General features: G+C 55.0%; 57 protein-coding genes and 1 pseudogene (1 of these 58 cut by a window edge). 15 read left to right on the top strand and 43 right to left on the bottom strand.

The genetic code is table 11. The annotated features are described in order from the left end of the window. The 9 genes from EAH77_RS17475 to fkpA form a co-directional block, all read right to left on the bottom strand. A partial coding sequence (locus tag EAH77_RS17475) for a GTP-binding protein (RefSeq protein WP_241673484.1) occupies positions 1–313 on the bottom strand: 313 nt, incomplete at its 3' end. A gap of 72 nt (positions 314–385) precedes the next feature. After that, a complete protein-coding gene (gene fusA, locus EAH77_RS17480) occupies positions 386–2,500 on the bottom strand; it encodes an elongation factor G (RefSeq protein ID WP_140474098.1) in 2,115 nt (704 codons plus the stop codon). 96 nt (positions 2,501–2,596) lie between these two features. Then, the gene (rpsG, locus tag EAH77_RS17485; RefSeq protein ID WP_140474099.1) at positions 2,597–3,067 is read right to left on the bottom strand and encodes a 30S ribosomal protein S7; all 471 of its coding nucleotides are present in this window, start codon (positions 3,065–3,067) and stop codon (positions 2,597–2,599) included. A 96-nt stretch (positions 3,068–3,163) separates the two neighbouring features. Then, positions 3,164–3,538: a 30S ribosomal protein S12 gene (gene rpsL / locus EAH77_RS17490; protein WP_013573668.1), complete on the bottom strand. Its 375-nt coding sequence runs from the start codon at positions 3,536–3,538 to the stop codon at positions 3,164–3,166. A 140-nt stretch (positions 3,539–3,678) separates the two neighbouring features. Beyond that, positions 3,679–3,969 (bottom strand): sulfurtransferase complex subunit TusB, encoded by a 291-nt coding sequence (gene tusB / locus EAH77_RS17495; protein WP_140474100.1) that lies wholly within the window; start codon positions 3,967–3,969, stop codon positions 3,679–3,681. A gap of 13 nt (positions 3,970–3,982) precedes the next feature. After that, positions 3,983–4,342 (bottom strand): sulfurtransferase complex subunit TusC, encoded by a 360-nt coding sequence (gene tusC, locus EAH77_RS17500; RefSeq protein WP_140474101.1) that lies wholly within the window; start codon positions 4,340–4,342, stop codon positions 3,983–3,985. 20 nt (positions 4,343–4,362) lie between these two features. Next, a complete protein-coding gene (gene tusD, locus EAH77_RS17505; protein ID WP_140474102.1) occupies positions 4,363–4,755 on the bottom strand; it encodes a sulfurtransferase complex subunit TusD in 393 nt (130 codons plus the stop codon). Next, complete coding sequence (locus EAH77_RS17510; RefSeq protein WP_161985820.1) at positions 4,752–5,474, bottom strand: helix-turn-helix transcriptional regulator; 723 nt, start codon at positions 5,472–5,474, stop codon at positions 4,752–4,754. Before EAH77_RS17510 ends, tusD begins: the two co-directional genes overlap by 4 nt. A 258-nt stretch (positions 5,475–5,732) precedes the next feature. Next, entirely contained in the window at positions 5,733–6,593 is an 861-nt protein-coding gene (gene fkpA, locus EAH77_RS17515) for an FKBP-type peptidyl-prolyl cis-trans isomerase (RefSeq protein WP_140474104.1), read from the bottom strand. Between the two features lie 259 nt (positions 6,594–6,852). Between fkpA and EAH77_RS17520 the strand changes: the two genes are divergently transcribed. Beyond that, positions 6,853–7,071, top strand: a complete 219-nt coding sequence (locus tag EAH77_RS17520) for a protein SlyX (protein WP_140474105.1) — start codon at positions 6,853–6,855, stop codon at positions 7,069–7,071. A gap of 70 nt (positions 7,072–7,141) precedes the next feature. On the opposite strand, the gene slyD is transcribed toward EAH77_RS17520, so the two are convergent. From slyD to kefG, 4 genes are all read right to left on the bottom strand, one after another. Continuing rightward, on the bottom strand, positions 7,142–7,747 hold the full coding sequence (slyD, locus tag EAH77_RS17525) for a peptidylprolyl isomerase (RefSeq protein WP_140474106.1): 606 nt from the start codon (positions 7,745–7,747) through the stop codon (positions 7,142–7,144). 213 nt (positions 7,748–7,960) lie between these two features. Continuing rightward, positions 7,961–8,164 (bottom strand): YheV family putative zinc ribbon protein, encoded by a 204-nt coding sequence (locus tag EAH77_RS17530; RefSeq protein WP_140474107.1) that lies wholly within the window; start codon positions 8,162–8,164, stop codon positions 7,961–7,963. Between the two features lie 101 nt (positions 8,165–8,265). After that, positions 8,266–10,074 (bottom strand): glutathione-regulated potassium-efflux system protein KefB, encoded by a 1,809-nt coding sequence (gene kefB / locus EAH77_RS17535; RefSeq protein WP_140474108.1) that lies wholly within the window; start codon positions 10,072–10,074, stop codon positions 8,266–8,268. Then, positions 10,074–10,628, bottom strand: a complete 555-nt coding sequence (kefG, locus tag EAH77_RS17540; RefSeq protein ID WP_140474109.1) for a glutathione-regulated potassium-efflux system ancillary protein KefG — start codon at positions 10,626–10,628, stop codon at positions 10,074–10,076. The genes kefB and kefG overlap by 1 nt, the downstream gene beginning before the upstream one ends. 184 nt (positions 10,629–10,812) lie before the next feature. On the opposite strand from kefG, the gene EAH77_RS17545 reads away from it, so the two are divergent. Continuing rightward, a complete protein-coding gene (locus tag EAH77_RS17545) occupies positions 10,813–12,729 on the top strand; it encodes an ABC transporter ATP-binding protein (protein WP_140474110.1) in 1,917 nt (638 codons plus the stop codon). A 150-nt stretch (positions 12,730–12,879) separates the two neighbouring features. On the opposite strand, the gene tauD is transcribed toward EAH77_RS17545, so the two are convergent. The 5 genes and pseudogenes from tauD to EAH77_RS17570 all read right to left on the bottom strand — a co-directional run bounded on the left by tauD (position 12,880) and on the right by EAH77_RS17570 (position 17,104). Next, on the bottom strand, positions 12,880–13,725 hold the full coding sequence (gene tauD, locus EAH77_RS17550) for a taurine dioxygenase (protein WP_140474111.1): 846 nt from the start codon (positions 13,723–13,725) through the stop codon (positions 12,880–12,882). After that, positions 13,722–14,561 (bottom strand): taurine ABC transporter permease TauC, encoded by an 840-nt coding sequence (tauC, locus tag EAH77_RS17555; protein WP_140474112.1) that lies wholly within the window; start codon positions 14,559–14,561, stop codon positions 13,722–13,724. The genes tauD and tauC overlap by 4 nt, the downstream gene beginning before the upstream one ends. Then, the gene (gene tauB, locus EAH77_RS17560) at positions 14,558–15,325 is read right to left on the bottom strand and encodes a taurine ABC transporter ATP-binding subunit (RefSeq protein WP_140474113.1); all 768 of its coding nucleotides are present in this window, start codon (positions 15,323–15,325) and stop codon (positions 14,558–14,560) included. The genes tauC and tauB overlap by 4 nt, the downstream gene beginning before the upstream one ends. 10 nt (positions 15,326–15,335) lie before the next feature. Continuing rightward, positions 15,336–16,337: pseudogene (gene tauA / locus EAH77_RS17565) on the bottom strand (taurine ABC transporter substrate-binding protein). Between the two features lie 164 nt (positions 16,338–16,501). After that, positions 16,502–17,104, bottom strand: coding sequence for a LysE family translocator (locus tag EAH77_RS17570; RefSeq protein ID WP_140474114.1), 603 nt, complete (start codon positions 17,102–17,104; stop codon positions 16,502–16,504). A gap of 99 nt (positions 17,105–17,203) precedes the next feature. Between EAH77_RS17570 and EAH77_RS17575 the strand changes: the two genes are divergently transcribed. Then, positions 17,204–18,187, top strand: coding sequence for a hydrolase (locus tag EAH77_RS17575; RefSeq protein ID WP_140474115.1), 984 nt, complete (start codon positions 17,204–17,206; stop codon positions 18,185–18,187). Continuing rightward, a complete protein-coding gene (locus EAH77_RS17580; RefSeq protein WP_140474116.1) occupies positions 18,184–18,432 on the top strand; it encodes a YheU family protein in 249 nt (82 codons plus the stop codon). The genes EAH77_RS17575 and EAH77_RS17580 overlap by 4 nt, the downstream gene beginning before the upstream one ends. 11 nt (positions 18,433–18,443) lie before the next feature. Here the strand turns inward: EAH77_RS17580 and EAH77_RS17585 are convergent, their stop codons facing one another. The 7 genes from EAH77_RS17585 to EAH77_RS17615 are packed head-to-tail and all read right to left on the bottom strand — an operon-like array spanning position 18,444 to position 25,757. Then, entirely contained in the window at positions 18,444–19,835 is a 1,392-nt protein-coding gene (locus EAH77_RS17585) for an amidohydrolase family protein (protein ID WP_140474117.1), read from the bottom strand. A 17-nt stretch (positions 19,836–19,852) separates the two neighbouring features. Further along, positions 19,853–20,635, bottom strand: a complete 783-nt coding sequence (locus EAH77_RS17590) for a cysteine hydrolase family protein (protein WP_241673485.1) — start codon at positions 20,633–20,635, stop codon at positions 19,853–19,855. After that, entirely contained in the window at positions 20,632–21,075 is a 444-nt protein-coding gene (locus tag EAH77_RS17595; protein ID WP_140474118.1) for a cupin domain-containing protein, read from the bottom strand. The genes EAH77_RS17590 and EAH77_RS17595 overlap by 4 nt, the downstream gene beginning before the upstream one ends. Positions 21,076–21,081: 6 nt before the next feature. Next, entirely contained in the window at positions 21,082–22,020 is a 939-nt protein-coding gene (locus EAH77_RS17600; RefSeq protein WP_140474119.1) for an ABC transporter permease, read from the bottom strand. Beyond that, positions 22,017–23,138, bottom strand: coding sequence for an ABC transporter permease (locus EAH77_RS17605; protein ID WP_140474120.1), 1,122 nt, complete (start codon positions 23,136–23,138; stop codon positions 22,017–22,019). Before EAH77_RS17605 ends, EAH77_RS17600 begins: the two co-directional genes overlap by 4 nt. Further along, the gene (locus EAH77_RS17610) at positions 23,135–24,718 is read right to left on the bottom strand and encodes an ABC transporter ATP-binding protein (RefSeq protein ID WP_140474121.1); all 1,584 of its coding nucleotides are present in this window, start codon (positions 24,716–24,718) and stop codon (positions 23,135–23,137) included. The genes EAH77_RS17605 and EAH77_RS17610 overlap by 4 nt, the downstream gene beginning before the upstream one ends. Before the next feature lie 16 nt (positions 24,719–24,734). Then, positions 24,735–25,757 (bottom strand): BMP family protein, encoded by a 1,023-nt coding sequence (locus tag EAH77_RS17615; protein WP_140474122.1) that lies wholly within the window; start codon positions 25,755–25,757, stop codon positions 24,735–24,737. 119 nt (positions 25,758–25,876) lie between these two features. On the opposite strand from EAH77_RS17615, the gene EAH77_RS17620 reads away from it, so the two are divergent. Then, positions 25,877–26,776, top strand: coding sequence for a LysR family transcriptional regulator (locus EAH77_RS17620; RefSeq protein ID WP_140474123.1), 900 nt, complete (start codon positions 25,877–25,879; stop codon positions 26,774–26,776). Positions 26,777–26,817: 41 nt separating this feature from the next. Here EAH77_RS17620 and EAH77_RS17625 read toward each other — a convergent pair whose 3' ends face one another. Further along, complete coding sequence (locus EAH77_RS17625) at positions 26,818–27,636, bottom strand: creatininase family protein (RefSeq protein ID WP_140474124.1); 819 nt, start codon at positions 27,634–27,636, stop codon at positions 26,818–26,820. Between the two features lie 271 nt (positions 27,637–27,907). On the opposite strand from EAH77_RS17625, the gene EAH77_RS17630 reads away from it, so the two are divergent. Next, positions 27,908–28,777 (top strand): phosphoribulokinase, encoded by an 870-nt coding sequence (locus tag EAH77_RS17630; RefSeq protein WP_140474125.1) that lies wholly within the window; start codon positions 27,908–27,910, stop codon positions 28,775–28,777. A gap of 5 nt (positions 28,778–28,782) precedes the next feature. Here EAH77_RS17630 and EAH77_RS17635 read toward each other — a convergent pair whose 3' ends face one another. Together EAH77_RS17635 and EAH77_RS17640 are read right to left on the bottom strand one after the other, a co-directional pair. Then, positions 28,783–29,967, bottom strand: coding sequence for an amidohydrolase (locus EAH77_RS17635; protein WP_140474126.1), 1,185 nt, complete (start codon positions 29,965–29,967; stop codon positions 28,783–28,785). Between the two features lie 24 nt (positions 29,968–29,991). Further along, positions 29,992–31,188 (bottom strand): MFS transporter, encoded by a 1,197-nt coding sequence (locus EAH77_RS17640; RefSeq protein WP_140474127.1) that lies wholly within the window; start codon positions 31,186–31,188, stop codon positions 29,992–29,994. 191 nt (positions 31,189–31,379) lie between these two features. Here EAH77_RS17640 and EAH77_RS17645 point away from each other — a divergent pair, with 191 nt between their 5' ends. Further along, entirely contained in the window at positions 31,380–32,288 is a 909-nt protein-coding gene (locus EAH77_RS17645) for a LysR substrate-binding domain-containing protein (RefSeq protein WP_140474128.1), read from the top strand. Between the two features lie 4 nt (positions 32,289–32,292). On the opposite strand, the gene EAH77_RS17650 is transcribed toward EAH77_RS17645, so the two are convergent. Beyond that, on the bottom strand, positions 32,293–32,700 hold the full coding sequence (locus tag EAH77_RS17650; protein WP_140474129.1) for an OsmC family protein: 408 nt from the start codon (positions 32,698–32,700) through the stop codon (positions 32,293–32,295). Positions 32,701–33,071: 371 nt separating this feature from the next. On the opposite strand from EAH77_RS17650, the gene crp reads away from it, so the two are divergent. Further along, positions 33,072–33,704 (top strand): cAMP-activated global transcriptional regulator CRP, encoded by a 633-nt coding sequence (gene crp, locus EAH77_RS17655; RefSeq protein WP_140474130.1) that lies wholly within the window; start codon positions 33,072–33,074, stop codon positions 33,702–33,704. A 93-nt stretch (positions 33,705–33,797) separates the two neighbouring features. After that, positions 33,798–35,876 (top strand): YccS/YhfK family putative transporter, encoded by a 2,079-nt coding sequence (locus EAH77_RS17660; RefSeq protein WP_170215681.1) that lies wholly within the window; start codon positions 33,798–33,800, stop codon positions 35,874–35,876. A 639-nt stretch (positions 35,877–36,515) separates the two neighbouring features. Here EAH77_RS17660 and argD read toward each other — a convergent pair. From argD to ppiA, 7 genes are all read right to left on the bottom strand, one after another. Further along, a complete protein-coding gene (gene argD / locus EAH77_RS17665) occupies positions 36,516–37,733 on the bottom strand; it encodes a bifunctional acetylornithine/succinyldiaminopimelate transaminase (protein ID WP_140474131.1) in 1,218 nt (405 codons plus the stop codon). A gap of 179 nt (positions 37,734–37,912) precedes the next feature. After that, entirely contained in the window at positions 37,913–38,488 is a 576-nt protein-coding gene (locus EAH77_RS17670) for an aminodeoxychorismate synthase component II (protein ID WP_140474132.1), read from the bottom strand. Positions 38,489–38,545: 57 nt separating this feature from the next. Next, positions 38,546–39,148 (bottom strand): putative adenosine monophosphate-protein transferase Fic, encoded by a 603-nt coding sequence (locus tag EAH77_RS17675; protein WP_140474133.1) that lies wholly within the window; start codon positions 39,146–39,148, stop codon positions 38,546–38,548. Beyond that, positions 39,138–39,308: a YhfG family protein gene (locus tag EAH77_RS17680; protein WP_140474134.1), complete on the bottom strand. Its 171-nt coding sequence runs from the start codon at positions 39,306–39,308 to the stop codon at positions 39,138–39,140. Before EAH77_RS17680 ends, EAH77_RS17675 begins: the two co-directional genes overlap by 11 nt. 129 nt (positions 39,309–39,437) lie before the next feature. After that, positions 39,438–40,643, bottom strand: coding sequence for an aldose 1-epimerase family protein (locus EAH77_RS17685; protein ID WP_140474135.1), 1,206 nt, complete (start codon positions 40,641–40,643; stop codon positions 39,438–39,440). Between the two features lie 286 nt (positions 40,644–40,929). Further along, entirely contained in the window at positions 40,930–42,453 is a 1,524-nt protein-coding gene (locus tag EAH77_RS17690; protein WP_140474136.1) for a helicase HerA-like domain-containing protein, read from the bottom strand. Between the two features lie 152 nt (positions 42,454–42,605). Next, positions 42,606–43,175 carry a peptidylprolyl isomerase A gene (ppiA, locus tag EAH77_RS17695; protein ID WP_140474137.1) on the bottom strand — a complete coding sequence of 190 codons (570 nt, stop codon included), beginning with the start codon at positions 43,173–43,175 and terminating at the stop codon, positions 42,606–42,608. Between the two features lie 263 nt (positions 43,176–43,438). Here ppiA and EAH77_RS17700 point away from each other — a divergent pair, with 263 nt between their 5' ends. From EAH77_RS17700 to EAH77_RS17710, 3 genes are read left to right on the top strand one after another with little or no spacing between them, the layout of a single operon-like run. Further along, positions 43,439–43,762, top strand: coding sequence for a PTS sugar transporter subunit IIB (locus EAH77_RS17700; protein WP_140474138.1), 324 nt, complete (start codon positions 43,439–43,441; stop codon positions 43,760–43,762). Beyond that, positions 43,749–45,056 (top strand): 6-phospho-beta-glucosidase, encoded by a 1,308-nt coding sequence (locus EAH77_RS17705; RefSeq protein WP_140474139.1) that lies wholly within the window; start codon positions 43,749–43,751, stop codon positions 45,054–45,056. Before EAH77_RS17700 ends, EAH77_RS17705 begins: the two co-directional genes overlap by 14 nt. Positions 45,057–45,096: 40 nt before the next feature. Next, on the top strand, positions 45,097–46,092 hold the full coding sequence (locus EAH77_RS17710; protein ID WP_140474140.1) for a LacI family DNA-binding transcriptional regulator: 996 nt from the start codon (positions 45,097–45,099) through the stop codon (positions 46,090–46,092). 186 nt (positions 46,093–46,278) lie between these two features. Here EAH77_RS17710 and EAH77_RS17715 read toward each other — a convergent pair whose 3' ends face one another. Next, positions 46,279–47,562, bottom strand: a complete 1,284-nt coding sequence (locus EAH77_RS17715) for a cytosine deaminase (RefSeq protein ID WP_140474141.1) — start codon at positions 47,560–47,562, stop codon at positions 46,279–46,281. 212 nt (positions 47,563–47,774) lie between these two features. On the opposite strand from EAH77_RS17715, the gene nirB reads away from it, so the two are divergent. Genes nirB through cysG form a run of 3 tightly spaced genes read left to right on the top strand, consistent with a single transcriptional unit; the run spans position 47,775 to position 52,040 of the window. After that, positions 47,775–50,330 (top strand): nitrite reductase large subunit NirB, encoded by a 2,556-nt coding sequence (gene nirB, locus EAH77_RS17720; protein ID WP_140474142.1) that lies wholly within the window; start codon positions 47,775–47,777, stop codon positions 50,328–50,330. Continuing rightward, on the top strand, positions 50,327–50,653 hold the full coding sequence (nirD, locus tag EAH77_RS17725) for a nitrite reductase small subunit NirD (protein ID WP_140474143.1): 327 nt from the start codon (positions 50,327–50,329) through the stop codon (positions 50,651–50,653). Before nirB ends, nirD begins: the two co-directional genes overlap by 4 nt. Before the next feature lie 13 nt (positions 50,654–50,666). Beyond that, positions 50,667–52,040 (top strand): siroheme synthase CysG, encoded by a 1,374-nt coding sequence (cysG, locus tag EAH77_RS17730; RefSeq protein ID WP_140474144.1) that lies wholly within the window; start codon positions 50,667–50,669, stop codon positions 52,038–52,040. 64 nt (positions 52,041–52,104) lie between these two features. Here the strand turns inward: cysG and trpS are convergent, their stop codons facing one another. From trpS to aroB, 6 genes are all read right to left on the bottom strand, one after another. Further along, complete coding sequence (gene trpS / locus EAH77_RS17735) at positions 52,105–53,127, bottom strand: tryptophan--tRNA ligase (RefSeq protein WP_140474145.1); 1,023 nt, start codon at positions 53,125–53,127, stop codon at positions 52,105–52,107. Positions 53,128–53,153: 26 nt separating this feature from the next. Further along, positions 53,154–53,828 (bottom strand): phosphoglycolate phosphatase, encoded by a 675-nt coding sequence (locus EAH77_RS17740; protein WP_140474146.1) that lies wholly within the window; start codon positions 53,826–53,828, stop codon positions 53,154–53,156. Further along, positions 53,821–54,510 (bottom strand): ribulose-phosphate 3-epimerase, encoded by a 690-nt coding sequence (gene rpe / locus EAH77_RS17745; protein WP_140474147.1) that lies wholly within the window; start codon positions 54,508–54,510, stop codon positions 53,821–53,823. The genes EAH77_RS17740 and rpe overlap by 8 nt, the downstream gene beginning before the upstream one ends. Before the next feature lie 52 nt (positions 54,511–54,562). Next, entirely contained in the window at positions 54,563–55,375 is an 813-nt protein-coding gene (gene dam, locus EAH77_RS17750; protein ID WP_140474148.1) for an adenine-specific DNA-methyltransferase, read from the bottom strand. Positions 55,376–55,455: 80 nt separating this feature from the next. Further along, positions 55,456–56,508, bottom strand: a complete 1,053-nt coding sequence (locus tag EAH77_RS17755) for an SPOR domain-containing protein (RefSeq protein ID WP_140474149.1) — start codon at positions 56,506–56,508, stop codon at positions 55,456–55,458. A gap of 138 nt (positions 56,509–56,646) precedes the next feature. After that, positions 56,647–57,073, bottom strand: the 3' portion of a protein-coding gene (gene aroB / locus EAH77_RS17760) for a 3-dehydroquinate synthase (RefSeq protein ID WP_140474150.1). 656 nt of this gene lie beyond the right edge of the window; only the last 427 of its 1,083 coding nucleotides appear in the window; its start codon lies beyond the right edge, outside the window; it ends in the stop codon at positions 56,647–56,649.

The raw sequence follows: 57,073 nt of genomic DNA on the forward strand, positions 1-57,073 counted from the left end.
CCAGAATAGCGCCGTCCATCTGAGCAGCACCGGTGATCATGTTTTTCACATAGTCGGCGTGTCCTGGGCAGTCTACGTGCGCGTAGTGGCGAGCTGGGGTGTCATATTCAACGTGAGAAGTGTTGATGGTGATACCACGAGCTTTTTCTTCTGGTGCGTTATCGATCTGATCGAATGCACGAGCAGAACCACCGTAGGTTTTAGCCAGAACGGTAGTGATTGCAGCAGTCAGGGTAGTTTTACCGTGGTCAACGTGGCCGATAGTACCAACGTTAACGTGCGGTTTTGTACGTTCAAATTTTTCTTTAGACACGGCTATATTCCTTACTCGTGTGCTCTCCCTTCATAGAGAGAGCACGGGATCAATTGTGTTTAAACCAGTGGCTTATTTGCCACGAGCTTCAATAACGGCCAGGGCCACGTTATTCGGCGCATCATCGTACTTCAGGAATTCCATGGTGTAAGATGCACGGCCTTTGGTCAGAGAACGCAGCTGAGTTGCGTATCCGAACATTTCAGACAGCGGAACTTCAGCGTGAATTTGAACGCCAGTAGCGTTAGATTCCTGGCCTTTCAGCTGGCCACGGCGACGGCTAAGGTCACCGATTACGTCACCAGTATTCTCTTCCGGTGTTTCTACTTCAACCTTCATGATCGGCTCAAGCAGAACAGGTTTCGCTTTCTTAAAACCATCTTTAAAGGCAATAGAAGCAGCCAGTTTAAACGCCAACTCGGAGGAGTCAACGTCGTGGTAAGAACCGAAGTGCAGACGCACACCGAGATCTACTACTGGGTAACCCGCCAATGGACCAGACTTCAGCTGCTCCTGGATGCCTTTATCAATCGCAGAGATGAATTCACCAGGAATCACACCACCTTTGATTTCGTTGACAAACTCGTAGCCTTTCGGGTTGGTGCCTGGCTCCAGCGGGTACATGTCGATAACAACATGACCATACTGACCACGACCACCAGACTGCTTAGCGTGTTTACCTTCGATGTCGGTAACTTTAGCGCGAATCGCTTCACGGTAAGCAACCTGCGGCTTACCTACGTTCGCTTCAACGTTAAACTCACGACGCATACGGTCAACCAGGATGTCCAGGTGAAGCTCACCCATACCTGCGATGATAGTCTGACCAGATTCTTCATCAGTCCATACACGGAATGATGGATCTTCTTTTGCCAGACGGCCCAGAGCCAGACCCATTTTTTCCTGGTCAGCTTTGGTTTTTGGTTCTACCGCTACAGAGATAACCGGCTCAGGGAACTCCATACGCTCCAGGATGATCACATTATCTGGATCACACAGAGTGTCACCGGTAGTCACGTCTTTCAAGCCGATCGCTGCAGCGATATCGCCTGCACGAACTTCTTTGATCTCTTCACGCTTGTTAGCGTGCATCTGAACGATACGACCCAGACGTTCACGCTGCGATTTCACTGGGTTAAATACAGTGTCACCTGAGTTGACGAGGCCGGAATAAACACGGAAGAACGTCAAGTTACCCACGAATGGGTCAGTAGCGATTTTGAACGCCAGAGCAGAGAACGGCTCAGAATCGTCAGAATGGCGAACTGCCGGAGTGTCTTTACCGTCATCCAACAAACCGTTGATAGCTTCAACGTCAGTTGGTGCTGGCAGATACTCAACAACCGCATCCAGCATTGCCTGTACGCCTTTGTTTTTAAACGCAGAACCACAGGTAACCAGGATAATTTCGTTACGCAATACGCGCGCACGAAGTGAGGTTTTGATCTCTTCTTCAGTCAGCTCTTCGCCACCAAAGAATTTCTCCATCAACTCATCAGAGCCTTCAGCAGCGGCCTCAATCAGTTTCTGACGCCATTCTTCAGCCAGCTCTTGCATATCAGCCGGGATCTCTTCGTATTCGAAGGTCACGCCCTGATCGGCTTCGCTCCAGTTGATCGCTTTCATCTTCACCAGGTCAACAACACCGGTGAATTTCTCTTCAGCACCGATAGCCAGCTGCAGAGGAACAGGATTTGCACCCAGACGTTTTTGAATCTGATCAACAACTTTCAGGAAGTTAGCACCCATACGGTCCATTTTATTAACGAACGCGATACGTGGAACTTTATATTTGTTTGCCTGACGCCATACGGTTTCAGACTGTGGCTGAACACCACCAACTGCACAGTAAACCATTACCGCGCCATCAAGAACACGCATGGAACGTTCAACTTCGATGGTGAAGTCAACGTGCCCTGGGGTGTCAATGATGTTGATGTGGTGTGGTTCGAACTGCTTAGCCATACCAGACCAGAAACAGGTGGTCGCAGCGGACGTGATGGTAATACCACGTTCCTGCTCCTGCTCCATCCAGTCCATGGTGGCTGCGCCGTCATGAACTTCACCGATTTTATGGTTTACACCGGTGTAGAACAGAACACGTTCGGTCGTCGTCGTTTTACCGGCGTCGATGTGCGCGCTGATACCGATGTTGCGATAGCGCTCAATGGGTGTTTTACGAGCCATTTGATTCCTCTATTACTAGGACGTTCAAGTTCAGTTAAGCCAAGCGGGTTAGCTTCTTGAAGCGCCCGCTTGGTTAGCATAACTACTGCGAGGTGATTACCAGCGGTAGTGGGCGAACGCCTTGTTGGCTTCAGCCATACGGTGAACGTCTTCACGTTTCTTAACAGCAGTACCTTTGTTCTCTGCTGCATCAGAAAGTTCGTTCGCCAGGCGAAGAGCCATGGATTTATCACCGCGTTTACGAGCAGCTTCAACGATCCAACGCATTGCCAAGGCATTACGACGAACCGGACGTACTTCTACTGGAACCTGATAAGTTGAACCACCTACGCGGCGGGACTTAACTTCGACAGTCGGACGAACGTTGTCCAGTGCGACTTCGAAAGCTTCCAGGTGGCCTTTACCGCTGCGTTGAGCCAGGGTCTCAAGAGCGCTATAGACGATTGTTTCTGCAGTAGATTTTTTACCATCTACCATCAGAATGTTTACGAATTTAGCCAGAAGTTCGGATCCGAACTTAGGATCTGGCAGAATTTTACGTTGACCAATGACGCGACGACGTGGCATGGAAATACTCCGTTGTTAATTCAGGATTGTCCAAAACTCTAAGAGTTTATTTTGACAGTAATGTGAAAATGTTTGGCCTTACTTAACGGAGAACCATTAAGACTTCGGCTTTTTAACGCCGTATTTAGAACGAGATTGCTTACGGTCTTTAACGCCTGAACAGTCCAATGCGCCGCGGACGGTGTGATAACGCACACCTGGCAAGTCTTTTACGCGACCGCCACGGATCAGGATCACGGAGTGTTCCTGAAGGTTATGACCTTCACCACCAATGTAGGAGGTAACTTCAAAACCGTTAGTCAAACGCACACGGCATACTTTACGCAGTGCGGAGTTTGGTTTTTTAGGAGTGGTAGTATATACACGAGTACATACGCCACGTTTCTGCGGGCAAGCTTCCAGCGCTGGAACGTTGCTTTTAGCAACCTTCGTAGAGCGTGGTTTGCGTACCAGCTGATTAATTGTTGCCATTAAAAAGCTCCTGGATTTTGTTTCATAAACTACTTTGTAAACGCATGATAAACCGCCCCACTAAAAGCATGAGCTAATACGGGGACGCAGAATTTTAGGGCTGACCTACGAGGGTGTCAAGAAATATACAGTATTAGCGGTCATCGCCATGCCATATGCTGGGAGTGCTTCTCGGTCAGCGCAACGAAACCAGTATAGTCGATTAAGGTCGCACTGTGTAAAATTTGACCAACCAACCCGCGAGCAGACAGATCCTCACTCAGTACATAAACCGGTAGACCCAGTGTCGCCAAACGTTCGCCAGCCTCGCCGTTTTTCACAGCCGCCAGTACACCATCCTGAACAAGCAAGAGTGCATCTTGTGGACCGATGAGACGAAGAAGTGCTGTTAAATCACAAGATTGCGGAGAGTTAGCCAAGGTAAAAAGCATGAGTTTTCCTGCATTAAAAAGTCATAACAACATCATATTCAGACAACTTTTCACGTAATTCATCTTCTGCCAGCGCCTCTGTATCCAGTACCCAGTTGCGCTCATCGGCCAACCCTCGCACTTTTAACGAGGCCGCACAGACAAAGCACTGGTCGATGTCATACAGAGATAAAACGCCGTAAGTCGCGATGTAATTACGTGCTAAAATTTTATCCGGTTGCTGATTGGCTAATAGCTGAAATACGCCATCGGCCACAAAGAAAACCCCGATATCCTCAGTTAATGCCGACGTCGCCAGCAAAGCATCCAGCCCTTCCCGTCCTGATGACGTCCCGTGTGGCCCATGCGTAAAAACAAAAGCGACTCTCTTCATAGTGGGTTCACACCTTGCATTTAAAACTGTACCAATCGGTCACAGGTCAGCGACGCTTCAGCCAGACTGCCCAAACCGGTGAGGGTAAATCCGGGCTGAAGGTTGGCAAACTCCATCCCCTGATTGCGCGCCTCTGCATCATCAATCACGCCACGCCGCAAAGCGGCAGCCACGCAGACATTCAGTGCAACCCGGTTATCGGCGGCTAAGCGCTGCCATGCTCGCACTAAATCAAACTCATCCGACGCAGGCGTAGAAAGTTGATTGCCATTCAACACGCCCTCACGGTAGAAAAAGATGCTTTCAAGCTGATGCCCACAAGCGAGCAGCGCCAGAGCAAATTGATAGGCCGCACTGGCCTGCTGCGTACCATACGCAGGGCCGGTGACCAGCAGACAATAACGTAGCTTCAACGCTCGTTCCCCACCAGATCACCGCTTTTGAACTGTCGGATATAGAGATAAACAGTGTGTTTGGAAATATTCAGCCGGTCAGCAACCTGATTAATGGCATCTTTAATATCAAAAATGCCTTTCTCATAAAGATTCAGCACAACCTGACGATTCTTCGCATTGTTAGACACATTTCGGTCGGCATTAACCTCTTCAATGGTGAACTCCAGCGTTTGGGCAACCAGATCATCAACCGATGAAGCAAAGTTCACAGAGGGAGCCACTTCCTGCGTTTCAGGCGGCATAAAAGTTTGAATAATTTGCGAGAAAGGCACATCAAGATTCATGTTGATACAAAGCAGCCCAATGACTCGCTGTTCACGATTGCGGATAGCAATAGTAAGAGATTTCATCAGGACGCCGCTTTTGGCGCGGGTAAAATAAGCTTTGGAGACATTACTGTCAGCGCCGGTCATATCGTGCAGCATACGCAGCGCCAGATCGGTTATCGGTGAGCCGATTTTCCGTCCGGTATGTTCACCATTAGCGATCCGAATCGCCGAGCATTTCAGATCTTCTAAAGAATGCAGAACAATTTCGCAATGTTCACCAATCAACATGGCCAGACCATCGACGACTGCCTCATAGGAGGTGAGTATTTCGTGGTCGGTCTGATTGAAAGGACGTTGGTCCAGCAAATCCAGTTCGCCGGTTTCGCCAGATATAAGCGAATTAGACATCGAAGCTACCACCCTCTACATCGCATTTGCCTGACAGCAGCAATACGTATCAATCAATATCCCAGGTCCGTTACTGTAACAATTGCACAGGCAGACACGCTGGGATCACGTGGAATAGTGACGTTATGCCCGACGGGCAAACGCGTCAAGTGATCATCATAGAGTAACCGCAGTAAAATGAGGGTCTGAATGCAATTAATCCATCAGACAAAAAAAACCGCCGCATTAAGCGACGGTTCTTCACTACACCGGGCAAATTTATTTTGCTTTAGGTGCTGCGGCTGCGGCTGCGTCATCAGCAGGTTGTTCAGCTGCTTTTGGATCTGCTTTTGGTGCCGCTTTAACGTCCAATAACTCTACGTCGAAGACCAGAGTAGAGTTAGCAGGGATCCCCGGAACGCCGGTTTTGCCGTAAGCCAGTTCTGGTGGAATGACCAGCTTGATTTTGCCGCCTTTCTTCACGTGTTTCAGGCCTTCGGTCCAGCCTGGGATAACACCGTCAAGACGGAAAGACAGAGGCTCGCCGCGGGTATAAGAGTTATCAAACTCAGTACCGTCGGTCAGGGTGCCCTTGTAGTTCACAACCACAGTGTCGCTGTCTTTTGGCACTTCACCGGTACCTGGTTTCTCAACCTGATACAGCAAACCTGATTCCGTTTTCTTCACGCCTTTGGTTTTAGCAAAATCAGCGCGGAATTTGTCACCTTTGTCGGAGTTAGCTTTAGCGTCTTGCTCCATTTTAGCCTGAGCGGAAGCTTTCACACGGCCTTCGAAGGTTTGCAGGGTTTTTTCGATTTCCTGATCGGACAGCTTGCTCTTATTCGCAAAAGCGTCCTGAACACCGGAGATCAACTGGTCTTTATCCAGTTTGATACCCAGTTTCTCTTGTTCTTTCAGAGAATTGTCCATGTAGCGTCCAAGTGAAGCACCCAGAGCGTAAGCAGCCTGCTCGTCATCACTTTTAAACTTTGCGGTATCAGTCGCGGCCGGAGCGGCGGCGGCTGGTGCAGCAGCTGGCGTCTCAGCGGCTTTCGCTGCGTCGGCTGCCATAACCTGCGTAGCATTCAGAGCCAGTGCCATCGTGGTCGCTAACAGTGTTACTTTAAACAGTGATTTCATCCATTTCTCCAAGACCTGAAGCGTATTACCTCAGGTAACAATTACGAAAATTCGTCGGTTACTATAACTGTCCCTGTTCAGACAAGACAATATCTATACTAACCAATAGCGTCTTATTCGGACCTTTTTTGATCCAATTAGTTTCGGCAAAGGCACATATTACGAAAAGTCCTACATCAGGAGGTCAGGCAATTCTCTTTCATTGCAGGTAGAATCGCGCTCCTGACTGTCCTGTCAGCCGCACTTAGAGGGGAATACTATGGACCAGAACACACTGGAACACCGACTGGAAATGCTGGAAAGTCGCCTGGCATTCCAGGAAGTGACAATTGATGAACTCAACACCATCGTCACGTCTCATCAGTTGGAGATGAGCCGACTGCATGACCACCTGCGTCTGCTGACTGACAAACTGCGTGCCTCGCAGCCATCGCAGATTGCTGACCAGTCCGAAGAAACCCCTCCGCCACACTATTAATTACGGGTCTTGCCGGGCAGCAGAAACAAAAAAGGCATCCCGCAGGATGCCTTTTCTTCATGGCTGGCGATTAATGACAACCGCAGCCGCCGTTGCCACCGCAACCGCCTTTTTTCACTTCGCCATGGTCGTGCTCGTGATCATGGCTGTGACCGTGGCCGCCGCAGCAACCGTCACCATGCTCGTGATCGTGACCATGGTCGTGACCGTGCTCACCGTGAACGTGACCATGAGCCAGTTCTTCTTCGGTTGCTTCACGGATAGCCACCACTTCTACGTGGAAGTTCAGATCCTGACCTGCCAGCATGTGGTTACCGTCAACCACAACGTGGTCACCGTCAACTTCAGTGATCTCAACAGGAACCGGCCCCTGGTCGGTGTCAGCCAGGAAACGCATACCCACTTCCAGCTCTTCAACACCCATGAACACGTCTTTAGGCACGCGCTGCACCAGGTTTTCGTCGTAGTCACCGTAAGCGTCATTTGCGCCAACATGCACGTCGAATACGTCACCAATGGCGTGATTTTCTAGCGCAGTTTCCAGGCCAGAGATCAGAGAACCATGGCCGTGCAGGTAATCCAACGGTGCGCTCACCGGAGATTCATCAACCAACACACCGTCTTCTGTACGTACCTGGTATGCCACGCTGACGACCAGATCTTTAGATACTTTCATGATAACTCCTACCGTTGGAAACTTAATTTATTGTCTGCGAACGCTTCGGGTAACGAACGCCACGTCGTTTCAGGCTAATTCAGTTACGGCGCGTTACCCGTATCTTGAGACAAACGAGCGGATACGAAAACGGTGCCGAATAAATTTGGCGAAGAGTGTAGCGGAAATCCGCGCCTCTGTACCGAACAGCATAAAAAAACGCGGCCAAGAACGCTACTTCGGATCAAAAATACCGATAACTTGTTCTTCCGGGCGCAACGTCTTACTGACCTGCTCATCCGTCTGGCGCTTGTGCAGCCCACACTTGATGCACTCGACCACTTCGACCTGATCTTCTGTCCATAAAGCCAGCGTATCCAGCGCCTTACACTGCGGGCAAACCGCCCCGGCAATGAAACGCTTACGGGTTGTAGCCATCACTTACTCTCCAGAAATGTTGCGTCTTGCGCCTGCTTTTAACGTGGGGGCAGCGGAAACGTTTTGCAAAAAAAATTTTAGCGGCCCGCAATAAAAGGCGGTTATTCGTCATCGTCCCAGCCATCAAGCTGGCGGCGTTCGTTATGCATTTCACTTTGGAAGATCTCTTCCAGTTCGCGGCGTGCCTCTTTGAGGCGGGAAATCTGCGCCACGTCGCCACGGTTTTGCGGTACAAGTTCACGCAGCATGCGCATATCCAGACGGCGAAAATGCTGTTGCGCACGATACGCACTGTGCGGATGCATTCCCAGCGTCACCAAAGCTTTCTTACCGAGTTCCAGTGCGCTGGAGAACGTCTCGCGGGAGAAATGCGTGACGCCCGCCTGCAACAGTTCATGCGCTTCAACACGCCCGCGGGCACGCGCCAGAATATTCAGATGCGGGAAATGCTGCTGGCAAAGATGCACAATTTCCATCGTATCTTCAGGTTCATTACAGGTAATGACGATGGATTTGGCCTTCTCCGCACCCGATGCCCTGAGCAACTCAAGCTCCGTCGCGTCACCGTAATAGACTTTGTAGCCGTAGGTGCGCATCAGGCCCACGGCGCTGATATCACGCTCCAGTACCGTAATACGCATTTTGTTGGCCATCAGCAAGCGACCAATCACCTGGCCAAATCGCCCGAAGCCCACGATGATCACCTGCGGTTCGTCATCCTGCACAAAGTGCTTTTCGTCACTTTCCTCTTTATCGTTGTAGCGGCGAACCAGAATCCGGTCCACGCCCTGCATCAGCAACGGCGTCGTCATCATCGATAAGGTCACTACCACCAATAACAGCGACAACTGCTCGGAAGAGATGACTTTCTGCGCCCCGGCGGCCGAGAACAGCACAAAGGCAAATTCTCCCCCCTGGCTGAGTACGGCGGCAAATTGCAGCCGTACCGAGGTGCGCAGGCCAAATACTCTGGCGAGGGCGTACAGGACGCCACCTTTTACCGCCACCAGCGCCAGAACGCCCGCCAGAACCAGCAGAATATGGGTATAAAGTACACCGAGATTCAGCGCCATGCCGACCGAGATAAAGAACAGCCCGAGCAGCAGCCCCTTAAAGGGTTCAATCGCGATTTCCAGCTCATGCTGATATTCACTTTCCGCCAGCAATACCCCGGCGATAAACGTGCCGAGCGCCATCGAGAAGCCCAGCGAGTCCATAAACAGCGCCGAGCCAAGCACCAGCAACAGCGCGGCGGCGGTAAACACTTCCCGCACGCCGGAAGCCACGATCAGCCGGAAAATCGGCCGCAGTAAAAAACGCCCGCCGATCAACATCCCGGCGAACGCCAGCACCTTGAGGCCAATCAGCGCCCAGTTATTGGCCCCTTCCGAGCCACCGGCCAGCAACGGAATCAGCGCCAGCGCAGGGATAACCGCAATGTCCTGAAACAGCAGCACCGCAAAACCCAACTGGCCGCCTTCGTTGCGGGTCATGCTCTTATCGCGCATCAGCTGCAGCGCCATCGCCGTCGATGACATCGCCAGGCCGATGCCGCCGATCAGCGCCGCCTGCCATGAGAATTTAGTCAGATACAACAAACCGCCGAGTACCGCAGCGGTCAATATCACCTGCCCGGCACCGACGCCAAAAATTTGCCGCCGCAGCTCCCACAGTTTGCCGGGGTTCAGCTCCAGCCCGATGATAAACATCAGGAATACGACACCGAGCTCAGAGAAGTGCAGAATTTCATCCACATCGCGGATAAAGCCCAGCCCCCAGGGGCCGATGGCGATACCGGCGATCAAATAACCGAGCACCGCGCCAATCCCCAGTCGCTGAGCGATGGGCACCGCGACGACTGCCGCAAACAGAAACAGCAGAATGGCTGCCGGTAGATTGGAACCGTCCATTATTTGTGGCCCCCGTGTGCAATCGGTGACTGTAACCATTCGCCATACGCCTGCGCATGGCTTTGCAACACATCAGGCTTCTGTCGGCGCGCCCAATAGATGATAATGGGCGTCATCCAGTGCATATGGCACATGGCAGACGTCAGCTCGAACGGCCGCATGATGTCGCTCATTGGGTAGCGATTATACCCCCCGGCCTTATAAGCCCCTTCGGGTTCACCGGTCGTCACTACAGAACGCCAATACTTGCCACGTAGCGCATTGCCGCCCGCGCCGCTGGCGAAACCCCGGGCCAGCACGCGGTCCATCCACTCCTTGAGCAGCGCCGGGCAACTGTAGGTATAGAGCGGATGCTGGAAGACAATCACCTTATGCTCGCGCAGCAACTCCTGTTCGCGATGGATATCGATAAAGAAATCAGGGTAATGGGCATATAAATCATGAACCGTGACATGCTCCAGCTGCCGGGCGTGTTGCAATAAAACACGATTGGCAACCGAATCGGGCGATTCCGGGTGGGCATACAGCAGCAAAACCTTGGGTGGCTGCGACATCAATACCTCCAAAGCGTCGTCAGGGTGCGGTTTTTCCGTTACCATGCTTCGCAAAGACTAAAAATAGGACGCAATACGTCTTGTTTAATATTGTGACAATTTTGGCTCAAATAAGCGGTACAGACGCCGCATAAATCATCTCGAATTTAGATGACAATTTAACATACTCTCAACACGGCGCTTTATGATTGTTTTCTCCTCATTACAAATCCGACGCGGTACCAATGTCCTGCTGGACAACGCGTCAGCCACCATTAATCCCGGCCAGAAAGTCGGTCTGGTCGGCAAAAACGGCTGTGGTAAATCCACGCTGATATCACTGCTGAAAAACGAAATGAGCGCCGATGCGGGCAACCTGACGTTTCCTAATAACTGGGCATTAGCCTGGGTAAATCAGGAAACGCCTGCGCTTGACGTCCCTGCCATTGAGTATGTTATCGATGGCGACCGCGAATTTCGTCAGTTGGAGTCTGAATTACAGCAAGCCAACGAACGTGACGACGGCCACGCCATCGCACACGTGCATGGCAAGCTCGACGCCATTCAGGCCTGGACCATCCCGGCGCGTGCGGCCAGTTTACTCAGCGGCCTTGGCTTCACCCAGAGCCAGTTGCAGCAACCGGTGAAATCCTTCTCCGGCGGCTGGCGTATGCGTCTCAACCTGGCGCAGGCGCTGATCTGCCGCTCTGATCTGCTGCTGCTTGATGAACCGACCAACCACCTTGATTTAGATGCGGTGATCTGGCTGGAGAAGTGGCTGAAAAGCTACACCGGCACGTTGGTGCTGATTTCCCATGACCGCGACTTCCTCGACCCGATTGTCGATAAAATCCTGCACATCGAACAGCAGACGCTGAACGAATACACCGGTAACTACTCGTCATTTGAACGCCAGCGGGCGACCAAACTGTCGCAACAGCAGTCGCTGTTTGAAAGCCAGCAGGAAAAAGTGGCGCATCTGCAAAGCTACATTGACCGTTTCCGCGCCCAGGCGACCAAAGCCAAACAGGCGCAGAGCCGCATCAAAATGCTCGAGCGTATGGAGCTGATTGCCCCGGCACACGTCGACAATCCTTTTCATTTTAGCTTCCGTTCGCCGGAAAACTTGCCCGATCCGCTGCTGCGCATGGAAAAAGTCAGCGCCGGTTATGGCGACAACACCATTCTGGACTCCATCAAACTCAATCTGGTACCGGGTTCGCGTATCGGGCTGCTTGGCCGTAACGGCGCGGGTAAATCAACGCTGATCAAACTGCTGGCGGGCACCATGCCGCCGCTGCGGGGAGATATCGGGCTATCGAAAGGCGTGAAACTGGGTTATTTCGCCCAGCATCAGCTGGAGTTTTTACGGGCCGACGAATCGCCGCTGCAACACCTGACGCGCATCGCAGCCAAAGAGACCGAACAGCAACTGCGTGACTATTTAGGCGGTTTTGGTTTCCACGGCGACAAAGTCACAGACCCGACCGAACGCTTCTCCGGTGGCGAAAAAGCCCGTCTGGTGCTGGCGCTCATCGTCTGGCAGCGCCCTAACCTGCTGCTGCTCGATGAACCGACCAACCACCTGGATCTCGATATGCGTCAGGCGCTGACCGAAGCGCTGATGGACTTCGAAGGTGCCATGGTCGTGGTCTCGCATGACCGCCACCTGCTGCGCTCCACCACCGATGACCTCTATCTGGTTCACGGCGGTAAAGTAGAGCAGTTCGACGGCGATCTGGAAGATTATCAGCAATGGCTGGTGGATATTCAGCGTCAGGAGAGCCAGCAAGAAGCACCCGCTAAAGATGGCGTGAACAGTGCGCAATCGCGTAAAGACCAGAAGCGACGCGAAGCCGACTTCCGTAATCAAACCCAGCCGCTGCGCAAGCAGATCACCAAGCTGGAATCACAGATGGAAAAGCTCACTAAAGAGCTGAGCGTTATCGAAGAGAAACTGGCCGACTCAGCGCTTTACGACATCAGCCGCAAAGCCGAACTGACCGAATGCCTGCAACAGCAAATCAAAGTGAGAAGCGCACTCGACGACACCGAAATGACCTGGCTCGACGCCCAGGAACAACTGGAAGAGTCAGCGAAAGGATTTGATTTAGAAAGTTGATCCTTTCTTTTCCCTCACAATCCCCTTTCCGAGCGTGGTTGTACGGGAGCGAGGCAAGGCGCCAGTCACCTTGGGAGCGGAGCATACTCCAGTATGTGAGCAACCCAAGGTGACGCCGCAACGCCGCCGCAGCCCCGTACAAAAACGCGACTATCGATAGAAAGGCTTATCGCCCAGCACCGTCGCTCTATGCATAATGCGCCGCTGCGGCAAATAATCGGCATTAGCATAATGCTGCGTCACGCGGTTATCCCAGATCGCGATATCATTTTCCTGCCAGCGCCAGCGCACCTGAAACTCCGGTTTGGTCACGTGGCTGAACAGGAAATTCAAAATTGCCGAACTCTCCTTCTCACTCAGCCCGACAATCCGCGTGGTAAACCCTTCGTTGACGAACAGCGCCTGCCTGCCGCTCACCGGATGCGTGCGGATCACCGGGTGCAATAACGGGGGGTTCTTCTCTTTGGCTTTCAGCCACTGCTGGTGTTCTTCCTCAGACTTACGGTGCCTGAACTCCTGAAACGACTTGGTGAAATCATGCTCGGCCTGCAACCCGGACAGCAACTGCCGGAAGGGGGCAGACAGCGCTTCATAGGCCGCAATACCGCTGGTCCACAGCGTGTCGCCGCCGGTGGAAGGCAGATGTTTTGACGCCAGAATGGCAATCGCAGGCGGTGTCTCGATAAAGGTCACGTCGGTGTGCCAGTTATCGTTGTCCGGCGGATTGTCGTCATGGGTATCCAGCACGATGATCTCTTCAACGTCCGGCGCATGCGGATACACCGGGTGAATATGCAGATCGCCAAAGCGCACCGCCAGCGCACGCTGCTGCACCGGCGTGATTGGCTGGTTACGCAGGAACAGCACCTGATGCTTGAGCAACGCATGATACAGCTGCTCAAACTGGGCGTCAGACAGCGGGCGGGCCAGCGCGACATTCTCAATCTGCGCGCCGATGTAAGGGCCTAACGGCGTGATATCCAGACGTTCATTCATTGTTGTTCTCCATGCCACGGGGTCAGTTTGCGCTGCAAGGCGCGCAGCCCGAGTTCAAGACTAAAAGCGATCAGCGCGATGACGCTGATACCGGCAATCACTACGTCAGTCGCCAGAAATTCTCCGGCGGACTGCACCATAAATCCCAGACCGCGCGTGGCGGCAATCAGCTCGGCGGCCACCAGCGTGGACCAGCCCACACCCAGCCCGATGCGGATACCGGTTAAAATTTCCGGCAGCGCACTCGGCAAGACGACATAACGCAGCACTTGCCATTTGCTGGCCCCCAGCGCCTGCGCCGCGCGAACCCGCACCTGCGAAACACTGCGTACCCCGGCGACGGCGGAAAGCGCCACCGGCGCGAAAATCGCCAGATAAATCAGCAAGATTTTGGAGGTCTCGCCGATGCCAAACCAGATCACCATCAGCGGTAAATAGGCCAGCGGCGGTACCGGACGGTAAAGCTCAATCAGCGGGTCCAATATTCCGCGCACCGTATCGTTAAGACCCATCGCGATCCCAACCGGCACGCCGATGATCACCGCGGCCAGCAGTGCAATCACGATGCGCGTCAGGCTGGCGGCCAGATGCTGCCACAGCGTGGCGTCCATAAACCCCTGCGGGCTGGCAATCACATACAGCTGATGCAACACCTGCTGCGGCGCAGGTAAAAACAGCGGGCTGATTAACTTCAGCGCGGTCACCGCCCACCAGACCAACAGCAGAACCGCCAGCGTGGCGATGCTCAGGCGCACATTGCGCGGGATGCGTGGCAGCCACAGACGGCGCGGAGTGGCGGCGCGGACCGTTTCTTTCAAGGTGGAATCCAGGCTCATATCAGCACCTCGCGCTGCTGGAAGACTTTACTCAGCACATATTCGCGTTGGGCAATAAATTCCGGGTCAGACTTGATCGCCCGGCAGTTCTCACCCCCGGCATAACGCTGGCCGAAATTGAGTTTCAGCCGCTCAACCACCTGCCCCGGCCCCGGCGAGAGCAGCAACAGTTCGCTGGCCAGAAATACCGCCTCTTCGATGTCATGGGTGATCAACAGAATCTGTTTGCCGGTATCGCGCCAGATGGTCAGCAATAACTCCTGCATCTGTTCGCGGTTGAAGGCATCCAGCGCGCCGAACGGCTCGTCGAGCAGCAGTAAACGCGGGTCCGCCGCCAGTGCACGGGCGATCCCCACGCGCTGGCGCATACCGCCGGAGAGCTGCCAGATAAAATGTTTCTCGTAACCCGCCAGCCCGACCTTGCTCAACATGCGTTGCGCGGTGTCGCGCCGCTGGGTTTTATTCACGCCCGCCAGTTGCAGGCCGAACTCCACATTGCTTTGCACGTCCCGCCACGGCAGCAAACCTTCATGCTGAAACACCACACCGCGATCGGCTCCCGGCCCGCTGACCGGCTGGCCGTCGAGGGTGATGGAACCGCCGGACGCAGGCAGAAAACCGGCCACCAGATTCAGCAGCGTGGTTTTGCCACAGCCTGACGGGCCGAGCACCACCACCAGTTCACCGCTGGCAATCTGCAATGAAATGTCTTTCAGCGCAGGTTTCCCCTGATATTCAGCCGACAGATGCGAGACGTTTAACATAGTTGGCTCCTCAGGATTTCGGGTCAGCCTTGACGGCTTTCACGAACTCGTTAGTCACGTAGTCGCTGTAGTCATCGTCAGTCTGCTGAATTTTCCCCTGCTCTTTGAGGAACGCCGCCGTGTCTTTAATGGCTTTATTCACCGGCTGGCCGAGCTGGGTGATTTGTTCATCCACTGGCAGATAGCGGTTACCTTTCACCAGATCAGGAATTTGCTCATCCGGCACACCGCTCAGGCGCGACAGCGTGTCGAGATTGTTTTTATCCTGCAGCCATTTCTCCGGCTGTTGCAGATAGTCGCCCTGCGCTTTCAGTGCGCTGCGGGCAAAAGCCGTCACAATCTCCGGGTGCGCTTTGGCGAAATCTTTGCGCACTACCCAGACATCCAGCGTTGGCGAGCCCCATTTGCCAACCTGCGAGGAGTCCGTCAGCACCTTGCCGGTCTTCTCCAGCTCGTTGACCGCCGGAGCCCGGACGTAAGCGCCATCGATATCACCGCGTGCCCAGGCCGCAGCGATAGCCGGTGGCTGAAGATTCACGATGGTGACCTGTTTAGGGTCGATGCCCCAATGTTTGAGCGCCTACAGCAGGCTGTAATGGGTGGTGGAAATAAACGGCACCGCGATGCGCTTACCAATCAAATCTTTCGGGTCTTTAATCTCTTTCTTCACCACCAGCGCTTCCGAACTGCCAAGCTCGGAGGCCAGCAGAAACACTTCGATAGGCAGCTTCTGACTCGCCGCCACAGCCAGCGGGCTGGAGCCGATATTACCGATTTGTACATCGCCGGAGGCCAGCGCACGCAACACGCTGGAGCCGCTGTCAAACTTGCGCCAGTCCACCTTCGCACCGGAATCTTTGGCGAACGTATTTTCCGCCTGTGCCACTTTGGCCGGTTCCGCAGAAGTCTGATACGCCACGGTGACATCCGCCGCCTGTGCGCCAAACGCGGCCAGGCTCAGTGCCAGGGCCACGCCATGAAATTTGAAACGGGTGAAAGACTTGCTCGCCATAAGAAGGTGCTCCGCGCAGGGGAATGATTGTTGTTTGTCAGACAGTTTTAGCGGAGGCGAAAAAAGATAGAAAGTAATTAGAAATTATCTTTAATTACTTTATGGAATATAACGGGGCATAAAAACGGCCTCCGATGGGAAGCCGTTGGTAACAAGGGAGAAAATCAGCGCCAGATCAGCAGCACACAGGCCGCTGTCAAAATCCCCATCGCCACATTAAAGGTATACCAGGCGCGACGGCTGCTGAGCAGTCGGCCAATTACCGTACCAAATCCCAGCCAGATAATGCCCGACACCAGATTGACGATGAAGAGCCCGACGCTAATCGCTGCGATGGAATGGTTATATTCCGCACCCGCCAGACTGAAACTGGCGACCGCACCCAGGCCCATCAGCCAGGCTTTCGGGTTGAGAAATTGTAATAACCAGCCCTGATACCATTGCAGCGGTTTTGGCGGTGCGGCACCGACTTCCAGTTTTTCATACACCGAGGTGGCAATCTTCCACGCCAGCCACAGCAGATAGAGGCTACCGGCAATTTTGAGGAATAGGTGCAGCGCGGGATAGACCATGATCAGGCTGCCGACACCGAACGCCACCAGCAACAAGATGCTTTGCATACCCAGCATAATACCCATCATCAGCCAGAGTGATCGCAAGAACCCGAAGTTAGCGCCGGACGTGGTGAGCAACATATTGTTCGGGCCTGGTGTGATGGCCGCGACCCACAAAAAACCAAGCATCGAAAAGAATAAACTAAGTTCCATTTAATTGGGTACTCCGACCCGAAGAATGTGCGATAGGATTGAAGCTATCAGTGTGATATTGATCGCACAAGACCTCATGACGAGAATATTATTCATCATATGCATGAATCCTTTCGCCCCCTGCGCGGAGCCAGTAATCCGCATCTGCAAACGCTGCTGCCACGGCTGGTCCGGCGGCACGCGATGCTCAAACCGCACTGGCAAAGACTGGACACACCGGACGGCGATTTCGTTGATTTAGCCTGGAGCGAAGATCCGGCGCTGGCGCGTCACAAACCCCGCATGGTGCTGTTTCATGGTTTGGAAGGGAATTTCTACAGCCCCTACGCGCACGGCCTGCTGCACGCCTGGCGTGAACAGGGCTGGCTCGGCGTGGTGATGCATTTTCGCGGCTGCGGCGGCGAACCCAATAAAATGCAACGCATTTACCACTCCGGCGAAACCGAAGATGCCCGCTTCTTTCTCAACTGGCTGCGGGACACCTACGGGGATGTGCCGACCGGTGCCGTCGGCGTGTCGCTCGGCGGCAACATGCTGGCCTGTTATCTCGGGCAGGAGGGTGAAAACTGTAAACTCAAAGCGGCCGTTGTGGTCTCAGCCCCGCTGATGCTTGAACCCTGTGCCTACCGGCTGGAACGCGGATCATCGCGGTTTTATCAGCGTTATTTACTCGACCAGCTCAAGCTAAACGCTTCGCGTAAACTGGCGAAATATCCCGGCACCCTGCCGGTGACGCTGGCAGAGCTGAAATCGATGCGGCGCATCCGTGATTTCGACGACGCCATTACCTCGAAAGCCCACGGTTTCACCGATGCGCTGGACTACTACCGCCGTTGCAGCGGCCTGCCGATGCTGTCACAGGTACGCATTCCGCTGCTGATCATTCATGCCAAAGATGACCCCTTCATGACGCCGGAAGTGATCCCACAAGCCACTGATTTACCGGCATGCGTCGAGTATCAATTAACCGAACATGGCGGCCACGTGGGTTTCGTCTCCGGCAGCCTGCGCAACCCGAAAATGTGGCTCGAGCAACGCATTCCGGCATGGATCGCCCCGTATATAAAGGAACAAAGTTTGTGATTATTCCCTGGAAAGAACTGGACGCTGAGATCCTCAACAGCGTGATTGAAGCCTTCGTACTGCGTGAAGGCACCGATTACGGCGAGCAGGAACGCACGCTGGAACAGAAGGTAGAAGACGTCAAACGCCAGTTAAAAAGCGGTGACGTGGTGCTGGTGTGGTCGGAACTGCACGAAACGCTGAACATTATGCCGCGCGGTCAGTTCCGTGCGGGCGAAGAAGAGCGGCAGGACGACTGGAACTGAATTCGCTACAATCAGAATGACGCCGAACGCCATGGACGGTGTTTGAACCGGTCACTGCCCGCCCGCGCCGCCAGACTGTTGGCCGCCTGTTGCGAACGCACCATGACGTCGCGCTCATTCACCCGCGTCAGCTGGCCGTTGCGCAGTACCGGCTGACCATCAACAAACACGTCCGTCACTTCATGACCGAGCGCTGAATAGACCAGTGCAGAAACCGGATGATGTAGCGGCGTCATCGCCGGATGGTCAGTGCTAATCACCGCGATATCCGCTTTTTTACCCACCTCGATCGAACCGATTTCATCTTCGAGGCCAATCGCCCGCGCACCGTCGATGGTCGCCATCTCCAGCACTTTCTCCGCCGTCATGATGGTCGGGTCACGATGTACGCCCTTTTGCACCAGTGCCGCCATTTTCATGGCCTGAAACAGGTTGTGATTATTGCTGCTCGCCGGACCATCTGAGCCCAGCCCTACCGTCAGCCCTGCCGCCAGCATTTCAGGAATAGGCGCAACGCCGGAGGCCAGATACATATTGCTGCACGGGTTATGCGACACGCGCACATCATGATGTTTCAGCGCCCGGATATCGCGACTGCTGCACTGCACGCAATGCACCGCCAGAACGTCAGGGCCGAGAAAACCAATCTCGCTGAGGAATTCGGTATCGGTACTTTGGAAACGCAGCTGTGACTGCGCAATTTCAAAATCGGTTTCTGCTACATGCGTGGTGATCAGCACGCCGGTTTCGTTGGCCAGTTCCCGCGTACCGCGCAGCACTTTTTCATCCAGCGCCCAGATCATGCTCGGCGCCAGCCCGACCTTCACCCGTCCGCCCTCGCGGTTGTATTGGTAAATCAGCTTGCGGGCATCGGCCAGCGCAGCTTCCGGCGCTTCGATTAACTGTTCCGGGATGCCGTGTTCTGCGCCGGTGGTCAGAAAACCACGACATACGCGGCCACGAATACCGGTCAGCTCAAACGCTTCGACCACTTTGGCCGTCAGGCCAGGGCGCGGATGGGCATACATAAAATCGATCAGTGAGGTGACGCCGGAGCGCAGCGACTCAACGCAGCCGTGCATCGCCGCCGCGAACACATCCTCTTCCGTCAGCTCTACCGCACTCGGCCCAGTCATGCAGGTGAACCACTTTTTCAGCACCATATCGTCGCCCAGCCCTTTCAGTAAGGTCTGGAACAGGTGCGTATGGGTATTAACCATGCCGGGAATAATGATCGCATCGCGGCAATCCACCACTTCCGACTCAGGATGGCTGGCCACCAGTTGCTGACGCGTCCCGATAGCACTGATGCGGTCGCCTTCAATCAGAATGCTGGCGTGCTCAAGCACCTCGCGCTGCGGGTTCATGGTGATAACCCAGCCGTCGGCCAGAATGTAAGACATCTTCTTTCTCCTGAGAATTAACGTTCCAGCTGCGTCAGCAATTGTTCCGAACCGGTGACAAAACCAAAACACTGGCGAACGTTGTACAAGGTGGCGTCCAGACAATATTGCGGCGACGTGGTGGCGCAGCAGTCTTCGAGCAGCAGGCAGTCATAACCGTGGAAGTTGGCATCCTGCAAGGTACAGAGCACGCACTGATCGGCATTAACCCCGGCGAACAGCAAAGTGGTGACGTTAAGATTGCGCAGGATGCTATCGAGCTCGGTGTCCTTGAAACCGGACATGCGGTATTTGTCGACGCTGATATCGCCCTCCACCGGCGTCAGTTCATCGACCACCGCCGCCGCCCAGCTGCCCTGCTGCAATACCGGTGCACCGGAAACCGGTAATGGATCGCCCAGGCCAACCCCTTCCCCCGTCGGTTTGTAAACATGCAACACCGCCGGGCTGAGGTTGAGTTTGTCGGCACGGTTGCCCCAGTTCAGCCAGATAACCGGAATATCCGTCTCGCGCAGCGCGGGCAGCAAGCGCTGCAATGGCGCAATCGGGCCGCGAGCTGGCGTGACGTCTACGCCGATGTGCCCCAGCCAGCCGTCGGGATGGCAAAAGTCATTTTGCATATCAATCACGATAAGCGCCGTGCGCCGTACATCCAGCCGGATGTGCCGCTCGCCGTCAGCCACCGTAATGGTCTGTGGCGGAACACCCTCGCGCACCAGATCAACCTGCTGCGCCGAGACATGCCATTGATTACGCGGGCTGGCGCCCAGTGGAATAAGATCAGACTGCTTCGACATCATGCCGTCTCGCTCCCCGTCGCCCCGCTCAGGATGCATAAATCTTCTTGGTCTAATTCGACGGGCTCGCCACCCCGGATCAGTTCGGCGAAGCCTTCGTTCGGCGTCATCACCGTCAGGGTGTAAAGCTTCGACGTACCGGTATTACGGATCAGATGCTCATTGCCCGGCGCGAGTAACAGCGCGTCGCCCTTCTTCAGCGCCCTCTCTTTACCATCGCAACGGGCAATGCCTTCGCCGTGCAGGACATAGAAGAACTCGTGCGCCGTCGCGTGCTCATTGGGTGGCGTCGCACCGCCGACTTTGAAGATTTCGATGACGAAAATGTTTTCGATCTGATCCTGTTCTTTGTCGAACAGAATGGCGAAATAGTTGGTGTCTTGCGGGCTGATACGGAAAGCCTGCGCTGACTTAGCGTCAGTACCACGGAAACTGTGCAACATCGTTTACTACTCCTTGCGATAAGGCTGGGTCAGTGCGCCCGGCTGAACGGTTTTGCCGACAATGCCCGACATCGCCAGAATGGTGAGTAAGTAAGGCAGGGCCAGCAGCACCTGCGCCGGTAGTGCGTTGTCGAACAGCTGCAAAGAGAGTTGCAGCGCATCGGCAGCGCCGAAAATAAAGGCCGCCAGCAAAGCTTTCACCGGGCTCCAGCGGCCGAAAATCACAATCGCCAGGGCGATAAACCCTTGCCCGCTGACGATGTTGTCGCGAAACAGGCCAATCTGCGCCGTCACCAGATACCCGCCCGCCAGCCCTGCGCCAAGGCAGGAGAGCATCACGCCATAGGTTCGGACACGCTGAACGTTCAGTCCGGCGGCATGGGCGGCGCGGGGGTTTTCACCCACCGCACGCAGCGTTAACCCGAAGCGGGTATGAAACAGACCGATCTGCGCCACCCCCACCAAAATCAGCGTGAGGTACAGCGGCCACGGCTGGTTGAAGAAAATGCTGCCAATCACCGGCAAATGCGACAACCACGGCAGCGGCAACGCATTGAACATCGCGATGGTCGGCGAAGTATTGTTGCCAATCACTAAGCTATAGACGTAAGTCGCCACACCGGCCGCCAGAATATTGAAGACAATACCGACCACCACCTGACTGGCCAGCGCACGCAGATAGAGAAATGCCAGAAACAGCCCGACGATTAACCCGCCCACGCCACCGGCGAAGAAACCCAGCACGGTCGAACCTGACCATACCGCCACCAGATAACTCGACAGCGCGCCCATCAGCACCGTGCCTTCGATACCGATATTCAGTACGCCGGAACGTTCCGCATAAATCTCACCCAGCGACGCCAGCAATACCGGTCCGGCGAGACGCACTGCCGCCGCCAGCCAGGTAATGAAAAATGCCGTATCAAGATGCGCCCACAGACTCATGATTTATTCTCCGTGACCGGTGCCGTAAGCGTCGGGGCAACGCGCCCCGGCCAGTTGATGCGGTAGTAACGCAGAATGTCCCCGGCAAGAATCAACAGCACCACCAGACTTTCCAGAATAAAAATGACCGACGTCGGCAAGCCGGTCTGGCGCTGCATCGCGCTGCCACCAACTTCCAGACCGCCGTAAAGAATGGCCGTCGGGATCACAACCAGCGGGTTGAGCCGCGCCAGTAATGCCACCACCACGCCGACGAAACCAACGCCGCCCGCCAGGCCGTCCATCAGACGGTGCTGCACGCCGAGCACCGCGCACAACCCGGCCAGCGCCGCCAGGCCGCCGCCGAGAAATACCGCCAGCATCTGACGGCGTACCACGTTAATGCCGCCATAGCGCGCCGCTTTCGGGTTCAGGCCACTGACCATCATTTCGTAACCGACCGGGGTGGCGCGGATCAAAATCCACACCAGCACCGAACAGACCAGCGCGATCAGCAGCCCCATATGCGCCCGCATGCCGGGCATGATCATCGGCAGCCAACTTTCGACCGGCAGTCGCGGCGTCTGCGGTAAATCACCGGTAGCGCGCATCGGGCCGGAAACCAGATACTGAATCAGGAATGCCGCCACATAGTTCGCCATCAGGGAGATCAGCACATCGTTGCCACCAAAGCGCACGCGCATGATGCCGACCATGCCAGCCCAGAGAGCGCCTGCCGCAAAGGCGGCCACGATCACCACCGGCCAGAATGCCCAGACCGGCAACATGATGAACATGCCCTGCGGCGTGCCGCCCAATGCCACATAAGATGCCGCAGCGGCTCCCACTAAAAAGCAGCCCTCGAATCCGATGTACCCCAGTCCACCACGCCAGATAACGATGGTGGCCTGGGCAATTAAAATCAGCGGTGTCGCCTGCACTAACGTCTGGCTGAAGCCGCGCAGCGAGCCAAACGCTTCAGCGAAGAGCGAACCGAATGCCGACAACGGACTGGCCCCGAACGGAATAAACAGCAAACCGGCCAGAATAAAAGCAGCCACCAGGGCCAGAACCGTGGTCAGCACTAATGCCAGCGTGGAATCCACCGGCGCATGGCGGCGTTCGAGAAAGGCTTTCATGATGCCTCCCGCATAGCCGCGCTTTTTCCGGTGTTCAGCGGCTTATCAGTCAGTTGCCCGCCCGCCATCAGTTCGCCAATCTGTTCGGTGGTGGCAGCGACAGCATCCAGCACGCCCGCAATCTGCCCGGCGTACATCACCGCAATGCGGTCAGATAAATTCATAATTTCTTCCAGTTCAGCGGAAATCATCACAATCGCGCAGCCCTGCTGACGCGCCTCCAGCAAGGCCTGCCACACCGCTTCCACTGCGCCGACGTCCAGACCCCGCGTTGGTTGCTCGACCACCAACACCCGTGGGCGGCGCAGCACTTCGCGGCCTAAAATCAGTTTTTGCAGATTGCCGCCAGAGAGTTTTCCGGCTTCAAATTCCAGGTCCGGCGTCACCACGCGAAAATGATTCACGATCTCCTGCGCCTTGGCGGTGATGGCTTTCTTGCGAAACAACCAGCCGCGCGCTCGCGTATGCTGACGCGGCGCACCGAGAATCGCGTTATCGCTGATGGACATCGACGTCACCGATCCAACACCGCGACGGTCGGCGGGAATAAACCCCATGCCTGCCGCACGACGCTGTGCGGGCGTGTAGTCAGAAATATCGACGCCGCCCAGCACAATACGGCCAGCCTCGATAGGCCGCAGATTGAGCAAGGCGTCAGCCAGCTCCGACTGCCCGTTGCCGTCCACCCCCGCAATACCGAGGATTTCCCCAGCCCGCACTTTCAGCGCCACGCGCCAGATCTTCTGGTTTCCGGCTTCGTCGCGCATGGCGATGTTGTCGATGTGCAGCACTTCCTCACCCGGCGCCTGTGCTGTTTTTTCTACCCGCAGTAAAACATCGCGCCCCACCATGCGGCGGGCCAAATCCGTTTCTGAGGTGTCATTAACGGCGACGCTTTCGACCATTTTCCCGCTGCGCATTACGCAGACGCGGTCGGCCACTGCCATGATTTCATACAGTTTATGGGTGACGATCACCACCGAACGCCCTTCGGCCCGCAAGGAGTCGAGCGTGGCGAACAGCCCCTCTTTCTCACGCGGTGTCAGTACGGCGGTGGGTTCGTCGAGAATGAGCACTTTGGCGTCGCGGTACAGCAGCTTGAGGATCTCCACCCGCTGCTGCACGCCGATCGGCAAATGCTGGACTTTCGCCCAGGGATCCACCGCCAGTCCGTGTTGGTCTGAAATCTCTTGCAGGCGTTTGGCCGCTGAGCGCAAATCCAGATAGCCGCTGCGGGTCTCTTTCAGGCCTAAAATCACGTTTTCGACCACGCTCATCGGCTGAACCAGCATGAATTCCTGATGAACCATGCCGATGCCCAGCCGTATTGCGTCGCCCGGATCCTTAATACTGACCCGCTGCCCTTCCACAAAAATATCCCCGGTGTCGGCCTGATATAAACCGTACAAAATTTGCATCAGCGTACTTTTGCCTGCGCCGTTTTCCCCAAGCAGGGCGACAATTTCACCGGCCGCAATGGTCATATCAACCCGGTCATTGGCCTGAACTTTGCCGAACTGTTTACATATACCGCGCAGTTCAACGACGGCGTCGGTCTCAGTGGGGGTAAATCGCGTCATGCAACGTCCTCAGGCTTTATTTCGCTTTAATCAAACTGGCGACATCGATACTGCCGCTGGCGAGCTGTGCCCAGATTTCCTGGAACGTCGCCCACGCCGCTGCGCTGACTAACTTGCTGTTGTACTTCTCGCTGCCATACAGCGGTAACCACGCCTGCGAGACTTTCGGTTTCCACTCCTGGCCGCCGAGGAATTTCTTGTCACGTACACTGTGTGCCACTTGCTCGACCACCCACGGCAGGTTGGTTTCAAAGCTGGTTGCCACGAACTCGGGTGCGATACTTTTCTGGTCGGAATAACAGCCGATGGCTTTCACTTTGGCCGCCGCCGCGCCCTGAATTGCACCGAGGCCAGTCACGTCGGCGCTGTGCCAGATAACGTCTGCGCCGTTGCCGATCATGGTGCTGGCGGCTTCGCGGCCTTTGGCAGCGTTGTCATAATCACCGGTGACGATGCCCAGTCCTTTCACCCCCGGACGCGCTTTCTCTGCCCCCGCAATAAAGGCGCGCATCATGCCTTGCTGCGTCGGGTTATCCCCGCCACCGACGTAGCCCACCGCTTTGCCCTTTTCGGAAATCAGCGCGGCCAGCGCACCGGCGCCGTAGGCGGCGTTCAAATAAGCCAGATCAACAAACTCGACGTTGCCCGGCGCTTTTTCTGACGGTTTGAAGGTGGTGGCGAAGAAATAGGTGTCGGGATATTCCGGCCCGATTTCATTAAAAGCCGAACCGTATTCGAAGCTGTGACCGATGATCAGGTTGTAGCCGTCATCGGCATAACCCCGAATCACCTGCTCCATCTGCGCCTGCGGCACGCTTTCGCTGCTGGCGACGCTAAATCCCTGCGATTTCAGGTTTTGCAAACCCTGATACGCCAGTTGGCTCCAGCCGCCATCGGCGACAGAACCCGGTAATAACAGCGCCACTTTGATGGTTTCACCCGCAGCAAACGCTTTGCGGGACATCAGTGGTGCAGCCAACGGAATCAACATCATGCTTGCCAGAGCCTTGGCAAAATTACGGCGCGATAAACCAGACATAGCCTTTACTCCCCCGATAACAGTCCTTCAGTTATGCCGATTTTTTCGTTACCTTAAAAGCACAGTTTTTCGCACTCTGCGATGCCTTTTAAGCAACGCTCGTTCACGGAGGTTTTCTTATGTTGCAGCACCGGCTGTTGATGTATCTCGATCAGGTGGCGCGGGCGGGCTCGATCCGCAAAGCGGCGGCGCGTTTACACATTTCCGCATCAGCGATAAACCGGCAGATTCTGGCGCTGGAAGATGAACTCGGTACCCCGCTGTTTCAGCGTCTGCCGCGTAAAATGGTGCTGACCGCTGCCGGCGAAGTGCTGATCCATCATGTCCGCCAGACATTCAAAGAGCTGGAGTGGGCGCAGGTAAAAATCGAGGAGTTGAAGGGGTTGCGGCGCGGCGAAGTGACGGTGGCGATGATGAGCGGGCTGGCGGCGAACCTGATCCCACGCATGGCGGGCGAATTCCGCCGCGCCAACCCGCGCGTGAAGCTGATATTGCGGCAACTGACCAACGGCGATGACATTATGTCCGCGGTTGAATCAGGCGAGGCGGATCTGGGATTGGGCTTTGATTTCGTGCTGCCGCCCACGCTGCGCCTGTTATCAAGCGCCGTCGGGCGGCTGGGCGCCGTGGTGGCACCAGGCCATCCGCTGGCGGATAAAACCAGCCTGCGCATCAGCGATTGCATCGCTTACCCGATTGTTATCGCCGATAAATCCACCGTGATCCGCCCGTACCTCAATGACGTCTTCGCCAAGGCGTTAGTCACGGCGCATCCGGTGATTGAAACCAATTCGATTGAAGTGATGCGCCATGCGGCGATGGAAGATCAGGGGCTGACCTTCCTGACGCCGTTCGATATTGAATTCGACCTGCGCGCCGGGCGGCTTATCTATATTCCGGTGCGGGAACTGGGGCAGCAGACTCAGCAATTGATGCTGATAGGGCACGACCGTGGCACCAGCGCCATTGGCAGCGTGCTGGCCGAAACGGTGAAAGCCATGATGACGCAAACCGCCTGACGGGTTTGCATCATTGCGCGTCATTACGCTTATCAGGCTGTTTATTGCCTGAAACGGGTGGTCTGGGTGACCGAGGCCAACGGATAGTCATACACTTCCTGCGCCAGCCGCACCAGGGCCTGCGCGGCGCGTTCGACTTCGATGGCACCGCGTGCCGCGTCGGCGGCGGCGGCGTTACCCGTTACCCCTGCGGGGTGTAAATCCTGCGCCTGCCAGCCAAAACTCACGCCGCCTTCCGGCGTGAGAATACCGCCCTGTGCCGCCAGTGCTGCGGCGGCAGAGATAAAGTTTTCCGCGTTGCCCATCGCCACCAAATCAGGGTGCAGATGTAGCATCACGCTGGTTTCTGATTCGCCGCCGTGAATGCCAAACGCCCTTTCTGTGGCGCTGTATAAATCAGAACTGTCGATGGTCGCAAACCAACTGGCGCCGACGGCAAACATCTCCAGCTCAATGCGCAACTGGCGGCAGACGATTTCCATCAACTGCGGCTGACCGCCGTGGGAATTCCAGAAAATCAGTTTCCGCACCCCGGCGCGCCATGCGCTTTTTGCCACTTCAAACCATACTTTACCCAGCACGTCATAAGGCAGGCTCAGCGTACCGGGATATTCCAGATGTTCATCTGACTTCCCCACCGGCAATGCGGGCAGTACCAAAACCGGCAGATCGGCGGGCAGCAGTTCCACCGCGCGGGCGACAATACCGGCGTTAATCGCGGCATCCACCCGTACTGGCAGATGCGGCCCATGCTGTTCCACAGCGCCAATCGGCAGGATAGCCACGACGTTTTGCATATCGAGCTGACTGAATTCCAGCGTGGAAAGGTCCCACCACCAGCGGGATGACGGCATATTCATGGCGAAGTGACTCCGAAATGTCGGGCAAATGTGAGTTTCAGTCTAGAGCAAACCCGGGGAGAATAAAGCATCAAAAAGGCGTCATTGCGTTGCGTTTCAGGCATCAGTTGAACGCCGTCTGCGCTCTTTTCTGCAAGCGTCAGATCTGTCACTTTTCGAATAAATATGGTAACAATAGGCGTAATTATGCGCAGCGTTGACGCCACGTCTTCGACCAAAGAAAAGACCGCCGCACGACTGCCAGCATCACCTTTACGGAGAACAGCGCATTATGTCAGCCAAACATCCCGTTATTGCGGTCACCGGTTCGAGCGGTGCAGGAACCACCACCACCAGTCTGGCGTTTCGTAAGATATTCCAACAGCTTGGCCTGCGTGCCGCCGAGCTGGAAGGCGACAGCTTCCACCACTTTACCCGCCCTGAAATGGACGCAGCGATCCGCAAAGCCCGTGACCTCGGTCGCCATATCAGCTATTTCGGGCCGGAAGCCAATGACTTTGGTTTGCTGGAACAGAGCTTCAAAGAGTACGGCATAAATGGCAGCGGCCGGTCGCGTAAGTATCTGCATACTTATGACGAAGCCGTGCCCTATAACCAGGTGCCAGGCACCTTTACGCCGTGGCAGGCGTTGCCGGAACCGACCGACGTTTTATTCTATGAAGGGCTGCACGGCGGCGTAGTGGCAGACAAGATTGACGTCGCCGCGCAGGTGGATTTGCTGGTCGGTGTGGTGCCAATTGTTAACCTGGAGTGGATCCAGAAACTGGTGCGCGACACCGGCGAACGCGGGCATTCGCGTGAAGCGGTGATGGATTCCGTGGTGCGTTCGATGGACGACTACATCAACTACATCACGCCGCAATTCTCCCGCACGCATATCAACTTCCAGCGCGTGCCGACGGTGGATACCTCCAACCCGTTCGCCGCCAAAGCCATTCCGTCACTGGATGAAAGTTTCGTGGTGATCCATTTCCGTGGCATCGACGATATCGATTTCCCCTATCTGCTGGCGATGTTGCAGGGCTCGTTTATCTCGCACATCAATACGTTGGTGGTGCCGGGCGGGAAAATGGGGCTGGCGATGGAGCTGATCATGGCGCCGCTGGTGCAGCGCCTGCTCGAAGGGAAGAAGATCGAGTAACTGCGTTATGCGTTGTTCATCAGCAATTGGCGGATAAAACCGACATGGAGGTTAACGCCAATCTGTAACACCTCTTCGTCGAGCTTGAAACGCGGGTGATGCACGCCATAGGTCGCGCCGATCGCCTCGTTGCCACTGCCGATAAACAAGAAACAGCCGGGGATTTTCTGCTGATAAGAAGAGAAATCCTCGCCGCCAAACATCGGTTGGGCGATCTCCTTCAGCGCCTGTTGGCCCAGGGTGTCGGCAATCACCTGCCGCGCAATCACGCAGGCATCCGGGTGGTTATCGCCATTGACGTAGCCACGCGTCCAGCGAATCTCATAGGTTGCGCCATAGGCTGCGGTGATCCCCGCTACCGTTTGCTCCATCAGCTTCGGCACCTGCTCACGCACCAGATTGTTATGGGTACGCAACGTACCGGCCAGCCGTACACGTTCCGGGATCACGTTGTAGCTTTCACCGGTCTGGAAAGTCGCGATGGTCAGTACCGGCACCAGCAGCGGATCCAGCCGGCGCGACACCACGTTTTGCAGCGACGTCACCACTTCAGCACCAATCACCACCGGATCGATACACAGATGCGGCATCGAACCGTGGCCGCCCTTGCCGTGGATCACGATATCGAAATTATCGGTTGAAGCGCAGAAGACGCCTTCTTTCAGGCCCACTTCACCGGTCGGGAAGTTCGGCAGCACGTGCAGGCCAAAGATTTTCTCCACGCCATCCAGTACGCCCAGATCCACCAGCTCCTGCGCACCGCCCGGTGGCAGCTCTTCGGCATGCTGAAAAATGAACCGGACCGAACCGTGCAAATCAGCCTGACACTGGCTCAGTACCCAGGCCGCCCCCAGCAGCATCGCGGCGTGCGCATCATGCCCGCAGGCGTGCATTACACCGGGTACCGTCGAACAGAATGGCTCGTCGTTTTCTTCCTGAATCGGCAACGCATCAATGTCAGCCCGCAGCGCATAGGTCGGGCCAGGATGCGCGCCCTGTAAATCCGCCACCACGCTGTTTGGCGTAAGCCGCGTTAATTTAAGATGGCCGAAGGCGGCCAGCTCAGCGGCGATATAATCGGCGGTCGCCTGTTCCTGAAAAGAGAGCTCAGGATGGGCGTGAATGTGTCTGCGCCAGCCGATCACTTTCTGTTTAACATCGTTCAGTAAGGTTTCAAAACACACTGTCATGATCATTTCCTCAGTCATATTCTGTTAAACCGCATCGCGCAGCAGCGCCTGGGAGCGACGGGCCAGCGGCAGGATCACCAGACCCGAAACCACCATGGCCATCGCCAGAAAAATAAAGGTCGAAAAATAGCTTTGCGTCACGGTGATCAAATACCCCATGGCGATCGGTGCCACAAAGCCGCCTAACGTGCCGCCGGTATTAATAATGCCCATCGCCGCGCCCATCACGTCCGTAGGCAGGCGTTTCATCGGCAAGGTAAACACCGTCACAAAGGAAGCCATCAGGAAAATATAGCCGAGGAATAAGAACAGCCCGGCGGTCATAGCCGACGTCGTGGTGTACACCAGCCAGATACAGAGCGCGCTGAGCATTGAGCTGCAAAACACCACTTTCGGCTCTTTACCCTGCATATAGCGCCCCACCAGCCAGCCGGTAACCAGGGAGGAGATCCAGATCCCTAAACCGCCGGTCGCCACCACCAGCCCCGAGGTATCCAGCGACATGCCGCGCTGCTGCACCAGATACTTCGGCAGCCACGCCATCAAACCGTATGAAGGAATGTTGATGCAGAAAATAGAAACAAACAGCAGCAGCACAATCGGGTTTTTCAGCAAGGCACGATAGCCGCAACGGGTTGAAGTCGATTTAGCATTAAGCGCCTGCGGGGGATTAGGGACGAAAATCACGATGCAAATGGCGATAACAAACGCCAGGATGCCTAATACCGAGAAAGATCCGCGCCAGCCGAGGGAATCCAGACTGTAGACCGCAATCAGCGGTCCGGCGGTCATCGCCAGACCGGCCGAAGAGAGCAAAATAGATTGCGCGAACGTGCGCTGCTCAAGCGGGAAATTGGCCGCCACGGCTTTCGCACAGGACGTGGGATACCCCGAATGCCCGACGCCGGCCAGAAAACGGAACGTCACCAGCAGACCGAATCCAAATCCCAGTAAACCAAAGCACAGGGCAAAGCCGCCCAGCATAAACAGCGACAGGATCAGCACCTTTTTGAAGCCAACCCGATCATTGAGCCACCCGGCAGGGATCTGAAACAGGGAATAGGCGAGGAAAAAAACACCGGTAATGTAGCCAAATTGCTCGGGCTTAAGATTAAATTCCTTTTCTATTGGCAACAGCGCAAAACCAATCACGGTTTTATCGATGTAAACCACCGCGTAACCGACGAACAGCAAAAAAATCATCAGGGAACGACTTTTCATAGCGGATATCCCTTTCTGTTATCACCCGCTCAGTTTTATTCACTGTCGGACGAAGGCTAAAATGCGACGCACATCACTTATTTATTGAATTACAACAAGTTATTGATAGCCAGATGACGCTACCAGCTTTACAGCCGCGCCATAAGATGCAATTTTCAGACGAGTGATGCTTTTTTCTGATAGGGCGCGAGATGAGATATCTGCCGAAATTGCAGCAATTGAAGGTTTTCCAGCAGGTGATCCGCAGTGGGAGTATTCGCGGTGCCGCACGGGCGATGAACCAGTCTCAGCCAGCGGTCAGCCGGTCGCTGCGTGAGCTTGAACAAACACTCGATACGCAACTGGTGGTGCGCGGCAACGAAGGGATGACGCTGACTTCAACCGGCAGGGCTTTTGCGCAGCGTATGCAGTTCATTCTTGAGGAGCTGGAACGGGCCGCCGACGAAATTCAGCAAATGAATCAGTACACACAAGGTGCGGTCGCCATTGGCTGCTCTTCGCTGATTGCGATGACGGTTTTTCCGGCGCTGGCCGATGAGTTTAAAGGGGCATTTCCGCAGGCCAAGTTGATGGTCAAAGAGGGGCAACTTTCGACGCTGCTGCCTGCGCTGCGCGAAGGCCGGCTGGATTTTGCCGTGGGGACGATTGGTCCGGGGCTGCCGCTGGAGGATCTGGTGCGCGAGCCGTTATTTTGCGCACCTTTCGGTATTCTTGCGCGGCGTGGGCATCCGCTGGAAAACGCCACCACGCTCGAAGAGTTACAGACCGCCCGCTGGGTGCTGCCCGAGACGGATATGGGGTACTACCAGCAGATCCAGCTGTCGATGGGGATGTTTTATCAGCAGTCGGCGGAAACGCCGGTACGCACTGACTCGGTGGTCTGCGGGTTAAATCTGGTATTGCAGTCTGACTATCTGACCATTGTGGCGCGGGCGATGGGCACGCCCTTCGGTTTGCAGGACAAGCTGCACCTGCTGTCCATTGATAGTCTGCCGCAGGCGGAATATTGCGTACTCTATTCGCAAAAATCGCCGCTAACCTTTGCGGCGCGGCGATTTCTGGATTTACTGCGGGCCCATTGCCAGGCGTACTGCTGGTGAACCTTTATTCCGGTTCAACCACTTCAAAACTGTGCGTGATAGTGGCGGCTTTCCCCAGCATCAGCGATACCGAGCAGTATTTCTCCGCAGACAAGGCCACGGCACGCTCCACCACGTTGTCTGATAAATCCTTGCCGGTGACAATAAAGTGCAAATTGATATTCGTGAACAGGCGCGGTGCCTCTTCACGACGTTCAGAGGTCAGCTTCACTTCGCAGTTTTGCACATCATTGCGACCCTTTTGCAAAATAGAGACGACGTCGATGGCGCTGCAACCACCGGCAGACATGAGCAACATTTCCATCGGGCTTGGGGCTTTATCGCCCGCGTTGCCATCCATCAAAACCTGGTGACCCGACGCTGATTCACCCAAAAACGTCAACCCTTCAACCCATTTTACCCGTGCCTGCATGTGCTTTACTCCCGGTATCGTTATTACGCCAAAATTTCTTCCAGACTACCCTTTTAGGAAAAAACCGGCAACGTAACCCGATCGCCATCATGCTGAAGCGAGACAACAGAAGACACTCAGGCAAACCTGTGCTACAAACGAAGCCGATACACACTTTTCAGTAAATTGCGGTGATGGGTTTGTGGTTTTCAAAATGAAGCCACGGTGTTAACAGCAATATATAGATATATAAGTTGTTGCACTCCGACTCCCGCTTGCAGCATTACTGGACAGTTCTTATGCTAAAAGGGCGCGTATTTTTTTAAGACGCCATACAGGGAACTCTGAGCCCTGTGATTTTGGGCAGCGATAACAACAGAGGATAATAGCTAATGGTTCTCGGCAAGCCACAAACAGACCCTACTCTTGAATGGTTCCTGTCTCACTGTCATATACATAAATATCCATCGAAAAGTACGCTGATTCACCAGGGTGAAAAAGCCGAAACGCTCTACTACATCGTGAAAGGGTCGGTTGCCGTCCTGATTAAAGATGAAGAAGGCAAAGAGATGATACTTTCCTACCTGAACCAAGGTGACTTCATCGGCGAGCTGGGACTCTTCGAAGAAGGTCAGGAACGTAGTGCATGGGTTCGCGCCAAATCTGCCTGCGAAGTGGCTGAAATTTCTTATAAAAAATTCCGCCAGTTGATACAGGTAAATCCAGACATTCTGATGCGCCTTTCTGCTCAGATGGCGACACGCTTGCAAGTCACGTCAGAGAAAGTGGGTAACCTCGCCTTCCTCGACGTCACCGGCCGTATCGCGCAGACCTTGCTCAATCTGGCAAAACAACCGGATGCGATGACCCACCCGGATGGTATGCAGATCAAGATTACCCGTCAGGAAATCGGTCAAATCGTCGGTTGTTCACGCGAAACGGTGGGCCGTATCCTCAAAATGCTGGAAGATCAGAGTCTGATCTCCGCACACGGTAAAACGATTGTCGTTTACGGCACCCGTTAATTCCCAGATAAACGGCGCGGCAGGCAACTGTCGCGCCGTTTTTATTGGTCGATAGGAAACATGATCGCGCGGCTGAAAAAGCAACGGATGATGTTGTGGCGTCGGTTTTTTTATCATCCCGAAGTCAACTATGCCCTGCGTCAGACGCTGGTGCTGTCAATTCCCGTGGCGCTTGCCTGGATGTTCGGCCAGTTACAAATGGGCCTGCTGTTCTCGCTGGTGCCTGCCTGCTGCAATATCTCCGGTCTCGATACCCCGCATAAACGCTTTTTCAAACGCCTGATTATTGGCGGTTCTCTGTTTGCTTTCAGCAGCCTGATACTGCAATTGATGCTGGTGAACTGGCACGTTCCGCTGCCGCTGATTATGTTATCGCTGGCACTGATGCTCGGCGTCACCGGTGAAATCAGCCCGCTGCATGCGCGTTTACTGCCGGGTGCGCTGGTGGCCACTATTTTCACGTTGAGCATGGCAGGCGTGGTGCCTATCTGGCATGCACCGCTGCTGTACATCGTCGGTACCGCCTGGTACGGGCTGTTTAACTGGGCATGGTTCCGCTTGTCCGAAGAACAACCCATGCGCGAAAGCCTGAGCCAGCTCTATCTGCAATTGGCGGACTACTTCGAAGCCAAATATAGCCTGCTGACGCAACACACCGACCCCGAAACAGCCTTGCCGCCGCTGCTCAAACGCCAGCAGCAGGTGATTGACCTCATCGCCCTGCTCTATCAGCAGTTGCATATGTTGCCGCATCATGACAACCAACATAAGCATAAACGGCTGTTCCAGCGGTTTCAGGTAGCTCTCGACTTGCAGGAGCACATTACCGTCAGCCTGCATCTGCCCGAAGAAGTGCAAAAGTTGGTGGAGGAGAGTCATGCCGAAGCGGTGATCCGCCGTAATGCACAGGTGATTGCCGCCCGGCTGCGGGTGCTGGCGGACGACATTCTTTATCACCGGCGTTCCGAGCGTTTCACCATGGCCAATGAGCTGGCGGCACTGGAGAAAATCGCCTCGCGCTACCGTGATAACCCGGTCGGTCAGTTCTGTTATTACCATTTCAGCCGCATCGCACGTCTGCTGCGCACCCAGCGCCCGCTTTATCGCCGCGATCTGATGCAAACGCAGACCCGCCTGCCCTTCTGGGCGGCACTGAAAAGTTATCTGTCGTTTAAATCCGTGGCGCTGCGTAATGCCGCACGCCTCGGCGTGGCACTGGCCATCGGCAGCAGCCTCGGGCTGTTCTTCAATTTGCCAAAACCCTACTGGATTTTGCTCACCGTGATGCTGGTCAGCCAGAACGGCTACAACGCCACGCGGGTGCGGATCCAGCACCGTGCGCTCGGCACACTGATCGGTTTACTGCTCGCTGCCGGTCTGTTGCAACTTGAGTTGCCCGAAGGGGTGACGCTGATGTGTATGCTGTTAATCACCGTGGCTTCATACACTGTGCTGCGAAAAAACTACGGGCTGGCGATGATTGGTATGACGGTCACGGCGGTCTATACGCTGCAACTATTGGCGATGAATGGCGCACATTTTCTGGTTCCCCGGCTTATCGATACCCTGATTGGCTGCGCGCTGGCATTTGGCGGCACGCTCTGGCTATGGCCGCAGTGGCAGAGTGGCCTGTTGCGGCAGAATGCCTGGCAGGCGCTGGAAAGCGATCAGAACGCCATCCGGTTACTGTTGGAAGAAAATCCTGATCCTGTGAAACTGGCTTACGCCCGCATGCAGGTCACGCAGGCGCACAATGCCCTGTTCACGGCGCTCAATCAGGCGATGCAGGAACCGGGCTTTAACTCGCGTTATCTGACCGACATGCGCTTATGGGTGACGCACAGCCAGTTTGTGGTCGAGCATATTAATGCCATGACCATTCTGGCTCGTGAGCACTACATGCTGACGCCCCAGCTGGCGATGGACTATCTGCAACGTTGCGAAATCGCCCTGCAAAGTTGTCAGCAACGCCTGACCTACGACGGCCCGAGCAGCGAAAACAGCCTGTTCGCCACCCCCGAATTACACCCCGACATGCCGATAACCGAGATGGAACGCCATCTGCGGCGGGTGCTGTCACATTTGAGTGTCATGCACACTATTTCGTCACTGGCGTGGAAGCAGAGGCCACATCATGGGATCTGGCTGACACGGCGAGTCAGGGATCGCTGAACAGTTTCGGCTGTTCAATCGCCAATTCAACTTCAACTTCAACTTCAACTTCAGCTTCAGCTTCAGCTTCAAGACCGTGGGCTCGCCGCCCACACTGGCCCAAAGGAGGTTTAAACGAACCTCCTTTGGAATCCTGCGTTTTTTTAACTGCGCGCTATCGCTGGGTTATTGGACATGTTCTGAAACTTCCGCGTGAGGCGCAAAATGTCACGGCTTCGCCGTCCCCGAATTTCGGGATTCGAGCCTCAGGTCTCGAACCTCTCATCCGGTGCCATTTTTGACTGCGCCTTAGCGGCTATGTAGGTCAAAAGATAAAAAACAGAATAAAAGACAATAAATCTGTCTGGTTTTGAATTTAAGAAAGCTTCGGCCGCGTTCAAAACGACGTCGAATGAGTGGTGAAAAACAGCGAGAGTGTTTTTCCGAGCTGGTCCGAACCCGAAATGAGAGTACCGCGCAGCGGCGGAGTTTGCGGCTATAACGGAAATTCCTGAAACACGGCCATTGTGACCAGCGCAGCTGCTGTTTTTTAAAAAGCTCGGAGTCCAGAGGGCCGAGCGACTGCGGCCCTCTGGTCGGTGTGGGCCGACGCCCACGACCTTGAATTTGAATTTGAATTTAAAAGCGTCCGGGGCTCGCTCAGCCCCCCAAAACTTTACCAATCGCTTTCTCAAAGCGATTCATCCCCTCGCTGATGTCTGCGAACTCAATCACCAGGGATGGCGCAAACCGCATAACGTTCGGGCCGGCTACCAGAATCATCAGGCCACACTCGGCGGCGGCTTTGTGGAATTCGCCCGCGCGGTTTTTGTAGGCGTCGGACAGCTCGGCACCGATCAACAACCCCTGACCGCGGAACTCTTTGAACACGCCGTATTTCTGATTAATGGCTTCCAGCGCCTGAATGAAAGCCTCGCGGCGCTCACTGATACCTGCCAGCACCTCTGGCGTATTAATGATATCCAGCGCCGCTTCGGCAACAGCGCAGGCCAGCGGGTTACCGCCGTAGGTAGTGCCGTGTTTACCCGGCTCCATGACCGAGGCTACCTCTTCCGTCGCCAACATCGCACTGACCGGGAAACCGCCGCCGAGCGCTTTGGCCGCGGTCAGAATATCCGGGGTAACGCCGTAATTCATGTAGCTGAACAACTTACCGCTGCGGCCCATACCGCTTTGTACTTCGTCAAACACCAGCAAAGCCTGATGCTCATCGCACAAATCACGTAAACCTTGCAGGAATTCCTGAGTGGCTGGCATTACACCGCCTTCGCCCTGAACCGGTTCAACCACGATGGCGCAGGTATGGTCATCAATCACGGCTTTTACGGCGGCGAGATCGTTGAACGGTACGTGGACAATGTCAGCCGGTTTCGGGCCAAAGCCATCAGAATATTTTGGCTGACCGCCAACGGAAACGGTGAACAGCGTACGACCATGAAACGCGTTATGAAAGGCGATGATTTTACTTTTGTACGGGCTATGGCGGTGCGAGGCGTAATAACGCGCCAGCTTGAAGGCGGCTTCGTTGGCTTCTGCGCCGGAGTTGGCGAAAAACACCCGGTCAGCAAAGGTGGCGTCAATCAGCTTCTGCGCCAGTCGCAGAGCAGGTTCGTTGGTGAAGACGTTACTCACATGCCACAGGGTCTCGCCCTGCTCATGCAAGGCTTTCACCAGCGCAGGATGACAATGCCCCAGGGCGGTCACCGCGATACCACCAGCAAAATCAACGTACTCGGTACCCTGCTGGTCCCACACGCGGCTGCCTTTCCCTTTGACAGGAATAAACTGCGCAGGTGCAAAAATAGGCAAAATCACCCGATCAAATACATCACGACTCACCGCTGCTTTCTCTGCCATTATCCTTATCCTCTTCAATCTGTTACACGTGATATCACACGTTAACCGCCGTTATAAGACAGCATCCACACTCGCGCTGAATGTGAAAATATAGTCATAAAATATGCATAATAAATCACGCGCAGGCAAACAAAAATCGGCCTTTGCGGGGAAGTAATTTACTCCCGGAGGTTAAGCAGTTAAATCTTAAGGAAATTATTCAACAGCTGATGGCCCTGCTCGCTGAGAATGCTTTCAGGGTGAAACTGGACACCGTGCAGAGGAAGCTGTTTATGGGCGATACCCATGATCTCGTCCGGCTGGCCATCGCGTTCGGTCCAGGCGGTAAGCGTGAAGCACTCAGGCAGGCTCTCTGCGGCAACGATCAGCGAATGGTAGCGCGTCACGGTAAGGGGATTATTCAGACCACTAAAAACACTCTGTCCGGTATGACGAATCGGCGAGGTTTTGCCATGAACGGCCTGACGCGCCCGCACCACCTGCCCACCAAAAGCTTGCGCCATGGCCTGATGCCCAAGGCAAACGCCGAGAATAGGCAGCCGGTCGGCAAAATGGGTGATGGCCGCCATGGAAATGCCCGCGTCGTCCGGCGTGCAGGGGCCGGGCGAGATCACCAGATGGGAAGGGGCCAGCTGTTCAATATCAGCGAGACTGAGTTGATCGTTACGTTTAACCAGCACCTCGGTACCCAGCTCGCAAAAATATTGATAGAGGTTATAGGTAAACGAGTCGTAGTTGTCGATCAGCAGCAGCATGGCGGTCCGGGTCTTCAGTCAATGAAATTACCCGGCCAATTCTACCCACTTTCGCGGCTAGTTGCCGCTGTCGATTTCACTGACCACTTTTTTAAAGATTTCGGTCAGCGGTTTTTCATCACCAAATACCGCCGCCTTGTTGGCCTCCAGCCAGCGCACCTGCCCCACTTTCGACCACTGGATGTCATAACCGGCATGAATGATCAACTGTTCGAAGAAGATACGCTGAGCACGGCCATTCCCTTCGCGAAACGGATGCAGCAGGTTGATACCGGTGTAGTAGTGGGCGAGTTTTTTACACAACGCGTCCAGCGGCAAGTCCGCCAGATAAGCCTCACCTTCCAGCGCCTGCATCAGCGCATTGCCCTCTTTCTCGATGTAGGCAAAGTGGCAGAACGGGGTGTCCTCTTTATAGATATCCATTTCGCGCAGTTCACCGGCCCAGGTGTAGATATCCTGAAACAGCGTCTGATGAATAGCGCACAGATGCGGTAAGCCCATCGCGGGTTGTCCGAGGGTGATCGTCGCGGCACGCAGCGCAGTAAAGGCCATCTCGGCCTGCGCCAGACGGTTGGCTTCGTGGATTTCCAGCTTATTCTTCAGTACATGGATACCGGGATAGACATAGGGGTCGACGCCTGCGTTCAGCTTATCGTTCATAGTGCGCCCTCAAATCTTCAAGCCGTTGGGCAATTTGCTCGTCGCTTAGCCTGACCTGGTCGATCTGTAATCCGTCCAGCTGACTGCTGGCCATAAAATTGAGGTTTTGACGCTCACGGAACAACTTTTCTTTCTGTTTTAGGGTCGGTGTAGTACTCATCTAAACTCCTCTGGCATGGATTTTAACACCTGTCTTCTGGGGTTAAGTATAGACAGGGAAAAGACGGGCGAAAAAACCAACAAAAAGGCGCCACCGGGGCGCCTTGAAAAAATTCATATTTCAGGAAAATCACTCAACGGCGATAGGCGTATCGCTGGTTTCGGTTTTCTGCGTGCCCTGAATCGTTTTCACCCGTTGCTCAAATTTACTCACCGCGTCAGCATCCGGCAGCAGCGAGTAAGTCAGTTCGAACACGGTACTCTGCCCAGGTTGCAGCTGTTTGACACGGCCCTGTTTACGTTCAATGGTCACCGGATAAGCATAGTTGGTGCCGGGTTCGATGCCTGTGACGTAACCCTGCTTCAGCGTATCGGTATTTTTCCACAAGGTCAGCAATGGCAACTGATGGGTATTGAACTCAATGGATGCGCCTTTATTACCCGCCTGGTTAACCACGCCGGCAATGGTTTTACCTTGCGCATCGGCGTAAGGCACCATGTTGAAGACCATTTCATCAAAGTTTTTGGTCGGACCGGCGTAGGTCTGCCAGTCTTTCATGCCTTTTTTGGCGTAATCATTAAAAGGTGAAATTGATTTCACCGGTGCGATGAAACGCGCGCCCTGCTCGAGGATCGGCTGACCAAAATTACTGTGATAGATGATCTGGTAGTCATGCGGGTAGTCAGACTGGTTGGTCAGGGTGTCGTGAATAGTCCACGAGTGACTGCCCGGCACATAGCGCAGCTCGGTCCACGTCTCTAGTTTGGCTTTCTTGAAAGTGTGTTCTTTGATCAAGCCGCGCACGGTGATTTGATACGGCGCAGTGTCGGCAATGTCCACGACCACTTTCGACGCTGGCGTGTTGCCTGCACGGCCATGCAACGTATAAATCATGCCGTCAGCCACCACCGGATGCCCGGTCCATTCGTAGCCACAGCGCACCATCATCTCATTAAAACCTTCAAGCCAGCCCACACCATTGCGGCTTTCCAGATTGATAAACGCCGGGTTAACCACTTCATTGACCGGGGAATCCCAGCCGAGCCGGATGTTGTCACCGGTCACATGGAGTAAATCCATGCCGCGCGTCGGGCTGAGAGCAATCGTCAGTCCTTTACTGGTGATGGTCAGGACTTTGGAGCCTTCCTGCTTACCGCCGTGCAGCACTTTCTGCTCAATGCTGAAATCGGCACCCGCCAGCTTCAGCTTTTGGCTGCTAATTTGCCAGTCACCCTTGTCAGTCCCGGCTTCAGCATCGGTCAGCACGAAAGATTGTGCCGCGACCTGCCATGACATCAGCCCCATTACCACGCCCGTTACGATGATTTTTTTCATTCTTCATACCCTTTGCTGAATTGATTAAGCGGAAACAGCCTAAGCCTAGTAACAGCCACGCTATAAAAATGTGACAGCTTTCAACTCGCGGGACATTGACGCGTTTCAGTGGAAGGATTTGTCGGTTATCTGACATTACTGCATGCAAGAAGAAGAGGAATTACACTGACAAGGTGATGCTACGCAGGAAAAAACAGCAAAAGCTGACGCGCTTCAGCTAATTTTATTATGTTATGTACATAAAAAACCCTGCCGGAGCAGGGTGTACGCGGGTCTAAAAATCAGTTTATTTCTTACGCCCGCCCATTATTGACCCCAAAATGCCGCGCAAGATCTGACGCCCGACATCACGTGCCATGCTTTTCGCCACCGACTGCACCACGCCGTCACGTTTCCCGCCACGCGGACCGGTCGAGCCGAACAGAATTTCATTCAGGCCGCCCATCAGACCGCCGCCGCTGGCCGGGTTTTCTGCTGGTTTCGGCGCGGTACTGCCTGGCGCTGGCGCTACCGTGTCAAAACCCTGTGCGTTAATTTTTTCATACGCCGATTCACGGTCAATCGCATCTTCATAACGCCCATACAGCGGCGACTTATTCAGCGCCCGGTTCAGGCCGTCATTACCCAGCAGGCCCATTTTCGATTCTGGTGCGATCACCATTGCCCGTTCAACCACGTTCGGACGCCCCTTTTCATCAAGAAAAGAGACCAGCGCTTCACCGACACCCAGCTCAGAAATAGCCGTTTCAGCATCAAACGCTGGATTGGCACGCAGGGTTTGCGCCGCCGCTTTTACCGCTTTCTGATCGCGCGGGGTAAAGGCCCGCAGGGCATGCTGCACCCGGTTGCCCAACTGCCCGAGTACGCTGTCGGGGATATCCAGCGGGTTCTGGGTGATAAAATAGATCCCGACACCTTTAGAACGGATAAGCCTGACCACCTGCTCGATCTTGGTTAGCAAGGCGGCAGGCGCATCGGTAAACAGCAAGTGCGCTTCATCAAAGAAAAACACCAGCTTTGGCTGCTCCGGGTCACCCACCTCCGGCAGATGTTCGAACAGTTCAGCCAGCAACCACAGCAGGAATACCGAATAGAGTTTCGGCTGGTTAATCAGTTTGTCGGCCGCCAGGAGGTTAATGATGCCGTGACCGTTGGCGTCGGTTTTCATCAAGTCCTGGATGTCGAGCATCGGCTCGCCGAAGAACTGATTGGCTCCCTGGCTTTCCAGCGACATCAGCCCGCGCTGGATAGCGCCCACTGAGGCCGGTGAAATATTGCCGTACTGCGTCTGGAACTGTTTGGCGTTGTCACCAACAAACTGCACCATCGCCCGCAAATCTTTCATGTCGAGCAGCAGCAGGCCGTTGTCATCGGCAATTTTAAACACCAGGTTGAGCACGCCGCCCTGCACGTCGTTTAAATCCAGCAGGCGGGCCAGCAGCAGCGGGCCGAGGTCAGACACCGTAGCGCGGATTGGGTGGCCCTTCTCGCCGAAGATATCCCAGGGAATGAGCGTGCAGGCCTGCGCCTGCCAGTCGGTGACGCCAATGCCCTGCAACCGGGCATTCAGTTTTTCCGAGATGACACCCTCCGCGCCGATGCCGGACAGGTCGCCCTTGACGTCGGCCAGAAACACCGGCACGCCGATGCGGGAAAATTGCTCGGCCATTCTCTGCAAGGTGACGGTTTTCCCGGTGCCGGTCGCGCCGGTGATCAGGCCATGACGGTTCGCCAGCGCAGGCAAAATGACCAGATCCCGCGTCGGCTGGCCATCATGCATGGCTTTGGCTATCAGACGTGCTTCACTCATTTGATTGTCCTTTGAGATCGGGTGTGCTCGCCCGCTGATTAAAACCTATTAGTCAGCCGAATAAGCGTCAAGTGATCGGCGGAAAACAGGCAATAAAAAACCCCCGTTAAAAAACGGAGGTTTCAATAAGCCGGTGAAAAATGCTTAACGGTTTATGGTAAAACTTTCGCAGAAAGAATCACCACTGGCGTGGTCGGCACGTTCTGGTAAGGACCGACGTTATCGGTTTTTACCTGGGCAATTTTATCAAGCACGTCCATGCCTTTGATCACTTTACCAAAGACGGCATAACCGAAGTCACGCTGGCCGTGGTCGAGGAAGGCGTTGTCCGCGACGTTGAAGAAGAACTGGCTGGTGGCGCTGTCTTTCTCCGCGGTGCGGGCCATAGCGATAGTACCGCGCAGGTTACGCAGGCCGTTGTCCGCCTCGTTGGCGATCGGCGCATTGGTCTTCTTCTGCTGCATATCAGCAGTAAACCCGCCACCCTGGATCATAAAGCCCGGGATGACGCGATGGAATATGGTGTTGTTGTAATAGCCGCTTTGGGCGTAATCGACAAAATTCTTCACAGAAACCGGTGCCTTGGCACTGTCGAGTTCCACTTCAATATTCCCTGCGGAGGTAGTCAGCAGCACGTGTTGCTGTGCAGCAGCCAACGCAGCTGGCGACAACGCAGCCAGAGACAGCAGTGCGGTGAAGGTCACTAAAGTACGTTTAAACATGACGGTTCCTTTCTCCAGAATACAAACAACTGATCTGATTGATTCTAAAGAGGCTCTAACCATAGCGCCAGAGCTTTACTTTTATTTACGTAGTAGCGCGTGTTTATACCTCAAATATTTCGAGTTGGATCGCGCTTTTGCATATTGTCCAATTTTTGACTTCGTGTTCAGGCTAAGATATAAAAAATGAGAGCGCTCTCATTTTCTGTTTCATCCATCGAATTTTACTGAATCACACTTTCTAAAACAGGCAGGAGTCAAACATGAAGAAGATTGTCCTTTGTTGTGCCGCAGGAATGTCGACCAGTATGTTGGTTCAGCGAATGCTGAGTGAAGCGCAGACGCGCGGCCTTGAAGTCGACGTGCGCGCCGTGCCGGTGGCAGAGTTTGAAGCCATTATTGACCAGGCCGATGTCGTGCTGCTCGGGCCACAGGTGCGTTACGAACTGGCGCGCCTGACTGACATTGCCCAGCCGCTGGGTAAAACCGTGGCAGTGATCGACATGATGGATTACGGCACCATGCGCGGCGATAAAGTACTGAACAAAGCGCTTGAGCTTATCGGAGGTACACATGAAGCCGTTTAAAATTGCCATTATCGGCGGTGGCAGCAGCTACACGCCGGAGCTGGTCGAAGGTTTAATTCAGCGTAGTAACGAACTGCCGGTTACCGAACTGGCGCTGGTGGATGTGGAAGCCGGGCGCGAAAAAGTGGGCATCATCGCCGACCTCACCCGCCGTATGCTGGCGCGCGCTGGTCTGGAACATGTGAATGTCAGTGTGCACTTTACGCTGGATGACGCCATCCGTGGCGCAAAATTCGTGTTGACGCAGCTGCGCGTCGGCCAGTTGCCCGCCCGTGCTGCCGATGAGCGCCTGGGCTTGAAATACGGTTTGATTGGCCAGGAAACGACCGGCGTTGGCGGTTTTGCTAAAGCGCTGCGCACCATCCCGGTATTGCTGGGCATCGCCCGCAAAGTGGAAGAACTGGCGCCTGACGCGTTTATCATCAACTTCACCAACCCGGCCGGTATTGTCACCGAAGCCGTGGCCCGCCACAGCAAAGCCAAAATTATCGGCCTGTGTAATGTGCCGATCACCATGCACCACATGATCGCCAAAATGCTCGGCGCAAAAGATGACGAGATCCACCTGCAATTCGCCGGTCTGAACCATATGGTTTGGGTACACCGCGTGCTGCAAAACGGCAAAGACGTCACGCAAACGGCGCTGGATATGCTGTGCGATGGCGCGACCCTGACCATGAACAACATCAAAGAACAGCCGTGGAAGCCGGAGTTGCTGCGCGCGCTGGGCATTATTCCCTGCCCGTATCACCGCTATTTCTATCTGCCACGCGCGATGCTGGCCGAAGAACTGGAGCAGGCCGCCGACGGCGGAACCCGCGCAGAGAAAGTGATGAAAGTAGAGAAAGAGTTGTTTGCGCTCTACGCCGATCCGCACCTGAACACCAAGCCGGAACAGCTGAGTTTCCGCGGCGGTTCGTTCTATTCTGAGGTGGCACTGGAACTGATCCGCTCAATCCATAATAATCTCGGCACGCAAATGGTAGTAAATACCTCAAATCATGGTGCAATTCATGGCTTACCGGACGACGCCGTGGTAGAAACCAACTGTATTATTGACGCCAATGGTGCCACGCCGCTGGTCTTTGGCCGTTTGCCACCGGTATTGCATACGCTGGCCGATCAGGTGAAAACCTTCGAACGTCTGACCATTGACTGCGCCGTTCATGGCGACCGGCAAAGCGGCCTGCTGGCGCTGATGACCAATCCGCTGGTCGGCGATGCCGCACTGGCACAACAACTCTTTGACGAGGTTTTACAGCTCAACGCGCCGTACCTACCTCAGTTCAGATGATCTTTCCCTGCCCCTGACTGGCGGGACTACAGGAGCCAGTATGGTGACATTGGAAGACGTCGCCGCCTATGCCGGAGTGTCCCGGGCCACCGTTTCGCGGGTGGTCAACGGTGATCAGAAGGTCAAGGCGGCCACGCGTGAAATCGTGGTCAGGGCCATCGCGATGCTGGGTTACAGCCCGCATCCGGCGGCCCGCGCGCTGGCGTCAAGTCACAGCCATACCCTTGGACTGGTCACCACGTCCTATCGTGGCGGCTTTTTCGGCTCGCTGATGGACGTGGTCCAGACTGAAGCCGAGTCTCAGGGAAAACAGTTGGTGGTCACGCAGGGTCGTGACAGCGAGGAAAATGAGCAGCAGGCGATTTCGCGGCTGTTTGGCCTGCGCTGTGATGGCCTGATTCTGCATGTCCGTTACATTACTGATGAACGCCTGCGGCAGTTGGCGCATGACAGTAATCCGTTTGTACTGCTTGACCGGCAGGTGCCGGGGCTGGAATCACACTGCGTCAGTTTTGATCACGCTCTCGCCAGTCAGCTCGCCACCCAAACACTCCTTGATGCCGGGCATCGCCACATCGCCTGCATTAGCGGCCCATTGGGGCGATTTTCCGCCCGTCTGCGCTGGCAAGGGTTTATCGCTGCCATGGAACGGGCTGGGGTCACGCCGCTGGCGACGCTGGAAGGGGATTACAATATCGACAGCGGCTTTCGCCACACAGATACACTCTTGCGCCAGCCGCTCAGACCGACAGCGATTTACTGCTGTAACGAAGATATGGCGATTGGCGCATTGCTGGCCATCAGTGAACACCGCCTGCGGGTGCCGCAGGATATTTCGCTGATCTGCTATGACAGCGGTGAGCGCGCCGACTTTGTCCGCCCGGCGCTGACCAGCGTGCATTTCCCGATCACCGATATGGCGCAGTTCGCTACCCGTCTACTGCTTAACGAACTCTCACTGGACGGTGAAATTCCCCGCCAACAGTTCGCGCCGAAAATCGTCAGCCGGGATTCGGTCGCGCCGCCACCGGGCTGATTAGCTCAATCATAGGCGTAATCGTTGCAGGCAGTTTGGACACGGATAGCGCGGAGGAACCGGAGCGTACACCTGGTACGTGAGGATGATTCGCTCTGCTCACCCTTCGGGCCGCCAATAAGTCGTTCAAAACCAAAGTGTTGCCTGAGCACTACCCTGCGCCAAAATGGCACATAAGATAGCCTGTCAGCTGTTGAAATCGACGGACTCGGTTTTATCCAGATGGATCACCGTCTGCGCGGGCTGCGTTTCGGCAATCACCACGCCGCGACGAATCGAATAGCGCACCGGCGTCTGCCTGCGCACCGCGTCGAAACCGCTCTCTGCCGCCAAAATGACCAGACTGGCGTCATGACCACATTCCAGGCCGTAGCCCTGCAAATTCATGGTGCGTGCGCTGTAGGTGGTGATCAGTTTCAGGCCGTCATCAATTTGCTGGTAACCCATCAGCTGACAGACGTGCAGCCCCATGTGCAGCACCTGCAACATATTGGCAGTGCCAAGCGGATACCACGGGTCGAAGACGTCATCATGGCCGAAACAGACGTTAATGCCGGCGTCGAGCATCTCTTTCACCCGCGTAATGCCCCGGCGTTTTGGGTAAGTATCGAAGCGGCCTTGCAGATGAATATTCACCAGCGGGTTGGCAACAAAGTTGATGCCTGACATTTTCAGCAGACGGAACAACCGCGAGGTGTACGCCCCGTTGTAAGAGTGCATCGCGGTGGTATGGCTGGCAGTGACGCGCTCGCCCATGTTTTCACGCAGTGCCAGCGCGGCGACAGTTTCCACAAAACGCGACTGCTCGTCGTCGATTTCATCGCAATGTACGTCGATCAACCGGTTGTATTGCTTCGCCAGCGCGAAGGTTTTATGCAACGACTCCACGCCGTATTCACGGGTAAATTCAAAATGCGGAATGGCCCCCACCACATCCGCCCCCCGCTTCAGCGCCTCTTCCAGCAGGGCTTCACCGTTGGGGTACGACATAATCCCCTCCTGCGGAAACGCCACAATCTGCACGTCGACCCATGGCGCAACCTCGGCTTTCACTTCCAGCATGGCTTTCAGCGCGGTGAGCGTCGGGTCGGAAACATCGACGTGGGTGCGCACATGCTGAATGCCGTTGGCGATCTGCCATTTCAGCGTCTGCCAGGCGCGCTGTTTGACGTCTTCGTGCGACAACAGCGCCTTGCGTTCAGCCCAACGCTCGATACCTTCGAACAGCGTACCGGACTGATTCCATGCAGGCTGACCGGCGGTTTGCGTGGTGTCGAGATGGATATGCGGTTCGATAAACGGCGGTATCGCCAGCCCGCCCTCGGCGTCAAGAAGGTGTGCACCCCGATCGTTGTTTTGCGGCTGGGCGATAATCTGGCGGACGACACCATCTTCAATATCGATCTGCCATAATCCTTCACGGTCAGGCATCCGTACGTTTTTAATGGAACGCAAAGGGGGTTTGATCACGCGCTACCTCATGGTTTCAGAAAGGCGGTGGGGAGAATGCAATAAGAGAACAATAGCCTGAAACTGTCTATAAATCGAAAGGTTACGTAAAAACTCAATAAAATCAGTCAAATACCACCTAAGAGGTATATTGGGATCGGCTTGATTTGCATCAATATCCCCTGCTACGCGCGCGCTATGTTTAGCCTTAGAAAATCAATATTGAGGCAATTATGAGCAAAGTCAGACTCGCGATTATTGGTAACGGCATGGTCGGCCATCGCTTTATCGAAGGCTTACTGGATAAAGCCGAGGCGGATCAGTTCGATATCACGGTATTGTGTGAAGAACCGCGCGTGGCCTATGACCGCGTCCACCTTTCCTCCTATTTTTCCCACCATACCGCTGAAGAACTGTCGCTGGTGCGCGAAGGATTCTACGAGAAGCATAACGTCAATGTGCTGATCGGCGAACGCGCCATCACGCTGAACCGCAAAGAGAAAGTCATCCACTCCAGCAGCGGCCGTACGGTGGTGTACGACAAACTGATTATCGCCACCGGTTCCTACCCGTGGGTACCGCCGATCCTCGGTTCTGACGGTCAGGACTGCTTTGTGTACCGCACCATCGAAGATTTGCACGCCATTGAAGCCTGCGCCCGGCGCAGCAAACGCGGCGCGGTGGTCGGTGGTGGTCTGCTCGGCCTTGAAGCCGCAGGCGCACTGAAAAACCTCGGCGTGGAAACGCATGTGGTGGAATTCGCCCCCGGCCTGATGACCGAACAGCTCGATGTGATGGGCGGCAACCAACTGCGCCAGAAAATCGAAAGCATGGGCGTGCAGGTTCATACCGCAAAAAATACCAAAGAGATCGTTCAGGGCGGCAGCAGCGCACGCAAAACCATGGTGTTCGCCGACGGCACCTCGCTTGAAGTCGATTTCATCGTCTTCTCCACCGGTATCCGCCCGCAGGACAAACTGGCGCGCCAGTGCGATCTGGAGATCGCGCCGCGCGGCGGCATCGTGATCAACGACCAGTGCCAGACCAGCGACCCTGACGTGTATGCCATCGGCGAATGTGCGTCGTGGAATCAGCGCACTTTCGGTCTGGTTGCTCCGGGCTACAAAATGGCGCAGGTTACCGCCGACCATCTGCTGGGCCGTCAAAACAGCTTCACCGGCGCGGACATGAGCGCCAAGCTGAAACTCTTAGGCGTTGACGTAGCCGGTATCGGCGACGCCCACGCACGCACGCCAGGCGCACGTAGTTATGTCTATCTCGACGAAAGCAAAGCGCTGTACAAACGCCTGATCGTCAGCGAAAACAACAAAACCTTGCTTGGTGCGGTATTAGTCGGCGACACCAGCGATTACGGCAATCTGTTGCAGCTGGTGCTGAATAATATCGAATTGCCGGAGAACCCGGACGCGCTGATCCTGCCCGCGCACGCAGGCAGCGGCGGCGGCGCGGCGATGGGTACTGACTCCCTGCCCGATAGCGCGCAAATCTGCTCGTGTTTCGATGTCACCAAAGGCGACATCATTAAAGCGGTGCAAGGCGGCTGCCACACCGTGGCGGCGCTGAAATCCGCCACCAAAGCCGGTAGCGGCTGCGGCGGCTGTATTCCGCTGGTCACACAGGTGCTGAACGCCGAGCTAAGCAAGCAAGGCATTGAGGTCAATCATCATCTCTGTGAACACTTCGCCTATTCGCGTCAGGAGCTGTATCACCTGATCCGCGTCGAAGGCATCCGCTCGTTCGACGACTTGCTCAACAAATACGGCAAAGGCTACGGCTGCGAAATCTGTAAACCGACCGTCGGCTCGCTGCTGGCCTCCTGCTGGAATGACTACGTGCTGAAAGCACAGCACACGCCGTTGCAGGAAACCAATGACGCTTTCCTCGCCAATATACAAAAAGACGGCACTTATTCTGTTATTCCGCGCTCACCGGGTGGCGAAATCACGCCACAGGGTTTGCTGGCGATTGGCGAAATTGCCGCAGAGTACAATCTCTATACCAAGATCACCGGCTCGCAGCGCATCGGCATGTTTGGCGCACAGAAAGACGATTTACCGGCCATCTGGCAGAAACTGATTAACGCCGGATTCGAAACCGGCCAGGCCTACGCCAAAGCGCTACGCATGGCGAAAACCTGCGTCGGCAGCACCTGGTGCCGTTACGGCGTCGGCGATAGCCTTGGGTTCGGTATCAGCCTGGAAAACCGCTACAAGGGTATCCGCACCCCGCACAAGATGAAATTTGGCGTCTCCGGCTGTACCCGCGAATGTTCTGAAGCACAGGGCAAAGACGTGGGGATTATCGCCACCGAAAACGGCTGGAACCTGTACGTCTGCGGCAACGGTGGGATGAAACCACGCCACGGCGATTTACTGGCGGCAGATCTGGATAACGCCACCCTGTTACGCTATCTCGATCGTTTCATGATGTTCTACATCCGCACCGCCGATAAGCTACAGCGCACGTCGGTCTGGATGGACAACCTCGAAGGCGGCATCGACTATCTGCGTAAAGTCATCATCGACAACAAACTTGGTCTGAGCGATCAGCTGGAAGCCGAACTGGCGCGCCTGCGTGAATCCGCCGTTTGCGAATGGCAGGAAACGCTGAATGACCCGGCAGCACAAACCCGCTTTACGCACTTTATCAACAGCGAACAGCGCGATCCGAATGTGCAGTTTGTGGCAGAACGCGAACAGCATCGTCCGGCTCGTCCCAACGAACGTATTCCGGTAACCCTCGTTAACGCCGGGGAGGAGATATTATGAGCCAGTGGCTGACACTCTGTTCCATCGACCAAATCTTGCCGGGTTGCGGCGTGTGCGCACTGGCAGGCGGGCAGCAGGTTGCGCTGTTCCGCCCGTATGCCGACGAGCAGATTTTCGCACTGTCAAATATTGACCCGTTTGCGCAGGCAAGTGTACTGTCGCGCGGTATTATTGGCGAACATCAGGGTGAGCTGTGGGTCGCGAGCCCGCTGAAAAAACAGCATTTTCGCCTGACCGACGGTTTGTGCATGGAAGACGACACTCATTCCATCGCGGCGTTTGAAACCCGTATAAAAGATGGCAACGTACACATTCACCTTTAGGAGCGCCTGAGCAATGGACTACTTCCCGCTGTTTTGCCAGTTACATAATAAAGCCTGTCTGCTGGTTGGCGCTGGGGAGGTCGCTGAGCGCAAGGCACGGCTGCTGCTTGATGCCGGAGCAAAGCTGACAGTTAACGCTATCATCTTCACACCGCAGTTCGAGGTGTGGGCCGCCGAAGGTCAGGTCAGCTTGTTAAAAGGCCCGTTCTCTCCGCTGCTGGTGGATGAAAAATGGCTGGTGATAGCCGCAACAGATTCATCATTGGTGAATCAGGAAGTCAGCGAAGCTGCCGAGCGTCGCCGGGTGTTCTGCAACGTGGTTGACGCGCCGGAAAGCGCCAGTTTCATCATGCCGTCGATTATCGACCGTTCACCACTGATGATTGCTGTCTCCTCCGGGGGCAATGCGCCGGTGCTGGCGCGGCTGCTGCGCGAACGTCTTGAAGCCATTTTGCCGCAGCATCTGGGCAAACTGGCGCAGGTGGCGGGCCAATTGCGCACCAGGGTCAAAACGCATTTCAGCGACATGTCCGAACGCCGCCGCTGGTGGGAAAAGCTGTTCAATCATCACCGTCTGGCGCAGTCGCTGGCTAACAGTGACCAGCAACAAAGTGACGCCTATATCGAAGAGCTGTTCAGTGAGCCGGTTGAGCATCATGGTGAAGTGATTTTAGTCGGCGCCGGTCCGGGTGATGCCGGTTTGTTGACGCTCAAAGGTTTGCAGCAAATGCAGTTGGCCGACGTGGTGGTATACGACCGGCTGGTGTCTGATGAAGTACTGAATCTGGTACGGCGCGACGCCGAGCGGATTTTTGTCGGCAAACGCGCGGGCCACCACTGCGTGCCGCAGGAGCAGATCAACCAGATCCTGCTTGAGCAGGCCAAACTGGGTAAACGCGTCGTTCGCCTTAAAGGCGGTGATCCCTTTATCTTTGGTCGTGGCGGCGAAGAGTTGGAGGCGCTGAAAGCAGCAGGCATCGCGTTTTCTGTCGTGCCGGGTATCACGGCGGCGTCAGGTTGCTCGGCCTACAGCGGCATTCCGCTGACCCACCGTGACCACGCGCAGAGTGTGCGGCTGATCACCGGGCATGCCAAACAAGACGGTGACCTCGACTGGGCCTGTCTGGCTCAGGGGCAGCAAACGCTGGTGTTTTATATGGGGCTGACGCAGGCCGGAGAAATCCAGCACCGGTTGCTGGAAAATGGTCTGCCAGCAGCAACGCCAGTGGCGCTGATCGAAAACGGCACCAGCCAGCAGCAGCGCGTGGTCACCGGAACGCTGACCGAACTGGGCACTCTGGCAAAACAGGTACAAAGTCCGAGCCTGATTATCGTCGGCAGCGTGGTGAGCTTACGGGAGAAACTGAATTGGTTCGCCAGCCTTTAGAAAATACAAAAGCAAAAGGCCAGCAAATCAGCTGGCCTTTTCATTTCTTACGCTCTATTTACGATTACGGCAAAGTGGCAAAACCGATAGCTTCATAGACTTTTTTCAGTGTTACGCTGGCGCGGGCGCGGGCCTTATCAGCACCGTCACGCATAATTTGCTGCAGTAATGCTTCGTCGCTACGGAAATGGTTAAAACGCGCCTGCAACTCGGTCAACATCCCGCCTACTGCTTCGGCTACGGCCCCTTTCAGGTGGCCGTACATCTGGCCTTCAAACTCGGCTTCCAGCTCGGCGATAGTTTTACCATTCACGCCGGAAAGGATATCCAGCAGGTTCGAGACGCCGGGTTTATTCGCCACATCATAACGTACCACCGGCGGCTCTTCGGAGTCGGTCATGGCGCGTTTGATTTTCTTCGTCACCGATTTCGGATCTTCCAGCAGGCCGATCACGTTATTACGGTTATCGTCCGACTTGGACATCTTCTTCGTCGGTTCCTGCAACGACATCACGCGCGCGCCAGATTTAGGGATAAACGGTTCAGGCACGCTAAATACGTTGCCATACAACGCGTTGAAACGGTTGGCGATATCGCGGCTCAGCTCAAGATGTTGTTTCTGGTCTTCACCGACCGGCACCTGATTGGTCTGGTAAAGCAGGATATCTGCAGCCATCAGTACCGGGTAATCGAACAGACCCGCGGTGATACTGGAATTCTCGCTATTGGAGTTTTCGTAGCGGGCCGACTTATCTTTGAACTGGGTCATGCGGCCCAGTTCGCCGAAATAGGTGTAGCAGTTCAACGCCCAGCTCAACTGAGTATGTTCAGGAACATGGGACTGCACAAAAATAGTACTTTTTTGCGGGTCAATGCCGCAAGCCAGATACAACGCCAGCGTGTCGAGGGTGGCCTTGCGCAGTTGCACAGGATCCTGACGTACGGTGATAGCGTGCAGGTCAACGATGCAGTAAATGCATTCGTAGTCGTCCTGCAACTTCACCCACTGACGCAGCGCACCCATGTAGTTGCCAATGGTCAGTTCACCAGACGGTTGTGCACCACTAAATACGATGGGTTTACTCATTTTTATGCTTCCTGATCTTTTAAGGATTACAGCCCAAAAGTGGGCAAGAGGTCGGCGAAATGTTCAAGGACGCGATCGGGCTTGCTCAGCGCGATGCTTTCACCGTAGTTATAGCCATACGTCAAACCGACCGAGCGGCAACCGGCGGCCTGTGCCGCCTGAATATCATTGCGCGAATCACCAACAAAAACCAGTTCGCTGGCCCGCAGACCGAGCTTCGCCAGCATCAGGTACATCGGTGCCGGATGCGGTTTTTTCTGCACGACGTCATCACCGCCGATCACCACTGAAAAATACGCCTCAATACCGAGCGAGTTCAGCAACGGTGCGACAAACGGTGTCGGCTTGTTGGTGATAAGCCCCATCGGTATGCCCTGCGTTTTCAACGCGGCCAGCGTCTCTTTCACCTGCGGATATAAGCGGCTGCCGCCAGCGGCCATTTCAGCGTAGTGATGGTCAAATCTGTCGCGTACTTGCTGGCAAAACTCCGGCGACATATCACCTTCGGCCCAGCGTACGGCGCGTTCGACCATGACATCGGCCCCGTTACCAATCCAGGTGCTGATACGCTCGACACCTGCCGGAGGCAGGCCGAACTCTTTCAACGCCATATCGACGGCATCAGCCAGACCCGGCGCGCTGTCGACCAGCGTGCCGTCGAGATCAAAGGCAACGCCCAGCGGTTGCATTGACTCAGCCATGGGAAACCTTCGCCAGTTCGCTGCGCATATGGTCAATCACTGTGCGGTAATCAGGCTGGTTGAAGATAGCAGAACCGGCAACAAACATATCCGCGCCCGCCGCGGCGATCTCACCAATATTTTCAGCTTTCACGCCACCGTCAATTTCCAGACGAATATCGTAACCGCTGTCATCGATCAGTTTGCGCACCTGGCGCAGCTTATCAAGCGTGCCGGGGATAAACGACTGACCACCAAAGCCTGGATTCACCGACATCAGCAGGATCACGTCGAGTTTATCCATCACGTAATCCAGATAACTCAGCGACGTCGCCGGGTTAAACACCAGACCGGCTTTACAGCCGTGCTCTCTGATCAGTTGAATGGTGCGATCAAGATGTTCAGAGGCTTCAGGATGGAAAGAGATGTAGGTGGCACCGGCAGCGGCGAAATCCGGGATCAGGCGATCGACCGGTTTCACCATCAGGTGCACGTCAATCGGTGCGTTAATCCCGGCTTTTTGCAGGTAATTATGCAGTGACTGACACACCAGCGGCCCTATCGTCAGATTAGGCACGTAGTGGTTATCCATTACGTCAAAGTGTACGACGTCTCCGCCAGCTTCCAGTGCTTTGGCCGTGTCTTCACCCAGACGGGCAAAGTCAGCCGATAAAATGGACGGGGCAATCAAAAACTTTTTCATCCGCTTCTCCAGACAAGAGGGTTACGAGCTGGCCTGCGCTTGTTTACGCAAATCAGCGATAGAGCGCCAAAAGTTCGTTCACTTTACTGCGTTGCGATGCGTTGCTGCTGATGGTTCGACGCGCCGAAACGCGGTGCAACGTCGCTTGTGCATACCACTCCAGCGTCAGCGGCGTTTCATGGTTGGAGATCAGAACCGGCACGTTATTTTCTGACGAGAGCTGATAGGCCAGCCGGGCCAGGTTGCGTTGATCGTCCATGCTGAAGCTGTTGGTGTGATACGCCGTAAAATTCGCCGTCGCCGACAGTGGCGCATAGGGTGGGTCGCAATAGACCACCGAGCCAGACTCCGCTTTCAACAAAGTTTGCTGGTAATGCTCACACACAAACAGGGCATTTTGCGCTTTTTCAGCAAACCAGTAGAGTTCAGTCTCAGGGAAATAGGGCTTTTTATAGCGACCAAACGGCACGTTAAACGCACCGCTGAGATTATAACGACACAGGCCGTTGTAACAATGGCGGTTGAGATAGAGAAAAAGAACCGAGCGGCGATAGATATCACTGCTTTGGTTAAATTCCGCTCTCAGCTCATAGAAACGCTCTGACTGATTGAATTCCGGGGAAAAAAACACGCGGGCATCACGCACGAATTCGTCGGTACGTGTTTTTACAATGTCGTAAAGGTTTATCAGATCGTTGTTGATATCGGCCAGAATGTACGATTTATAATCAGTATTAAGAAATACCGACCCCGCACCAACAAAAGGCTCTATCAGACAATCTCCTGCTGGAAGATGACTTTTGATGTCATCAACCAGCGGATATTTGCCACCAGCCCATTTCAAAAAAGCGCGGTTTTTCTTCATGCCGTCAGTTAGCTACTTATACAATTCACAGCCGCGGATTGTATCCTGTTTTTAGACAGCAAATCGCGTTGAGATCAGATTCATTTTTTCAGGTCTTGCTGTACTTGATGTACAGGCTTAACCCACGGTTTTTTCGCCTGCACGTCAGCAGGCAAGCTGGAAATTGCACTTTTCGCTTCAGCCGATGAGGCATAGTTGCCGCTCACCAGTACATACCATGGCTTACCATCACGTGCTGTCTGATAAACCAGGTAGTTTTTTAAACCCTGCTGTTTAGCAAACGCATTCAGAGTATTCGACTGGGAAGCTCCGCTCAGTTGCAGCGTAAAATGGCTTCCCGGTGCAGATTTAATCGCGCCGCCGGTACCCGTTGCTGGGCTGGTGGTGGCTACCGGTTTAGTGGTTTCTTTCGTCGAATGCGACGCGGCTGTCGCTGGTTTCGTCTGTACCGGTTTTTTGGACTCCTGCACAGGCGCGGTGGTGTGCGTCTTAGCCGGTTTGGTTACTGCGGGTTTGGTATGTGCCGTTTGCTGCGGATTACGCGTAGCCGCTGGCACTTTACCTTTCGCGGCACCGTCAACCGTGGCCGGAGAGGTCGGTAAAGACGTCAATGACTGCGTTCCCGCGTTCACACCATCCTGTACGGCGGCATTAACCTGCCCTTGCTGCGAGGAGAGGGCATCAGACATGTCGCCCGGCAGATCCACACGCTCTTTGGCGTTACCGTTGTCAGGCTGTGGCTGAGCCTCGGTTGGCGTCGGGGATATTGGTGGCAAGCCAACGTTCTGCGGCTGCTGACCGTTATTCGCCTGCGCACTGTTACTCGCCTGCGCGGTATTTCCCTGCGCCTGGGCAGAAGGCTGCGCCGGAGCGGCAGCATCATTGCCGGAGCCAGACAGATTGATGTCTTTAGGGCCGTTGTTTTGTTGGGTAGCTTCGTGCTGAGTTGGAGCTTTAAGAGCGGAGCCGATACCGACGATCAGTAACAGCAGCACCAGAATGCCGACACCAATCATCAGATGTTGACGGGAGACCGCAAGTCTTGGTGCAGAAGACGCCGGTTTACGCGAGCGCGGTGGACGGCGATCGCTGGTATCTGGCTTAAGATCGTCTTCCGGTGTTAAATCATCCATCTAAAACCTCCAACCCGGCTAAAAGCCTGCAAAAGCGGCTTTATGCGGAGCAACTATCCTGACTGATAAATATAACGCTTTGCTGGCAAAGGGTTAATCGGTAAGACAAGGCCTGTGAGATAACCCACACACTGTGCGTTACCGGCAATCCTCAATCGACGCCAGCACCATTTCATGTGACACACCGGAGCGAACTTCAGACTGACCAATCGCTTTCGGTAATACCAGACGCAGCTCACCGGCCAGAACCTTTTTGTCACGCATCATATGCGGCAAATAAGCCCCGGCAGGCATTTCCTGAGGACCGGTTACCGGTAATCCGGCGCGCAGAAGTAGAGTTTTAACCCGGGCAATATCGGCCAGGCTAAATTGGCCTAAACGATGCGCGGTATAACAGGCCATCACCATGCCCGCAGCCACGGCTTCGCCATGCAGCCAGTTGCCATAACCCATTTCAGCTTCGATGGCGTGCCCGTAAGTATGACCAAGGTTGAGCAAAGCACGCATACCGCTTTCGCGTTCATCGGCAGCCACCACCTCAGCCTTCAGCTCGCAGCAACGACGT

This window comes from Ewingella americana (assembly GCF_006438725.1).
In the GTDB taxonomy this organism is placed as follows: domain Bacteria; phylum Pseudomonadota; class Gammaproteobacteria; order Enterobacterales; family Enterobacteriaceae; genus Ewingella; species Ewingella americana_A.

Excerpts from the sequence above, each read along its gene's own strand:
- EAH77_RS17510 (WP_161985820.1), bottom strand. The coding sequence starts at position 5,474 with ATGTCTAATTCGCTTATATCTGGCGAAACCGGCGAACTGGATTTGCTG.
- EAH77_RS17630 (WP_140474125.1), top strand. The coding sequence starts at position 27,908 with ATGTCAGCCAAACATCCCGTTATTGCGGTCACCGGTTCGAGCGGTGCA.
- cysG (WP_140474144.1), top strand. The coding sequence starts at position 50,667 with ATGGACTACTTCCCGCTGTTTTGCCAGTTACATAATAAAGCCTGTCTG.
- EAH77_RS17670 (WP_140474132.1), bottom strand. The coding sequence starts at position 38,488 with ATGCTGCTGCTGATCGACAACTACGACTCGTTTACCTATAACCTCTAT.
- EAH77_RS17625 (WP_140474124.1), bottom strand. The coding sequence starts at position 27,636 with ATGAATATGCCGTCATCCCGCTGGTGGTGGGACCTTTCCACGCTGGAA.
- EAH77_RS17740 (WP_140474146.1), bottom strand. The coding sequence starts at position 53,828 with ATGGCTGAGTCAATGCAACCGCTGGGCGTTGCCTTTGATCTCGACGGC.
- EAH77_RS17690 (WP_140474136.1), bottom strand. The coding sequence starts at position 42,453 with ATGAGTGAAGCACGTCTGATAGCCAAAGCCATGCATGATGGCCAGCCG.
- EAH77_RS17700 (WP_140474138.1), top strand. The coding sequence starts at position 43,439 with ATGAAGAAGATTGTCCTTTGTTGTGCCGCAGGAATGTCGACCAGTATG.
- EAH77_RS17585 (WP_140474117.1), bottom strand. The coding sequence starts at position 19,835 with ATGTCTTACATTCTGGCCGACGGCTGGGTTATCACCATGAACCCGCAG.
- EAH77_RS17645 (WP_140474128.1), top strand. The coding sequence starts at position 31,380 with ATGAGATATCTGCCGAAATTGCAGCAATTGAAGGTTTTCCAGCAGGTG.
- rpsL (WP_013573668.1), bottom strand. The coding sequence starts at position 3,538 with ATGGCAACAATTAATCAGCTGGTACGCAAACCACGCTCTACGAAGGTT.
- tauB (WP_140474113.1), bottom strand. The coding sequence starts at position 15,325 with ATGTTAAACGTCTCGCATCTGTCGGCTGAATATCAGGGGAAACCTGCG.
- fusA (WP_140474098.1), bottom strand. The coding sequence starts at position 2,500 with ATGGCTCGTAAAACACCCATTGAGCGCTATCGCAACATCGGTATCAGC.
- crp (WP_140474130.1), top strand. The coding sequence starts at position 33,072 with ATGGTTCTCGGCAAGCCACAAACAGACCCTACTCTTGAATGGTTCCTG.
- EAH77_RS17640 (WP_140474127.1), bottom strand. The coding sequence starts at position 31,188 with ATGAAAAGTCGTTCCCTGATGATTTTTTTGCTGTTCGTCGGTTACGCG.
- EAH77_RS17530 (WP_140474107.1), bottom strand. The coding sequence starts at position 8,164 with ATGGCTACAACCCGTAAGCGTTTCATTGCCGGGGCGGTTTGCCCGCAG.
- kefG (WP_140474109.1), bottom strand. The coding sequence starts at position 10,628 with ATGTCGCAGCCACCCAAGGTTTTGCTGCTGTATGCCCACCCGGAATCG.
- EAH77_RS17575 (WP_140474115.1), top strand. The coding sequence starts at position 17,204 with ATGCATGAATCCTTTCGCCCCCTGCGCGGAGCCAGTAATCCGCATCTG.
- EAH77_RS17685 (WP_140474135.1), bottom strand. The coding sequence starts at position 40,643 with ATGAAAAAAATCATCGTAACGGGCGTGGTAATGGGGCTGATGTCATGG.
- EAH77_RS17600 (WP_140474119.1), bottom strand. The coding sequence starts at position 22,020 with ATGAGTCTGTGGGCGCATCTTGATACGGCATTTTTCATTACCTGGCTG.
- dam (WP_140474148.1), bottom strand. The coding sequence starts at position 55,375 with ATGAAGAAAAACCGCGCTTTTTTGAAATGGGCTGGTGGCAAATATCCG.
- rpsG (WP_140474099.1), bottom strand. The coding sequence starts at position 3,067 with ATGCCACGTCGTCGCGTCATTGGTCAACGTAAAATTCTGCCAGATCCT.
- EAH77_RS17595 (WP_140474118.1), bottom strand. The coding sequence starts at position 21,075 with ATGTTGCACAGTTTCCGTGGTACTGACGCTAAGTCAGCGCAGGCTTTC.
- EAH77_RS17620 (WP_140474123.1), top strand. The coding sequence starts at position 25,877 with ATGTTGCAGCACCGGCTGTTGATGTATCTCGATCAGGTGGCGCGGGCG.
- rpe (WP_140474147.1), bottom strand. The coding sequence starts at position 54,510 with ATGAAAAAGTTTTTGATTGCCCCGTCCATTTTATCGGCTGACTTTGCC.
- EAH77_RS17615 (WP_140474122.1), bottom strand. The coding sequence starts at position 25,757 with ATGTCTGGTTTATCGCGCCGTAATTTTGCCAAGGCTCTGGCAAGCATG.
- trpS (WP_140474145.1), bottom strand. The coding sequence starts at position 53,127 with ATGAGTAAACCCATCGTATTTAGTGGTGCACAACCGTCTGGTGAACTG.
- kefB (WP_140474108.1), bottom strand. The coding sequence starts at position 10,074 with ATGGACGGTTCCAATCTACCGGCAGCCATTCTGCTGTTTCTGTTTGCG.
- fkpA (WP_140474104.1), bottom strand. The coding sequence starts at position 6,593 with ATGAAATCACTGTTTAAAGTAACACTGTTAGCGACCACGATGGCACTG.
- EAH77_RS17705 (WP_140474139.1), top strand. The coding sequence starts at position 43,749 with ATGAAGCCGTTTAAAATTGCCATTATCGGCGGTGGCAGCAGCTACACG.
- EAH77_RS17545 (WP_140474110.1), top strand. The coding sequence starts at position 10,813 with ATGATTGTTTTCTCCTCATTACAAATCCGACGCGGTACCAATGTCCTG.
- EAH77_RS17710 (WP_140474140.1), top strand. The coding sequence starts at position 45,097 with ATGGTGACATTGGAAGACGTCGCCGCCTATGCCGGAGTGTCCCGGGCC.
- nirB (WP_140474142.1), top strand. The coding sequence starts at position 47,775 with ATGAGCAAAGTCAGACTCGCGATTATTGGTAACGGCATGGTCGGCCAT.
- ppiA (WP_140474137.1), bottom strand. The coding sequence starts at position 43,175 with ATGTTTAAACGTACTTTAGTGACCTTCACCGCACTGCTGTCTCTGGCT.
- EAH77_RS17520 (WP_140474105.1), top strand. The coding sequence starts at position 6,853 with ATGGACCAGAACACACTGGAACACCGACTGGAAATGCTGGAAAGTCGC.
- EAH77_RS17755 (WP_140474149.1), bottom strand. The coding sequence starts at position 56,508 with ATGGATGATTTAACACCGGAAGACGATCTTAAGCCAGATACCAGCGAT.
- EAH77_RS17675 (WP_140474133.1), bottom strand. The coding sequence starts at position 39,148 with ATGAACGATAAGCTGAACGCAGGCGTCGACCCCTATGTCTATCCCGGT.
- EAH77_RS17650 (WP_140474129.1), bottom strand. The coding sequence starts at position 32,700 with ATGCAGGCACGGGTAAAATGGGTTGAAGGGTTGACGTTTTTGGGTGAA.
- EAH77_RS17680 (WP_140474134.1), bottom strand. The coding sequence starts at position 39,308 with ATGAGTACTACACCGACCCTAAAACAGAAAGAAAAGTTGTTCCGTGAG.
- EAH77_RS17610 (WP_140474121.1), bottom strand. The coding sequence starts at position 24,718 with ATGACGCGATTTACCCCCACTGAGACCGACGCCGTCGTTGAACTGCGC.
- EAH77_RS17635 (WP_140474126.1), bottom strand. The coding sequence starts at position 29,967 with ATGACAGTGTGTTTTGAAACCTTACTGAACGATGTTAAACAGAAAGTG.
- tusB (WP_140474100.1), bottom strand. The coding sequence starts at position 3,969 with ATGCTTTTTACCTTGGCTAACTCTCCGCAATCTTGTGATTTAACAGCA.
- tauD (WP_140474111.1), bottom strand. The coding sequence starts at position 13,725 with ATGAATGAACGTCTGGATATCACGCCGTTAGGCCCTTACATCGGCGCG.
- EAH77_RS17590 (WP_241673485.1), bottom strand. The coding sequence starts at position 20,635 with ATGATGTCGAAGCAGTCTGATCTTATTCCACTGGGCGCCAGCCCGCGT.
- nirD (WP_140474143.1), top strand. The coding sequence starts at position 50,327 with ATGAGCCAGTGGCTGACACTCTGTTCCATCGACCAAATCTTGCCGGGT.
- EAH77_RS17605 (WP_140474120.1), bottom strand. The coding sequence starts at position 23,138 with ATGAAAGCCTTTCTCGAACGCCGCCATGCGCCGGTGGATTCCACGCTG.
- slyD (WP_140474106.1), bottom strand. The coding sequence starts at position 7,747 with ATGAAAGTATCTAAAGATCTGGTCGTCAGCGTGGCATACCAGGTACGT.
- tauC (WP_140474112.1), bottom strand. The coding sequence starts at position 14,561 with ATGAGCCTGGATTCCACCTTGAAAGAAACGGTCCGCGCCGCCACTCCG.
- tusC (WP_140474101.1), bottom strand. The coding sequence starts at position 4,342 with ATGAAGAGAGTCGCTTTTGTTTTTACGCATGGGCCACACGGGACGTCA.
- argD (WP_140474131.1), bottom strand. The coding sequence starts at position 37,733 with ATGGCAGAGAAAGCAGCGGTGAGTCGTGATGTATTTGATCGGGTGATT.
- EAH77_RS17570 (WP_140474114.1), bottom strand. The coding sequence starts at position 17,104 with ATGGAACTTAGTTTATTCTTTTCGATGCTTGGTTTTTTGTGGGTCGCG.